Consider the following 48,063-nt stretch of genomic DNA (forward strand, 5'->3'; position numbering starts at 1 on the left):
ACCAGCGCCGATGGTACTGCTAACGCGGGAGAGTAGGCCGCCGCCAGTTTTTATTTTATTTTTAAAAAATCCTTTATCGCAAGATAGAGGATTTTTTTTTTGCTTTATACCCAACTCAGATGATAGGTAATAGGTGATAGCACTGTCAACTCTTAACTATCAACCCTTAACTCATTACTCATTAGAAACTATATTGAATTCCAATACTGAGATCCCTACGGGATGACAAGGGAGGTGGAGTATGATAAAGTAATGCTGGACACTGTTAACTCCTCACTATCAACTTATAAAATCTTTAGATTCTTTCCTGGAACTCATAACTCCTCATTTATTATTTCTGGGACTCATTTCATTATTCAATAGAAATGGGCTAAAGCCCATTTACAAAAGACGATTCTCCAATAGGGCTTTAGCCCAAACTTAAGAATGACGATGTACGCAAGATAATTATACTGGCTTATGTTTGGGCTAAAGCCAATGGATTGTTTTTGTATTTTTATAAGAACGGGCTAAAGCCTATCCCTATTGAATATCCATATCCTGGATAAACTGATTTTACAACCAGGAGTCAAGCATTGACCATTCGCTATTTATATTCATAACTCATCACTTCTCATTTATTATTTCTATGACTCACTTCATTATTCAATAGAAATGGGCTTTAGCCCATTTACTAAAAATGATTCTCCAATAGGGCTTTAGCCCAAACTTAAGAATGACGATGTACGTAAGATAATTATACTGGCTTATGTTTGGGCTAAAGCCCGTCCCTATTGAATATCCATATCCTGGATAAGCTAACTTTTCCAATCAAAAGTCAATCATTGACCATTCATTATTCATCACTCCTAACTATCAACTCTTAACTCTTAACTCATCATTCATCATTATTCTTTTTTGACTGATAGCCCCTTTATTTTCAAAATATCAGTGTTTGGATTAATTTATTGTAAATATTATTCAAATACCGGTGTATTTTTGTTTTTTCAATTTTAAAATTATGTAACTTAGTCATAACCAAAATGATTACGAATTCTAGAATATACATATTATGAAAAAACATTTACTCCCTCTATTTGTATTATTATTAGGTATGAATGTTCATGCCCAGCAAGATTTCTTTGCGATAACCGGAAAGGATACCCAGAGTATTAATTTTAATGACTTTCGGGTAATTGATCCTGCAAGTGGACTATCTGGCGAAAAAGTCTTTACAGCAGAATCTTCTGCTAAAGTATTTTCACAGACCAGAAAAGCTAAGGTAACGGAAGACAGAAATTCTTCCCATAACTCTCAGGCTGCAACGATGGCTGCACTAGCTTATAATTCTTCTAATAATAACTTAGTGTACATACCCATGTTCTCTTCTAATGTTTATATTTTGCATCCTGAAACTAAGGAAATTACTTTAATAGAAAATAATATAGGAAAGGCTTCGTCCTGTGACATTAATTCTCATATAACGAGGATGACTGCCGGTTATGACGGCAATATTTATGCTGTGAATAATGCAGGAACACAGTTTTTGCAGATCACGAATAGAAATGGTCAATATGAGGTAAACGACTTAGGAATTATAAAAGATGACAGTTCTAATGGTAAAAATTCATTTACTGCTATCGAAACCGGTTTTGGAGGGGATATGATTGCTGATACAGATAATAATTTCTATATTTTTGCGGCATCCGGAAATGTTTTTAAGGTATCAATAAAAGAGTTGAAAGCAAAGTTTATAGGTAAAATTGCAGGTATTCCCGATAACTATTCTGTAAACGGCAGCGCTGTGAATGCAAAGGGCAAAGTTGTTATTGCAAGTGCAAAGGGAGCTCCTTTATACGAAGTGGATTTAGGAACTCTGCAGGCACAGCAGATTCCGGGAGAACAAAATCTTCACATTTATGATCTGGCCAGCAAATATTTTGCTAATGATAAGGCCTCTTCAGTTAATACATTAGCTAATATTGATGTTTATCCAACGAGAGTTAATGAGCATTATGTCAATGTTTATATGAACAATAAAAATAGTAAAGGAACTATTCACTTTAATGTTTTTGATATATCCGGAAAAAATGTGATGACACAAAGCCTGAATGTAAAAGAAGGCTCTTTACAAGATAAGGTATATTTCAAAAACCTTGTGAGTGGTGCTTATATTATAAGTATTGTTGATGCATCAGGAAAAATATTACTGAATAAAAAGATTTTGGTGACAGAATAAGTTTAATTCTAGAGAACAAAAATTTTGTCCATAAAATATAGAACCTTCTTAGATTAATTTGAGAAGGTTTTTTAATGATTATTTGATATTCGATAAGTTTTATCTTTCGATATTAAAATGTAATTTTATAAAAAAATATAGATGAAGCTATACTTTAATGTAGGCTATGTTGCAAAGGCCGGAGAAAATCTGCAATTAATTATTGGTGAGGAAGGAGCTTCAGCCCATATTCATACTATGTTTTATGCAGAGAATGGACTATGGAAGTGTGAAGTAGATTTCTTTTCCAAATCAATTTCTTACAAATATCAGCTTGTAGATGAAAAAGCTCGTGTTTTAAGAGAAGAGTTTGTTTTACATCATCTTAATTTTCCACATAATTATAAGGAGTTTATTATTTTCGATGAGTGGAATAATAAAAACTTTCCTGAGCATTATTTAAATAATAAAATTCTATATAATAAATTGCATGGGTTTCTCCCGGAGAAAGTACCTGTCTTAAAAAAGCATACGCATTTATTCAGGTTGGAAGCTCCTATTTATAATTCTGATTGGAAAATTGTATTATTTGGAAGTACAAAATCATTAGGAAGCTGGAATATAGATAATGCCGTTCATTTGTACCAAACTGACTTTGGAGTTTGGGAAGCCTCTGTTGAAATTCCTGAAAATGAATTTATTCAATTCAAATATTGTCTTTATGACGTTAAAGAAAAAAGGGTAATAGATATTGAAACCGGTGAGAACAGATTTACGGTAGCTAATCCTTTTACAGATGTTCTTCAGATGGTTTCTAACCACTATTTTAAATTCAAGGCATATCAAATGTATCATGATGCCGGAGTAGCTGTGCCCGTCTTTTCCTTAAGAAGTGAAGAAGGATTTGGGGTTGGCGAGTTTTTGGATATTAAGAAGTTAGCAGACTGGGCCCAGGAAACGAATCTCGGAATTATTCAGATCTTACCCATCAATGATACTACGGCGAACTATTCCTGGACAGATTCTTATCCCTATGCTGCAGTATCAGTGTATGCACTACATCCACAATATATTTCGCTTGAAAAACTTGATTTTCCTTTACCGGAAAAACTAGTTGATGCTTATCTATCTGAAAAAGAAGCTTTAAATACCCTTGAGCTGATTGATTATGAAAAGGTGATTGCCGGTAAGTGGAAATATCTGAAAGCCGTTTTTAATACAGAAAAAGAAAATATTTATAAAGACCGAGGTTTCAAAAAATTTATAAAAGACAATGAATCCTGGCTTGTTCCTTACGCTGCATTTTGCGTGCTGAGAGATAAGTATAAGACTCCTAATTTTAATGAGTGGAAAACCCACAAAAAATATATAGCTGGGAAAATCTTACAGTTTTTTACTCTAAAAAGTAAAGACTATGATAGTTCTATGCTTCATGCTTGGGTACAATATCAGCTTCACAAACAGTTGAAAGATGCTGTTGATTATGCCCATAACCTTGGTGTTTCTTTAAAGGGAGATCTTCCTATAGGTATTTACAGATATTCTGTAGAAGCATGGGCAGAACCTGAATTATTCGGTATGGATTTTCAGGCTGGAGCACCACCGGATCAGTTTACAGAGCTTGGTCAGAACTGGGAATTTCCTACCTACAACTGGGAGGCGATGAAGGAAGATGACTATAGATGGTGGAAAAATAGGTTCAAAGCATTGGAACAATATTTTGATGCAATGAGAATTGATCATATTTTAGGTTTTTTCAGAATCTGGAGAATGCCAATTTCAGCTGTACAGGGTATTTTAGGATATTTTTATCCGGCTGTTCCCATTGTTGCTGACGAATTTAAAGCCTGGCAGATTCCGTTTAATTTTGACAGATACTGTAAGCCATTTATCAATACTCAGATCTTATGGGATTACTTTGGAAATAATAGTGAAAAAGCCCTTGAATTTATTGATCGTAATCAGGACGGCACCTATTCTTTTAAGGAAGAATTTGATAGCCAGAGAAAGCTGGCCGATTTCTTTAAAAAGCATCCTGGTGGAGTGCTTGAAGAACAGCTGATCTCCCTTTGTGCCAATGTGTTATTTTTAACGGAGGAAAGGAATGGTGAGCTGGTTTATCATCCGAGATTCAATGTATATCATACAGAATCGTATAAATACCTGCCGGAATCTGAAAAGAAAAGCATTTACGATTTATACCATGACTATTTCTTTAGAAGACAGGACCATTTATGGTACGAAAAAGCCATGGAAAAACTTCCTGTAATTCTGAATGCCACCAAAATGCTGATCTGCGGGGAGGACCTCGGAATGGTTCCTGCATGTGTACCAATTGTCATGGATGAACTGGCTATTATTGCCCTGAAAGTACAGCGTATGCCCTCAGAAAATATTCCATTCTATAATCCCAAGAATGCCGGCTATATGAATGTGGTTACGGCCTCTTCCCACGACAGTTCTACATTAAGGCAATGGTGGAAGGAAGATTCTGTTTTGGCACAGAAGTATTTTAACCAACAGTTGATCCAATACGGAAAAGCTCCGGAAGATCTGAATCCTGATCTTGCTGAGATCATTATGAAGCAGCACCTATACAATGATGCTATGCTGGCTATTTTCCCTATTCAGGAATTTTTTGCTACAGACGCAGAACTTTCCAATAAAAATATGAACAACGAAAGAATCAATAATCCTGCTGTTTTTCCGCATTATTGGCGATATAGAATGCATATAAAACTGGAAAGTCTAAAAGAAAAACAAGTTTTCAATGAAAAAATATCCCACTGGATAAAAGATAGTGGAAGAGGATAAATTTAACTACTGATTATCAGTAAGTTAAAAATATATTAAAAGAAGTTTAATCTTATGATTTAACTTCTTTTTTTTATTTGAATCAAAAAGATAGAATTAAGATATTCTGCTATATATTAACCAATTAACGACTATAGAGATGAAAAAAATATTTTTGGGATTAGCTCTAGGCTTTGGCGTCTTGACGCTAGCTCAGCAATATCCGAATAATGGTTGGGAAGATGATGGTTATTATCAGAATGGAGATGGCTATTATAGCAACGATGATGACAGGAATTATTTTCCGGATGATTATTACTACAACTATCCTCAGGATTATTATCCTGGCGATTATTATCAGAGTTATTATAACGATTACAGAAATAGTATTATTAATATTGACTGGAACGGTTTTTTCGTACAAAACAGATTAAATCGTTGGCAAGTCGACCAGATTATGAGATTGAATAATCTGTATTCAAGTTTTACAACTTGGGACAATTTTTACAGATATAATCCGGACAGATGGTATTATGACAGATTTTATGCACTGGAAAGAATTTTAGGACCTAGAGTTTTTGTCGTTTTCCAAAATAACTATTATCGTGGCTCAAGCCCAATTATTTATTTCCAAAATTACAGAAGAACGTATTATGTACCAAGATATGCTGTAATGCCAAGATACAGAAATGTAAATATCAATATTTACAGAATGGACAGATCAAGATTCCGTAGAATGGATAATCCTACTTTTGATATCATCAGAAGAGATAGCAGACCTAATAACGGATTTAGAGGCCCTGTAAGAGATGGTAGCAATTCCGGAGGTTTCAGGGATAATGACAATTCCGGAGGTTTCAGAGGTAATAACGGAGGTGGATTCAGAGGAAACAGTGGCGAAGTCAGAAAAGAAAATAATGGGGGTTTCAGAGGTAATTCTGATAATTCGGGAGGCTTCAGAGGTAACAATGGAGGAGGATTTAGAGGCAATAGTGGCGATGCCAGAAAAGAAAACAGTGGCGGCTTCAGAGGCAATAGTGGTGAAAGCAGAAAAGAAAATAATGGTGGCTTCAGAGGAAATAGCGGAGGCTTTAGACAAAAATCTGAAAGTTCTGCACCAAGTCAGCAAAACCGTGGTAATAGCGGTGGCTTTAGAGGCAGTTTGGTAAGAAATTAATTTTCATATATTATATTTAAGTGGTGTGAAGGGCAGGTTTTTATAATCTGTCCTTTTTTTTGTTGTTTTATTGATTTATTTTAATTAAAATTTAACATTATTTATGAATATGTTAATTTAACTTGTGCTTTAATTGTTAATCAAAAAGATGTAACAACAATTAATTAAAATTTTTAAAGATGAAAAAATTAGTTTTAGCAATAGCATTTATCGGAATGGGAAGTTTTGCAATGGCACAACAAACCACTCCTCAGGACAAAGAAGCAAGAAGAGCTGAGATGCAGCAAAAGAGACAGCAAAAAGAACAGGAGCATTTGGCACAAATGCAGAAGGACCTTAATCTTAATCAGTCACAGGTAGCGCAAATAAAAGATCTGCATGAAAAAAGAAAGGCTGAAATGAAGGCTGATTTTGAAAAAAATAAAGATACCAGACAGGCCAAGATGGATGAGATGAAGGCTAAAAGAGCACAAATGGATGCTGATATGAAACAGATTCTTACTCCTCAACAATATGATAAATGGCAGGCTGACAGAAAAGCTAAGATGGAGCAGAGAAGAGTAGCAATGAAAGATAGAAAGATGATGAAGAAGCCCATGGATACAGCTACTCCTGAAGTAAAATAGTAGTTTGTAATTGTAGTTTTTTAATGTGTAAAGGATGGGAGTTTTTCCATCCTTTTTGTATTAATTTTCGGTAAAACTTTTGATTTCGGGCATTTATTCCCTATTTTTGAATATAAATTTAATACTTATGGTTAGCGAAAAAATTGCAAAATTAATTAACGAACAAATTGCCCACGAACAATATGCTGCTCAATACTATCTTTCAATGTCTGCCTGGTTTTCAGGAAAAGATTTAGATGGAATTGCCAACTATTTCAGAGTGCAAAGCAAAGAAGAGTTGATGCATGCGGATAAAATGTTTGATTATTTAAATGATGTAGGGGGAGAAATTATCATTGGAGAAATTGCAAAACCTCCTCATGAGTTCGATAATGCAACAGATATTTTCGAGAAGGCGTTGGCACATGAGAAAATTGTTACTAAAAGTATTTTCAATATTGTAAAGAATGCTAACGAAGAAGGTGATTTTGCAACGACATCTTTCCTACAATGGTTTATCAACGAACAGGTAGAAGAAGAAGCAAGTGCTTCGCAGTATGTGACAAAGATTAAGATGGTTTGCGACAACCCATCTGCATTATATCTTTTTGACCAGGAATTGGCACAAAGAGTCTTTACTCCTGATCCAGCTGCTTAGTACTCAGCTATTTTTAAAATATAAGACCGCTTTTCAACAGAACAGCGGTTTTTTATTTCTATGGTTAAAATGTGCCGTAAAAAGCTATAATGGCTGATCAGGGTAACGATGCTACAGAAGGCGAAAAGACAGTAGCAAAGAAAATAAAGTCTGAAAATCAATTATTTCAATGTTTGTATTAGATAGCTTATGGGCGGGTTTATGCCAAATAATAGACAAAAGGTAAGAGAATGAATAAGGTAAAATGATCAGCTGGACAGTAAATATAAACTTCCAGTTCCTGATGATGCAGCTTTTTAGTTTAATTATTTGAAATAGAGTTTGTTGGTTTTTATCTTTTCTGCCTTTCTCTCTGCACTTTAACCGCTGCGATAAAAGTGCTCGCTGTTATTATCAAACTGCCAATGATAGATTTTGCGATGTTTTCTGTGGGCATATAGGGATGTCCGTCATCTGTTACCGGGGGATCTAGATAATCTGCAATATTGTAGATGGCAACAGCAGAGAGTATCATCATAACAATACTTATAAGGACTGAGATTAAATATATTTTCATGGTTAGTTATTGTCTTTTATCAATTCAAATACACGACTGGTTAATGTTTAATGACTAAAAATAATCAAACCTTTTGTATTTTATGGTTTTTTTTAAGACAATTCTATTGTATTACTGCGAATAAAGGCATTAGAGAGGTTTATAAATAGATGATTTGAGTTTTGAGAACCTTTTTACCCAGCCTTTCGAGAATATTTTTATATCCCTCCACCTGAGCTTCATCTTTACTTTTTTGTTCACCGGTTTTGAAATCTACAATGATATACCCTTCATCGCTTTTTAAAATACGGTCCGGCCTTAAAATAAAACTTTCTCCATTTTCTGAAATCATGATGTCTTTCTCATTAATTACTTCCCATTTCTCATCAAAGAACTCGGCATAGGTCCGTACAATTTCCTGTAGAGTGCCCTGAATTTCATTTTTTTCCTCTAATGTAATCTGACCTTCCAGTGCATAACCTTCCAGTACCTTTGAAATATCTTTTTCCGTATTTATTTTTGAAAGAAGCTCGTGAACGAAAAGTCCTATCCTTACTTTTTCATTTCTTACCTGATAATTTTTTGATGGAGTAGCAATCTTTATGGATGTTGTCTTTTCATTGACATTCTTCAGATCCTGAATGTTTTGGGTTTTGAAAGGCGAGCTTTTGTCTTTGGAATACTTTTTCAGCATTTCAGGTTTCACTTCATACAAATCAAACTCATCAGCTTCATCCGTATTTTTCGTTTTAATAAACTCTAAAATTTCCAGATTGTTGGAAGTCTTATTGGGCTTCTGAAGATAGAAGAATAGCTGTTCAACTGGCCTTGTGGTAGCAACATACTGAAGACATAATCGGTCAATCAGGTTTTTATAAGAATTTTTCTTGTTGAATAATTGAATTTCGCTGTCATAGGCTTCCAGATTCTTACTGAACTGATTAATGTTGACTGCTTTTAAAGCGTCATTTTCATGCGTATCAAACCAATTCGTAAACTCATTATCTCTGTTTTTGTTTATCATAGGAATAAAAACAATAGGGAATTCCAGTCCTTTAGACTTGTGAATGGTCATAATCTGAATGGCATCAATATTCTCTGAAGCCTGAATGGTATAGGAAGATGCCTCCTCATCCCAATATTTCAAAAATTCTTTTGTACTTACTCCAGCCGTTTGCGTAAAATTAAAAAGCATTTCCATGAAGTTGAGCAGGAAGTCTGTTTCTTTATTCTCAACGGAAAATTCATTGATATAATATTCTACAAAGTTGTAGAGATTAAACCTTGGAAAGTTATCCTGTTTAAGCTGTAATGAGTATTTTTCTTTAAGACCCTCAAGGATTTCTTCATGGCTTTCAATATCCAAAATTTCTTTCATCTCCAATGTGAAATCAGCCATATGAATTTTGCCCAATGTATTCAGATAATACATCATCATGATCAGGCAGTGTTTATTCTTAGGATTTATTTCCCATCTTAGAAATTCAATAACTGCTTTTAATGTATTGGAAAGTTCCAAAGTAAGTCCTTTATCGGAGATTGTTTTTATATTGGTCTCTTCACCTCGGTAGTTTACTTTTAAGTTTCCCAGCTTTTGGGAATAGCTGAAAATATCAAAATTTCCACGGCAGAGAATAGTGATGTCAGAAAATTTGAATCCATTATCCAGACATTCCTGAATATCTTTTCGCATTTTCTCAGAAGTATCCTCATAAAATTCTTCGTTCGTGAGATTTTCAATGAGGTTTACCTTTACCCTTCCATCCATTGGAGACTTTGGAGTTTGTTCGGCATCCGTTCCAAAAATATTTTGGTGTTCCTCTTCCAGTTCCCCGGAGTGGAAGCGGTAGAGTTCATTGTTAAACTGTACAATATTTCTGGCACTTCTCCAGTTATCTTTTAGAACCAGAAGATCAGCTTCTTTAGGAGAAAACTCTTTCTTATTGATAATATCGAGCATCAGCTTACTTTCTCCTCCACGAAATCTATAAATACTCTGCTTGGGATCTCCAACCAGTGTAAAAGAAGTATTTTCAGAAGAAACACTATGGTCTCTTAACGGAACAAAATTCTGCCACTGCAGTTCCGAAGTATCCTGAAATTCATCAAAAAAGTAATGTTGAAACTGTGAACCTACCTTTTCATAGATAAATGCGGAGGGTTCATCTTTAAGGTTTTCATTGATCAGAATATTAAATTTTGAAAGCAGGACCAGGTCATTTTCTTCCTCAATCTTTCTGAGCTCATCCTGAATATCCTTATTAACTTTTAAAGGAAGAAGTGCCGACAGTATTTTTTCTTTCTTTTGGGTTTCAATATACAGCAGAATAAGCTGCATTCTGTTGTCAAGCAGTTGATCAAGGATCTCTATAATATCAGCTTCCTTATGTTTTGATTTTGAAGAAGCTCCTTTTCTGTAATTGGTAACTACAGATTCTTCCTGAGTAGTAGGAAAGGGAAAACCTGCTCTTTTCTGTTGATAAAAGTCGATAACCTTAAGGAAAAAGCCTCCAATCCCATTTTTTCCCTGGGCAAAATCTTCAACCTCAATATTTCTGGCTTTAAATAGCTCAATAGATTTTGCAGCAAGTTCTGCAGCCTGTTTTTTATGAAGAACAATCTCTTTACGAAGCGTGGTTTTTATAGTGTCATAATGAGCATCATCAAAGCTTTTGTTGCTTTTCAGATGTTCGTAATGAATATCTTTCACGAATTCTTTTGCTGAGTCATACAGGTTTTTGTTGAGATTGATCCTTTCATTGTTTTCAAGACTGTAATCTACATAATCCATGAAAGAATTGGAAATCGTTTCGTTTTCGCCAATCTGATCGAGCATTTTATCCACTGCTTCAATCAGGTAAGGCTCAGCCTCAATTTCAAGATTAAAATTTTTAGCCAGTCCCAATTCATAAGAAAAGCTTCTTACCAGCCTTGAGTTAAAACGGTCAATGGTTCCGATATTCAGTGTAGAATAATTATGAAGGATATAGTCCAAAAGTTTTTTTGAACGCAGATGGAGTTCATCAATTGTAATTTTTAATCCTTGTTCAGCAAAAGCTTTTTGAATATTTTTAAGATCCGCATTTTCGGTATAATTAGTGGCGGAAAAATTTCCCAGCCATGTCAGAATTCTTTCCTTCATCTCATTCGCTGCTTTATTGGTAAATGTCAGAGCGAGGATATTCCTGATCGATTGGTGTTGATTAGGATAACGGAGACAAATCATCAGCAGTCTCTGAACCAGAGCATATGTTTTCCCTGATCCTGCAGAAGCATTGATGACTGTATAAGAATTTTGCATTGTGAAAAGTAGAATTGAGATTGCAAGTTAGCTAAAATTTAAAAGAAATTTTAACAATTCACTTCTGCTATTTAACAGTTTCAACAGCAAAAATCGAAAAGAAATACTAAAAGGCGTTAACTGTGGTTAAACTTGTGGAATAATTTAAAAATAATTTTAGCTTTGCTTTATAAAAACAGCCCGTGAAACTTAAACTATTCTTTTTTTTATTTCTTATTTCTTCCATTACCGCCAGTGCTCAAAGTTATATCTTCGGTAAAGTAACTTCAGAGGGAAGTTCCGAAATACAGGATGTCAACGTAATCAATATCAGAACGGACGAACTGGTACTCTCAAACAGTGACGGACATTTTATGATTTCCGGAAAAGCGGGAGATGAATTACGCTTTATAAAACCTGGTTATGAGCGTTTAGCCCATATCGTGTCTCAGGAAAATATCCAATCTCCATTGAATGTCAGTTTAGTGAGAGTTACCATCCAGATTCCTGAAGTTGAAGTGAAACAAGGGCTCACCGGAAATTTAAAAATAGATTCCAAAATATATAACAAACCTAAAAAGGTTGAAAAATTGTCTAGCGAAATAGGGAAGTATATTGCCCAAAAGTCTGATCCCAGAATACTCGCTGCAAGAGCAGGAGAGTTTGTACAGCCAAAAGGACAAGGATTTTCAATAGGAAAAGTAAAAAATCAATGGGATGATATCGATTTAATGAAGTATCTCGAGGCGAGCCTGGGTGAAGACTATTTTGCCAACTTAAAAATAGATAAGTCTCAGATTGATCATTTTATTTCTTACGTTCTTGCGGGTGGTTTTGAAAGGAAGAAAATTTTAAAATATGGTTTCTGCAGTGATGCTGATCTGAACAGGTTTCAGCGTTTTGTACTCACCAGAATATCATCCTACCGGGCACCGCAGACTCAAAAATAACCTTATATGAAGACTTTCGTTAAACTGTGCTGGATATTTTTATTTGTGGCCGGAAAATTGTTCTCACAACAGAGCATTACAGGGCAAATTACAGACGGCAGTACTATACATCTAAATCCTGTTTTAATAATAAATATTTCTGCTCAGAAAAACTCCCTTAGCACTATGTCGGGAAAGTTTACCATTGATGCTTCGGAAAATGATGAAGTCAGATTTGTAAAAGAAGGCTATTATCGTTTTGAAAAGAAGATTACAAAAGAAGATTTAGCCTCACCGTTACATATAATTCTGAAAAGAATGGAAATACAGATTCCTGAAGTGGAGATTGTTTATAAGCCCACAGGAAATCTGGCAAAAGACTCTAAGTATTTAAGTGAATCCGGAAAATTAAAGGCCTTAAAATCTGATATAACAATGTATATGAAAAGCCCCCTCAATGAGCCTATACCGGATCATACGATCTCCAAAACATTTACCGGACATGATTTTAATGCCGGTCAGGTAAATGTAGCTGGCGTTTTTAAAGCTATTTCAGGGATCATTAAGAAGGCATCAAAACCGAAGATCACTAAAGCAGATTATAATGAAACTCAAAACTTTCTTACCAGAGTAAAAAGTGAAATTAATCTGGATTTTCTGAAAAAATATGGCATGGATGAAGAGCAGATTGACAGATTCCTTCTCTACGCCAATAAAACCAGGATGCTGGCAAAAAACTACAGGAAAGACTTTCAAAATGATGTGGTAGAATATGAAATAAAAGCGGCCTTTGGAGAATACCGAAAGCTGCATAAACTGGATAGCTGGGAAAAATAAATCAGATAAAATTTTAAATAAAGATTGGTTAATACTGTTGAGAATATAAATATTTTTTGGAGGAAAAGAATTTTTCTTTTATTTCTTTTTCTGTGTAATGCTCTGTTTTCTCAGCAAATGATAACAGGAAGAATTATTGATGATAATAATGAAGATTTAAGTGGAGTAACAGTCATCAATATGTCTACCGATAAAAAAGTATATTCCAATTTACTGGGAATGTTTTCTATTGAAGCATCTTCGAATGATGAACTCAGGTTTGTAAAAGAAGATTTCAGAAGACAGTCTACAAGAGTTCTTACAGATGGAGTTAATTCTCAGCTGTTAATACAGCTTTTTCAGATTCCCAAAGAAATAGAAGAAGTGAAAATCGTAAAAAGACTGACCGGTGATCTTGAACAGGATTCCAGAATTGTGGCTAAAGCAGACAAAGGAGAAATAGTTCGGGATGCAGTAGGTTTACCACAGCCTGTTGGAAAAATGAGAGAAAAACCGGCAGAAGTGAAGCAGGTTCTGCTGCCCATACTTTTAGGAAACCTGAATGTTCAGGGAGCTTATGATCTGATAAGTGGTAAAGCCCGAAAACAAAAAAGGTTGTACAGATATGATGATTTACAGGAACATATTGCCTGGATTAGAGATAGAGTGGAAGATGATTATTTTACAAAAGCCGGAATTCCGGCAGATAGAATCTCAGAATTTATAGAATTTTCATTTGTTGCCAAACCTCAGGTACGTACCTATGTAAAAGCAAAAAATCTATCGGGTGTTCTGCTGAGGCTGGAAGAAACCATTCCTTTGTATGTTGAGAGGCTGAAGAAGAGTGGTAAATAGTGTTAAGAAAATCTTAAAATATTGGAATGGAAATTGATGCAATACTGATATTAAATCAATCAAATCCACAAATCTTATGAATAAAAATAGTATTGCAGTAGCAATAGGGGCTTTAGGTTTTGTAATAGGGCTTGGCTTTTTAGGAAATGCTATCAAAAACAGAAATAAATCTGAAAATACCATCTCCGTTACAGGTCTGGGAACAAAACAGTTTGTTTCCGATCTTATTACCTGGTCCGGAAGTTTTTCCAAAAACAATATGGATCTTAAATCAGCTTATGATGAATTGGCTTTGGATAGAAAGGTAATCAATGATTATCTTCTTTCAAAAGGAATTAAGCAAGCTGAAATTGTATTTTCATCGGTAGATATTCAGAAGCAGTTTAGAAGTTATAATGATTCCAATGGAAATTATGTACAGGGTGAGTTTTCGGGGTACAACCTGACTCAAAAAGTTTCTATTGAAAGTAAGGAAGTGGCTAAAATTGAAAACCTTTCCAGAAATATTACCGAAATTATCAATCGTGGAATTGAGTTTACCTCTTCTTCACCTTCTTATTTTTATACCAGGTTAGCGACTGTAAAGCAGGAAATGATAGCCAGTGCGACAAAAGATGCTAAAGAACGGGCTGAAAAAATTGCGGAAAACTCAGGTAGTAGCCTGGGGAATCTTAAAAAAGCAACAATGGGAGTTATTCAGATCACTGCTCCCAATTCCAATGAAGATTATTCATATGGAGGTACTTTCAATACTTCTTCCAAAGATAAAGAAGCCAGTATTACCATAAAGCTGGAATATCAAGTGAATTAGAAATATCAATTGCTTAGGTAGATAATGTTGCACAATTAAAAATGACATATGCAAAAATCCTTTTAGCAATCTGTAACCAATATAAAAATAAACGCCGGAAATATTCCGGCGTTCTTATGTTAAGGATATACAATATCACAAATTTCATTTTTAAGCTCCTCTACATTCTCAGGAGCATAGTTGGCAAGCAGCCATAGGTGTAAAGACTGTTTTCCTTCACCATAGCTGGGCTGTATGTGGTTGGTATCAATCAGGCTGAAACTGTTTCGTTGATAGAAGGAATAACGGCGTTGCGCATCCTCACTCAAATCTGCAGGTTCAATTTCCAAAATGATTTTAGGATAGGTTTCCAATAAATATCCCATAATATGTGAGCCCAGTTTTTTACTTCTGAAGGCTTCAAAAACTTCAAAATGTTCTACAAAAACAAAAGAGCTCATTTCCCATAAGATGAGATAGCCAATAGCTTCAGATTCGTGAACAACAGACATGATTTTTGTCTGTGGATTTGAAAATAGTTCCAGAAACTGTTCTCTATCTCTTTGTTCGTCTACAGGAAACGTGCTGATATAAGAATTATAGATTTCCTGAACTCTATCATCCTCAGCATTAATAATCGGTAAAAATTCCATAATTATAAATCAAAGACGCTTGGTCTTCTTGTGATAAAAATATCTTTAATCCACAAAGTAAATGCCAATCCCAAATAAATGAGAAAGAAAAAACCGGCGGTAGCAAAAGTAGAGTAGATGAAGAAAACCCTTAATTTAGATACAGGTATTCCCAGTTTAGCTCCTGTTCTTGTAAGAACACCAAACCATTCTCTCTCCATTTTATGACGGATATTACTCAGCATTTCAAGATTCTTTTAATAGTTTAAATCCAATACTGCAAGTTAAGCAATTTTTTTCTTCACAGGAATGTTTGTAGTGATAAATCAGGCTCTGGCTTTCCAATGCATTCTTTATATCGAGACCCAGATTTTTCCATCCACTTATTACTGAATTTTTTTCTGCAGTAATATGCGTGTAGAATTCTAGAATTTCATCGGCTATTTCTTCATTGTGATACCGGTGGTAAGTATATTTTAACGGAAGTACAGTATTTAAGATGAGGAGATCAATAAAATCCTTACTCAACATTTTGGGAGTAGGTTTTGAAATGGCTCCGAAATTGAAATGACAGTCCCAATATTCAGAAGCTTTTACAGGCTGAAAAACTTCATAAAGCTGATCAGCATTTCTAACACTGATTATTTTTGAAAATAAATTCTGATGTCTGTTGTAAAGGTCTGCCAATTGGGAGAGACGGATTGTCGGAAAGTTGGGAGGTCTTAATCTTAAAAACTTAGGATGGAGTTTTAAATCGGATAGCATAAACTTGGTTGTAAGAAAATCAAACTCTCTTTTCCATATTTTCATCTGCCCGTCCAGGGGAATATCAAGCCATCCGGAAATTCCAAAGAATAAAGCTTCCAGCTGCAGAGGATTTTGCCGGATTTTATTAATGATACTGAAATCAATACTTTCGGCAATCTGTCTGAAAATATGAGCATTCACTTTTAGTCCGAAAGAGTAGGCAAGGCTGTGAAATAAAACAGCTTCGAAATTATTTTTGTGATGAGATAAGTTATGTTCAAGTTCAAGAGATTTTTCGTCCAGTTTTTTCAGAATGTTTCCTTCGTGAAAATGAACTGGAATTTTGTTGCAGTCAAAAATTTTTTCACAGGCTATAAACTGGTTGCCATCAATGAATTTTTCATACTTATATATTACACTTTCATCAATATACTTGTTCAGCTCTAAGGTAGGGACGTTTTTTTCAGTATGTTCGCTGATCTCCAGGTCATGCTGGAAAACAACGTGAAGTATGATATTTTGGTAATTGGGATCCGGAGAATGGTTGTGGAAAATCCAATCAGAAGAGCGGACGTGAAGTTCTATATTCCCGGCGATAACCAGACCGTTTGTCTTAATTTTAGCATCCAGAAAATCCGGACCAGCATCTTTATTCCACTTTCCAAAATTAATGATTTCAACAGAATTCCCCTCAATATCCTTGAAGTCAAAATTTTGGAAAATCTTATAGTTCCAAAGATATTGAAGTAATTTTTCTGTCATAAGTATAACAATAAATATAGCAGAAAAATACTACTCTTATCAGCTCCTTTTTAAAATTTATGACAGGCATTCTATATATTTAAAGCGGTGTAGAAAATATATTTATAAAAGAAATTCCTTACTTGTTTTTTTATATTTTTTCCTTCATTTTAGTTAAAGATTATCATGGTTCTCATTTACAAAAAATAGATAATTCATACTAAAAAATAGATAAAGAAATAGTCAATATAAAAGGCTCAGATAATCATCTGAGCCTTAATTTGTATGTCCACATACCTTTTAAAAGAATACTATACTTTCGTTAGTTCCTTTTTAAAATTTTCTATGGTTGTTCTGTACATTTCCTCATAAATAGGAAGTATGTTTTTCAAATCGAATTTTATAGCCTGTTCTTTTGCATTTTCTTTCATTTGGGATAAAAGATCGTCGTTACTCAATAGCTTAATGGTATAGTTACTCATAGCTTCCACATTCCCGATTTCTGCTAAATAACCGGTTTCACCCTGAATATTTACTTCAGGAATTCCTCCGGCATTGGAGCTGATTACAGGGGTGTAGGCTGCCATTGCTTCAAGAGCGGCTAACCCAAAGCTTTCCTGCTCCGAAGGCAGTAAAAATACATCTGAAAGCTGTAATATTTTATAAAGATCATTAACCTTACCTAAAAGACGTATTTTGGAGATAAGATCGGGATTTTCTTCCAGAAATTGGTTTACTTTTTCCATATCAGGACCTTCTCCAATGATAATCAGTTTTGACTTTACCTTTTTATTTACGTTTTTAAAAATTTGAAGTACCTCTTCTACACGCTTCACAGGACGAAGGTTTGAGACATGGATCAGTATTTTTTCATCCGGATTTGCAAACTGTGTTCTTTGACATTCAGAACAGTCATCAAATTCAGAATTGTCAATAAAATTGGTAATAACCTGTATTTCCTTTTTGATATTAAAAAACTGAAGGGTATCTTTTTTCAGACTTTCAGAAACCGAAGTAATTGCATCCGACTGATTGATTGAAAACTCTACAGCATGTTTATAACTTGGATGTTGACCCACAAGGGTAATATCTGTTCCGTGAAGGGTTGTTACCAAAGGAATATCATTATTATCCTCACGAAGCATTTGTTTAGCTGTAAATGCTGCATAGGCATAAGGAATGGCATAATGAGCGTGAAGCAAGTCAAGCTTATAAAGATTGACAACCCGGTAGATCATAGAACTTAACGCAATATCATAAGGCTGATATTGGAAAAGGGGATAAGTTTGAACATTTACCCTGTGAAAGAAAATATTTGGATTGGTAATGTCTAATCTTGCAGGAAGTGCAGAACTGATGAAATGCACTTCATATCCTTTATTGGCAAGTGACATTCCCAATTCTGTTGCTACAATTCCGCTTCCACCATATGTTGGATAGCAAAGTATGCCTATTTTCATTAGATTATTGTTGTTTTGATGTTGTTAAAAATAGAGTAGGGGTAAGATCTATACCCATGCCTGGTTGTAATTGGTCATTTACCAGTACAGGAAGTCTTCCCCATATTTTTGTTTTTCCGTTCAAAGCATCGGCTGTCGCATTCATAGAATCATCATTGTTTTCATAAGAAACAAGAACCGTTGATACTTTTGAAATATCAATGTCTTTTAAAGCATAAGCACTTCCAAATACATTGAGGATTACTTTTTGATTTCTTGTCAGATCACTAAGCGTTTTCTTAGACTCTGCTGATATTTTGTAAGGCTTGTAAGCCGTAGAGTTGTCCTTATGAAAGCCTACAACTACAGTAGAACCTGCCGGAATTGTATTGATTTCGCTTGCTTTTTTTATAATGACATTTGACCCCATTCTATTGGCAAAAGTTTGGTAAGGGGCTTCTTCCAAAGGAACATAATAAATCTGTTTCCCGGTAACAGGAAGAAGTTTTTGATCATCCTTTAATAAAGTTAAGGCATTGGAATATAAATTCTGAACCAATGTTTTATGAGAATCATTATTCAGGTCAGCATTGATGTTATCAGGACTTTTGGGAGTGTATTGAGTCAGTCCTAAAAAATATTTTGTAAGCAAAATCTTCTTTACACTTTCTTCCACCCGGGATTGAGGGATTTCTCCTTTATCTATGGCTTTCTGAATCAGTTTTTTACCTTCAGAAACGCCCTGTGAGAAAAGCATAATGTCATTTCCTGCGCTGAAGGCCATGGCATCCAGTTCTCCCGGTTTGTATTTATTGGCTACAGCACCCATATTGAGGGCATCTGTGATGATTAATCCTTTATAGCCTAATTGGTCTTTCAATAAACCTGTAATGATATTTTTAGAGACTGAAGCCGGAATTCCTTTTCCTGATTCTAAACTCGGAACATACAAATGAGCAACCATTACACCACCGATTCCTTTATCCATTAATGCTTTGAATGGTGCTAATTCTATAGTATTAAGCCTGCTGAGGTTATGAGAAACAACGGGGAGATCAAGGTGTGAATCTGTATTGGTGTCACCATGACCCGGGAAATGTTTGATCGCAGCCAATATATTGTTGTCCTGAAGACCATTAGAATAGGATAGAGCAGATCCAATCACATTATTGACTTCTGATCCAAAGCTTCTGTTACCAATGATAGGATTGTTTGGATTCGTATTGACATCCACTACCGGAGCAAAATCCCAGTTAATACCCATCCTATGGCAATCTTCTGCAATTTTTGCAGACATCTGGTAAATTAAATTCTTATCCTGAATTGCCCCTAATGTCATTGCCCAAGGAAATTTGTGGGCAGTTGCTATTCTTTGAAACAGTCCCCATTCAGCGTCCATTCCGATCATCAACGGAACTTTGGACTTCTGCTGAAACTCATTGACAAGGTTGATCTCTCTGGCTGCATCGTCCTGCATTAAGATCAAACCACCTATTTTATCAGCTGTAACAATATTTCTTACCTGATTGATATAATCCTCTCCTTTATTAGTATATAATGCAACAATAAAGAGTTGTCCCAGTTTTTCATCCTGAGAAAGATTTTTATACGTTTTTTCTACCCATTGCTGTGCCTTTTTCAAATCTTCCTGAGATGTGTTTTTTGGCTGATACTGAGCCTTAATCTTTGGGCTTATCAGTGCAACAATAAAGAGTGAAGTATATACTATTTTCTTCATGACTTTTTGAATAAGAACAAAAATACAATTAAAAAAATGACGAAAACAATGTTTTTTAAATTTTTGGTATATGATTTGAATACGCAATATAAATAATAACTAAACTTTAAATAGAAATGAAAAAAATTCTTCCATTTATATTATTAGCAGGAATTGGCTTTTTGTCTTTCAGTTGTGATAACAAAGATGATGTTGTAATACAACAGAATACCAATTTTCAGATGAAAGATGCTACTGGAACATTTACTGCTCCAAACTTTGCACTTATAATGGATATTAGTATTAAAAATACGGATGTAGTTTTAGTATACAGAAAAGTGGGAAATTATTGGCAAATTATACCTAAAACTTATTATTTAGATAATGTGAATAATTTACCAACGGGAAGAGAATTAGATTATAATTTTGATTTTAATACTCAAGAAGTAAGAATCAATACGGCGGCAAACTTTAATCAGGGTACGCAAATGACGTCTGGAGAAATTAATCAATATTTAACAAATCAGACTTTTAGGGTTGTACTTGTTCCTGCAAACACAACAGGTTCAAGCAGTAAATCAGTAAAAGCTCCGGTTGATTATAGTGATTACAATGCTGTTGTTAAATATTACAATCTTAATGATTCTAATGTAGCATCAGTAAGAGTAAATTAAGAAATATCTTTTCAGTTTTTTATAATTAAAGAAAGCCCCGGAAGAAATTCCGGGGCTTTTGATTTTTAACATCTAAATCCACCTATTTTATTACATGGAAGGCTTGGTACGTGACTTGGGTCAAATGGTTTCTGAATTATTTTTACATTTTGAAGAAGCATACTAAAATCACTTTCAGGTACAAAATTTGGAGTTAATCCAGAAAGTTCAGGTTGGAAATAAATTATGATGGCATTTTGAGACTCAGTTAAAGAAAAATTAAATATAAATTCGTTCTTAGTATATGCTCCATAAGAGACCACAGCTTTTTCTTGTTTAAAATAATTAGAAACAAACGAGTTATTTACAATAGGCCTTTTTGCACAGGGATCATTTCCTCGGATTTGTGGAGAGTTTGTTAACTCTACTCCTACAGTCGGAAGTCCTTGGCTCTGGTCGACATTATATAAATCTGCAATAGCATTAGAGGAGCCATGCTTAATATGATATATAAAATCTTGTATAGATGTATCAAGCCTAATTTCATATGTAAAATTTGCTTGAAATGGAAATTCTATTGAAATTGCGTTTGATTTAGGATTATTATTGATAATCGGGTTTCGTCCTCCTCCTATGTCAGTAGTTTGGGGTTTATTGCTTGCGGAAAACCTTATACCTTTCCAAAGAAATGCATCCGTTCTTGGTATTCCATATCCTCTAATTGTATATCCCAAAAATGTAAGTGGAGTAGGACCAAATGCTGCTGTTGATGTATATGTGTTATCGATATTATATCCAGCTTCAAATGAACATCCTCCGCCATCTGGTTGCATAAAAGTTTTATTTAAATCCAAATCCATTAAAGTAATTTCGCCTCCATTTGAGGCTAATATTTTATTTGATAGAGATGGCAAAGCTTCTTTTAAGTTTAAATTTTGTTCTTCATCCTGAGAATAAATAAGGTCATTGTTGCTAGCACAGCTCATAACTAATAAAGAAGAAATAATAAATAATGTTTTTTTCATAAAAATTATATTTTTTGCAAATATAATTCAATTTTAAAAACACACTATTTAGTGAAATATTAATTGGTAATAATATTATTATCTTAATTATCATTGTCATCAAGGAGATGTCCAAAGAAATCTTTTTTAGTCTGTAAATAGCCTTTACTTATTTCATTAGCCGGAATTTGTAAAGGAATCCGTGAATTAAGGTGAATATTACTGTCTACCACATATTTTACCTTTTCAGGATTGTTGGTAAGCAGGTTGATATCTTTTACCTCTAATAGATTCAGGATTTCAATAGCTACTCCAAAGTTTCTGTCATCAGCAGGAAGTCCTAGTTCAAGGTTGGCCTGAACAGTGTCTAGACCTTTTTCCTGTAATGAATACGCCTTTAGTTTATTGATAATTCCAATATTTCTGCCTTCCTGACGAAGATAGACAATAATTCCTCCATTTTCATGGATATATTTCATAGCGGCGTCTAATTGCTGGCCGCATTCACACTTTTTTGAATGGAAAACTTCTCCTGTAATACATTCTGAATGGAAACGCACATTAACAGGTTTTGAAAAATCTGTGTTTTCTGCGATAATAGCCATGTGAGGCATCCAGTCGTTTTCATTTTCAGAGAAAGCTATCATTCGGAAATTGCCATGTTCGGTAGGAACATTGGCCTCCGCCTGAGTTTTGATCATTAATAGTTAATTGTTTTAACTTCCTGGTAAAGCATCTTCAATAACAGAAATATTGGTTTTTAAACGAACCAGGTATCTGTTGAGAACCTCATCATCATCTCTATCAAGATTTTGTCTTTGCTTTTGTATTTTCTTATATGATTTTTCGAAGCTTTTAAGGGCTCTGCTCTTTCCGGCAGAGTTATTCGCATCAATGGCATATAAATAGTTCTGAAGGCTGTATTTCAAGCTTGTTATTTCATCATTCAACCCATTACTTTTAAATTTAGGAAAGGTTGAAATTATATTTGAAATTTCAGAAGCGTTTATATTTTCCTTGATATTGATATTGAAACTCTTTTTTGAGCCTCTGTCAGAATCAGAACCTTTTGTTTCACTATAAAAATTATTCGACAGCGGGGAAAGGTTAAGCTTTTCCGTTGCGCAGGAAGAAGTTATTATTATAATTAGTACTCCAAAAAAAAATCGTTTTTTCATTTCTGTTGCCCTTTTTGATAAAGGATTGGATTAAGACTTTCATCGTTGTACATTTTCATTTGTTTGTACACTTTCATCTTAATATTACCGTTTTCAATGTCAGCAAGCAACTGATCTATGGAAGTTGATAGATCTTCTTTCTGAGTAAGCAGTACATCCAGTTTAGCCTGGCAATTTTTGCGGTGCTTGTCAGAAGCAGATTCTCTATTCGCTTCCAGTGACATATGATAAACCTTGAGAGCAAGAATTGATAATCTGTCTACTGCCCAAGCGGGAGTTTCTGTATTTATTTTTGCTTCAGGTTTAGGAGTTATATTTTCAAACTTTGTAAGGAACCAACTGTCAATATATTCTACCAGATCAGTTCTTTTCTGATTGGAGGCGTCTATTGTTCTCTTCAATTGAAGAGCCTCAGCCGGATCAATATTTTCATCCCTAATTATATCTTCCAAATGCCATTGAACGGTATCAATCCAGTTCTTTGCATACAAAATCCGTTCCAAACTATCTATTTCGAACGGGTTATTAATTAGAGAGTTAACGTTATCAGACACGTGATAGTCTTCAATACATTGATTGAAGACTTTCCATGCAGTCTCAGTGAAATTCATTAATCGTAAGGAATATTAGTTACTGGAAGAATTATTATTTGTAGAAGAAGTTTTATTTTCAGAACCTGGTTTATCTTCTTCTTTTACCGCATCTTTAAATTCTTTGATTCCTGAACCTACTCCTCTCATTAATTCCGGAATTTTCTTTCCTCCAAATAGTAATACCAAAAGTACTGCTACGATAAGGATATGCTGCCAAGATAAGGCTAGTATTGTTATTGTATTCATCTCTTAAAATTTTTACAAAGTTAAGCTTTTTTTAATATGAAATCCAACCTAATGGATCAACTGGTGTACTTCCGTTCCATACTTGGAAATCAAGGGTATAGGAACCGTCAAAATCCTGGGCTACTGTGCCTACGGGAGTCCCTGAAGAAACCTGTTGTCCTTTAGAAACGCTTACATTTCCTAAGTTGGAATAAATAGTAAAATAGCTTCCGTGTTTTACAATAACAGTTTTGGTTCCATCATTGTTTGCCAGTACTGAAGATACTGACCCTGGGTACACCGATTTAGCACGCGTACCGGCAGGAACAGAAATTTTTATTCCGTTATTTTCTTCTGTAATATTTTTGAAAACAGGGTGTGGCTGTCTTCCGAAACGGTGGGTGATTTGTCCCGCTCTGTCTGCAGGATAACCAAGTCTTCCTCTGTTGTCTGCAAAACTGCTTCCGGTAGAAGTAGAAACCCCATAGCTTGTCATGGCCTTTGTTTCCGCAGTTTTTTTATCTTCTTCTTTTCTCTTGGCAAGAGCAGCTTCTGCTGCTTTTGCGGCAGCCAGCTTATTGGCAGCTTCCCGTGATTTAGCAGCAGCTTCATCTGATGCTTTTTTAGCGGCTAATCTTTTAGCTTCATCTCTCGCACTGGCTTCTACTTTGGCTGCCTCTTCATTACGTTTTCTTTCTTCTTCAGCTCTTTTTGCGGCTAGCTCAGCAGCTCTTTTAGCTTCAGCTTCAGCCAATCTTCTTTCTCTTTCCAGCGCTTCGGCTCTGGCTTTAGCTTCGGCTTCAATTCTCGCCTTCTCTCTTTCAGCAGCAATTTTGGCTAAACGGATTTTTTCGGCTTCCGCTTTTCTTCTTGCTTCTTCTTCAGCCTTTGCTATTCTCATTTCCTCAGCAATAATTGCTCTGATCTGTCCTTCAAGGGCCTTAGACTGAACCTGTTTTTGTTTAAGCTCAACCGTAAGTTTCGACTCGTTCTTTTTGAATTCAGTAACAAGCTGTTCCTTTTGTGCCCTTTCTGCATTAATCGTTGCAAGATCTTTCTGTTGGTTGATCAACAGATTTTCTTTTGCTTTTACCGAGTTTTGTCTTTGTGCAATTGTTTTTTTGATCTGATTGGCTGCATCAGTGATTTCGGCAGCTTTCTTATCCTGATAATCAGAATATTGTTTCAGGTACTGTACTCTACGTATAGCTTCTCCTAAATTCTTGGAAGAAAGGATAAAGGTTACTTTATTTTGTACACCTTTGTTTTTATAAGCATTTACAAGAACTTCAGCATAATTTTTTCTCAGAACTGCCAATTCCTTATTCTGACGATTGATCTCCAGCTGGCGCAGGTAGATATCATCTTCGATAAATCTTTTTTCTTTCTGGGTATTATTGTAAACCTTTTCTCTTAAAACTAACTTTTGATTAACGTTGGTGAGATAGGCTAAAGAAAGTTTAGATTCGCTTCGGGTTTTGGCTAAATCTGAATTTATTTGTGCAATTTGTTTTTTAAGTTCGGCATTCTGTTTTTGCAGCTGTTCTTTATTCTGCTGTCCCTGGTGCAGTCCGAACACCAAAATACCTATTAAAAAGCTAAATTTTTTAATCATTTAATCTCAATTTTCTTATAACTGGATGGTACAGAATAAGCTGTTTCCATCCTCGAAAAGTCAAATTTCGTATTTTCCATTAAAATCTGACTAGATTTTGAGCCTTTTATAATTATTTTAACATTTTTTGGAAGGCGGATTCCTTCATATTCATTCCAGTCACTGTAAGAAATTTCCAGCTCATCCGGAGATAAAACATCTTTAAGGTTTACGCTCAGTAAATCATAGTTCGTGTCATATTGCAGGACAATTTTATACTCCCTGTTTTTTTCGTCAGTGACAATTTTCTGATTGACCTTTGAGGCCATTTTATATCCCTGTGCATTTTGAGTCAGGGTAAATTGTGAGTCACTGATCTTTACAAAAGTTCTGCCCATCAGTATTTTCTCCAAAGATTTATAGTCGATGAAATTAACATTCAATAGATTATTGAGATAATCAAAATCAGAATCAATATAGACCTTGTTTACTTTATCCTGACCTTTTATCCCTTCCGGAGTGGCAATTCCTCTTGCCACATTCAGGAATACAGCCCTTAAGTTCATCCATACTTTTTTATCATTTTCGATATATACGGTTGCATCCAGGGTAGGTATAAAACTTCCGGTTTCTACACGGACTTTACTATCGATCTTAATCTGCTCAAACTTTGGTGGGATTAATACATGCTCGAAAAAAGTGAGTTTATCGCTCACCGGCTCATTTACATCTTTTGGACTTTTATTATTTTCTGCAGTGGTAATACTGTCCTGTGCGTTGCCATCATTATTTTTAATGGCATTTCTTGTTTTACAGGATGATAAGGCAAGAAGTAATAAAAGGAGTGGGATCCAATTTTTCATGTATTTATCTTTTCAATTAAAAAATACGTTGCAATATTAACGCCAAACCACACAAGATGTTTTGTGTGGTTTGATGATATTATATTTATGTTAAATAATTTCTGATCTTATTTATTTAGATAGAAAATCCAAAACGGAATAATCTCCTAAAGAAATTTCTCTTGCTACCCCGAAATACTGAGCAGAATTACCAATCATTGAATTCGAAAGGTTTCCGTGGTTGATTTTTGTATTCTCCTGAATAAGAGAATGCTCAATGTTGGAGTTTACAATTACAGTGTTGTTTCCTAATGAAACACCAGGTCCTATTTTAGAGTTAGAAATTTTTACATTTTCTCCAATAAAACAAGGTGGAATAATCAATGAGTTTTCAATGCTTGCTGAAGCAGGATGGTGTGCCATTGCCTCAGTTTCATAGGCTAGGATTTTACTGTTGGTCTCTACTGTAGCATTCTTGTTTCCGCAGTCCATCCAGTCGTTTACTTTTCCTAATGTAAACTTGGCCCCTTTCGCTCTAAGGTTTTCCAGAGCTGTAGTCAGTTGGTATTCACCACCATTTTTAATATCATTATCCATGATATAATTGATTTCATTCATTAGCTTTTCAGCACTGTTGAAGTAATAGATCCCAATGATGGCAAGATCTGAAACAAAAGTCTGTGGTTTTTCAACGAAATCAGTAATGAAACCGTAATTATCTAATTTTACCACCCCAAAAGCAGATGGATCTTCTACGCTTTTTACCCAGATCACCCCGTCAGAGTTTTTATCCAGCTGGAAATCTGCACGGAAAAGAGTATCTGCAAATGCAATCACTACATCTCCCTGCATAGACTGTTCAGCACATTTTATAGCGTGCGCTGTTCCCAGAGGGTCATTCTGGTAGTATATACTTCCTTTTGCTCCCAGCTTTTCAGCAATCTGAATAAGGGATCTTTCGATCTCAGGTCCAAAATCTCCGATGATAAAAGCTACCTCTTCAATATCTTCTCCTGCTACCTTAGCAATATCTTCTACCAATCTCTGTACAATAGGTTTTCCTGCAATAGGAATAAGAGGTTTTGGAACAGTCAGTGTATGTGGACGTAATCTGGAACCACGTCCAGCCATTGGAACAATAATTTTCATAAATTATATAAGTAAGTTTTGTTTAAGTTTATTCCTTTTGCTAAAGATAATAATTAAAACGTTTTTAGAACGTAATATTTATCATGCTTATGGCTTTGTTTAATGTTTTTCAGGCTTTGTAAGCATCAAAATAGAGACCAAAGTTTAATTCTTTCTGATTCTTGATAAAATAATATTTTTTTCAGAATACAGTAAAATTCCTACGAAGATCAAAAATAATAAATTGCTTGTGATGATATTATAGTTGAGGTATCTTACAATGATAAAACTAAAAGCTCCAAGTAGTATCAAAAAGAACGACATTTTCTTCATTCTGTAAGGTATCGGATAGTATTTTTGACCTAATACATAAGAAATAATCATCATAATGACATAGGCTCCAAAAGTTGCCCATGCAGAGCCAATCATGCTGTGATAATAGTTTAATGCCAGGTAATTTAAAGCAATGTTAATGCATGCTCCAATCCATGAAATTATGGTTCCTACGCTGGTTCTGTCTGTTACTTTATACCAGGTGGAAAAGTTATAATATATTCCGAAGCAAAGGTTAGCAACGACAATAATCGGGATAATGTCTATTGCGATCCAATAAGATTTGTTGGGGATAAAAACATCTTTCAGCCATGCAATATTGGCAATAATTCCTAAGGCTACAGCACAGGCAAAAAAGGCAAAGTATTCGGCTACTTTAGCATAGGTTTTTTTAGCATCACCTTTATCCATTTGTTTAAAAAAGAAAGGCTCAATACCCATACGATAAGCTGTAACAAATAATGTCATCAGTACAGCCAATTTATAACAGCCACCATAAGCACCGGCTTCTTCGTCCGAAATATGATTTCTTTGAATTGACTTATCAAAGTTTTCATTGACCATAAAAGCCAAGCCGGCTAACATAAGTGGAAATGAATACCGAATCATACGTCCAAACAAAGAGGTTACGAACTGGAATCTTACCTTTAGAATAATGGGAAATAATAATAAAAAACCTAAAGCACTTCCTGCTAAATTACTGAAGAACGGATAATCGACATTTTGGTCCAGACCAAAACTTTTTGATATGTTTTCCGGAATCCAGAAGAATAATGCCGCTGTAAAAACAGCCTGGAATATAGCCTGAACAACTCTTACTGCAGAATATTTAATAGGTTTGTTATGGAAACGCAGCCATGCAAAAGGAATCACCAGCAAATTATCAAAGAAAGCAATTAAGGCAAACCATTTAATATACTCAGGGTTATCATGATACCCTAAATAATCAGCAATCGGTTGGTTAAATAAATAACATAGCAGCAGAAAAATGCTGGAAGTTGAAAACAAAAACCAAAACGAAGTGTTGAAGGTTCTTTTTTCATTACCTTCTTCAGCCGAAAATCGGAAATACGCTGTTTCAAAACCGAAAGAAAGGATAATATTAACAAATGAAATCCATGCGTAAAGCTGTGTGAAAATTGCAAAACCTTCATTGGGAATTTTATAGATCAAAAGTGGATTAAGGATGAATAGAATTATTCTGGGTGCTATAGCTCCTGCTCCGTAGATGATTGTTTGTCCTAATAGTTTCTTGTACAAAGTCGAAATTTTTTACAAATGTAAAACTTTAAGTATTCGTTTTGTGATTTTGAAGGTAATTAAAACATAAAATCTTAATTTTACCGGGAAATAAATTGAAATGAAAGTTCTTATCAAAAACGTAAAAATCGTCAACGAAGGCCAGGTCTTTGAAAGCGATATCTTAATAGAAAATGATTTAATTTCTAAAATAGACACTGGTATTTCTGAAGATGCAGATCAGATTATTGACGGTTCAGGAAAATATCTTCTTCCGGGCGTTATTGATGATCAGGTACACTTTCGTGATCCGGGGCTGACTCATAAAGGAGATATAGAAAGTGAATCGAGAGCAGCTATTGCCGGTGGAATAACCAGTTTTATAGATCAACCGAATACCGTTCCCAATGCTGTTACACAAGAATTATTAGCTGATAAATATGAAATTGCCTCCCGGAAAGCTTATGCGAATTATGGTTTCATGATGGGAGGAACTAATGATAACCTTGACGAGGTTTTAAAAACCGATCCCCGAAATGTTCCCGGAATTAAGCTATTCTTAGGCTCATCCACAGGAAATATGCTGGTTGATAATCCTGAAACACTGGAAAATATTTTCAGCAACACAAAAATGCTTATTGCTGTTCATTGTGAAGATGAAGCCACTATCAGAGCTAACACACAAAAATATCTGGATGAATATGGGGAGGATATTCCTGTGAAATTTCATCATTTGATACGAAGTGAGGAAGCTTGTTATAAATCTTCTTCAAAAGCTATTGAGCTGGCAGAGAAAACAGGAGCCCGACTTCATGTATTCCATCTTTCAACAGCTAAGGAAATGAGTCTTTTCAGAAATGATATTCCATTAAAAGAAAAGAAGATTACCGCTGAGGTTTGTGTTCATCATTTAACCTTTACCAATGAAGATTATGAAACAAGAGGAGGTTTGATTAAATGGAATCCTGCTGTAAAAGCACAAAAAGATAAAGACGGTCTTTGGGAGGCTTTATTGGATGGTAGAATTGATGTGATTGCTACCGATCATGCACCGCATACTGCAGAAGAAAAACAGAATGTATATACAAAATGTCCTTCAGGAGCACCTTTGGTACAGCACTCATTGGTAGTGATGCTGGAGAATTATAGAAATGGTAAAATATCTCTTGAGCAGATTGTTGAAAAAATGTGTCATAATCCAGCTATCCTTTTCAGAGTTGAGAAGAGAGGTTTTGTGAAAGAAGGTTATAAAGCAGACCTGGTAGTAGTGGATCTGGATGAAAACTGGACGGTTGCTAAAGATAATTTATTGTACAAATGCGGTTGGAGCCCATTAGAAGGGATGAATTTCCATTCCAAGGTAACTCATACTTTTGTCAACGGGCATTTGGTGTATGATAACGGAAAAATTGCAGAAGAAAAGTTTGGAGAGCGTTTGCTTTTTGAAGCTCAGAAGTAATACCCCAAAGGTAAAACTGTGAAAGATATTTAGTGATAAATATATCAATAGAAGCGGGCTTTCGCCCGCTTTTTAATTTTATAATATCCATTGGCTTTAGCCCAAACCTGCGATAGCCCAGGATATAAATCAAAAAAAGACTGCATTTAGCAGTCTTTTTTCATAGGGTAAGAGCCTGTGTATTTTTTACAATCATCTACTCAATTCGCTTAATCTTAGATCGTTTATACTTATTAAATACGAATAACAGATGGTTTTATGAAACGGTTACTTCCTTGCTTTATTACTCATATAAAACGTAAGTTTCCCGCCATTCATGATCTCGGCATGTTTTAAGGTGAAATTTTTAATTTCTTTTCCGTTTAAAAGAATTTTCTGAACATATACATTCTTTTGGCTTTGGTTGACTGCTTCTATCTCAAAGGTTTTCCCGTTTTCCAAATGTAAGACTGCCTGGTCAACGGCCGGGCTTCCGATTGCATAATCTTCTGAACCGGGAGCAACAGGGTAAAAGCCAAGTGAGCTCAGAATGTACCATGCACTCATTTGCCCCGTATCGTCATTACCTCCCAGTCCATCAGGAGTAGCTTTATACTGCATTTCTAAAATACGTCGAACTTGTGACTGAGTTTTCCAGGGTTGTCCTGCCCAGTTATAAAAATAGGCAACATGGTGTGCCGGCTCGTTGCCATGTACATATCCTCCGATGATTCCTTCCCGGGTAATATCTTCCGTATCTGCAAAAAATGCATCCGGCAAATGCATTGTGAACAACTCATCCAGTTTTGAGGCAAATTTTTTCCTGCCTCCCATCATTTTAATCAGTTCATCAGGATTCTGGGGAACAAAGAAGCTGTAGTTCCAGGAATTCCCTTCAATGAAACCCTGTCCATGTGTACTTAATACATCAAAATCTTTTTTGAAACTCCCGTCAGCTAGGCGCGGACGCATAAACCCAATGGTTGCATCGAAATTATTTTTCCAGTTTTCAGAACGTTTAATGAATTGATTATAAATTTCTGTTTCACCCAAATGTTTTGCCAGTTGAGCAATTGCCCAGTCATCATAAGCATATTCTAATGTATTTGAAACTAAAGTTCCATTTTTTTCAGCTGGGATGTACCCCAAATCAATATACTGACCTATACCTTCATAATTCCTTTTATTGGCAGTTTCCACACAGGCTTTAAGAGCTTCTTTAGGATTACCGGTATAATTTCCTTTAATAATGGCATCCGCGACAACGCTTACACTGTGATAGCCACTCATACACCAGTTGTCATTTGCATAATGAGACCATATGGGAAGCATTTTCATCGAAAACTGGTCATAATGGGCCATCATCGATTTTACCATATCATTATTTCGCTTAGGCTGAATGATATTGAAAAAAGGATGAAGGGCGCGATAGGTATCCCATAATGAGAAAGTGGTATAATTTGTAAAACCTTCTGCTTTATGAATATTCTGATCCAATCCTTTATATTCTCCGTTGACATCCATATAGACTGTTGGATTAATGAAAGTATGGTACATGGCAGTGTAAAAGTTATTTTTTTCAGTTTCAGATCCCTGAATGACAATCTTGTTTAACTCCTTATTCCAATCTTCCTGAGTTTTTGCTCTTACCTGATCAAAAGATAAATTTCCGGTTTCTTTTTCCAGGTTTTCCAGGGCATTAACTTGACTTACGGGAGAAATAGCCAGTTTTACTTCGATGGCTTCATTTTCATTGGTATCAAAATCAAAATACATTTTCAGATTTTTACCAGCGATTTCCGGAAAGTTTTCCGTTTGGTTAAATTTTCTCCAAAATCCTTTATACACCTGTGTTCCATCATAATTTTTCTGACCATATGATTTAAAAGGTTTTGAAAATGTCATCGCAAAATAAACAGTTCTGGTTCTTGCCCAGCCGTTTGTCTGACGGTATCCCGTTATTGTATTCCCATTTTCTACCCGAACATAAGTCCAGACATTTTTACTGTCATAATTATAAATTCCGGCCATTAGATCCAGGATGATGTGGGATTGATCCGATTTAGGAAATGTATAGCGGTGAACTCCGGTTCTTGTCGTCGACGTTAGTTCTGCCAGAATATTATAGTCATCGAGTTTTACTTTGTAATACCCAGCTTCTGCTTTTTCATTCTGATGGGAAAACCTGCTTCTGTAACCGCTTTCAGGATGAGAAGATGTTCCGGGGTTCAATTGCAGTTTTCCGACGGTAGGCATGATAAGGAAATCTCCGAGATCAGAATGTCCTGTTCCGCTGAAATGTGTGGAACTGAATCCTATAATTGTTTTGTCTTCATAGCGGTACCCTGCACAATATTTGTAAACATCACCATTGTATTTTCCATTGAGCTCATAGGAAATGGTATCGGTTTCCGGGCTGAGCTGCACTGCTCCGAACGGTGCAGTTGCACCGGGATAAGTGTGTCCCATTTTTTCAGTTCCTATGAGCGGATTTACATATTGGTATAACTTTTCAAACTTTTGAGCGCTAAAGTTTGAACTACAGAATAACAATGATAGAACAAGAGCAGTTCCCGGATTTTTCATGAGCAACGATATTATTAGGGCCTAAAATTAATTAAAAAAATAAAGAATATTATTTATGGCATTATTTATAAATTTAATTTAGGGACAATCCGTTCAATATTTATTATTTTTAGAAAAATATTATACATGAATTTATATACACAACCAATGTTGCGTGAAGGCGCACTGAAAGATAAAGTAGCGATTGTAACGGGAGGAGGAAGCGGCCTTGGAAAAGCCATGACTAAATATTTCCTTGAGTTAGGAGCCAATGTGGTGATCACTTCCCGAAATATTGAAAAACTTCAGACTACTGCCAAGGAGCTGGAAGAGGAAACAGGAGGAAAAGTTCTATGTGTAGCTTGTGATGTGAGAAACTGGGATGAAGTGGAAGCAATGAAAGAGGCAACCTTGAAAGAGTTTGGTAAAATAGATATCCTTTTGAATAATGCGGCCGGAAACTTTATCTCTCCAACAGAAAGATTAACGCATTCTGCTTTTGATTCTATTTTAGATATCGTTTTAAAAGGAACAAAGAACTGTACACTTTCAGTGGGTAAACATTGGATAGATACTAAACATGCAGGGACTGTTTTAAATATTGTGACCACTTATTCTTGGACGGGGTCTGCCTATGTTGTTCCTTCCGCGTGTGCTAAAGCAGGTGTTTTGGCTATGACGAGATCTTTAGCTGTAGAATGGGCGAAATATGGAATCCGTTTTAATGCGATAGCGCCTGGACCTTTCCCAACAAAAGGTGCCTGGGACAGACTGTTGCCTGGTGATTTACAGGAAAAATTTGATATGAGGAAAAAAGTACCTTTGAGAAGAGTGGGAGAGCATCAGGAATTGGCAAACCTGGCAGCCTACCTTGTTTCAGATTATTCTGCTTATATGAATGGTGAAGTGGTAACTATCGACGGTGGCGAATGGCTTCAGGGAGCAGGAGAGTTTAATATGCTGGAAGATATTCCTCAGGAAATGTGGGATGCTTTAGAAGCCATGATTAAGTCTAAAAAATCAAATTAAATAAAAAAAATAAATAAAAGACTCCTGAATTTGTAACAATTTCAGGAGTTTTTTTTACCTATGTATAAAATAATTAAATGAATTGTAAACTTCCAACCCTGGTTTCTGCAGTTGCATTTTTCCTTTTTTCAGGATCTGTATATGCACAGGAAGCCCCCAAATATGATTATGTAGAGGCCTTTAAGCCATTTTTTTATCCTCAGACAGGTACGGAAACCCGTTCTGCAAGTGGTCAGCCCGGTCATGCTTATTGGCAGAATTCAGCAGACTATCATATGAATGTCAGTCTGAATGAAGATAAAAAAGAAATTGCAGGTACTGCTGAAATCACTTACACGAATAACAGTCCCGATGCATTGAATTTTCTTTGGTTGCAGCTGGATCAGAATTTATTTGCAAAAGATTCCCGGGGAAATGGAGTAGTTCCTATGTCAGGAAGCCGAAACGGAGCCCATGGTGAGGAACTGAATGGAGGATATCATATTAAATCGGTAAAACTGGACGGTAAAGAAGTACAATACACCATTACAGATACAAGAATGCAGATTGACCTTCCTAAGGAACTGAAAGCAAAAGGAGGTAAAGCAAAAATTGCCATTGAATATTCTTTTATTTCTCCGGAATACGGGTCAGACAGAATGGGGGTTCAGGATACAAAAAATGGTAAAATATTTACCATGGCACAGTGGTATCCAAGAATGTGCGTTTACGATGATGTATTGGGATGGAATACAATGCCTTATCTTGGAGCATCGGAGTTTTATTTGGAATATGGAAATATTACAGCGAATATTACAGTACCTGCTAATCACTATGTGGTCGCCTCCGGTGAGCTTCTTAATGAGAAAGAAGTTTATACTAAGGAGGAAATCAACAGATGGAATGAAGCCAGAAACAGTGATAAAACAGTAATGATTCATTCTGAATCTGAAATTGGCAAAAATAAAACGGCCGGAACAAAAACATGGAAGTTTAAAATTGTACAGGCAAGGGATTTTGCCTGGGCATCATCTTCAGGGTTTATCATAGATGCATCAAGAATCAATCTCCCAAGCGGGAAGAAGTCACTGGCTATTTCTGCATATCCTGCAGAAAGCGCAGGAGATAAAGCATGGGGAAGATCTACGGAATATACCAAGGCTGCTATAGAGCACTACTCAAATAAATGGTACGAATATACTTATCCGGCAGCCACTAATGTTGCAGGAAATGAAGGCGGAATGGAATATCCGGGAATTGTATTCTGTCATATGGATTCAAAAGGAGAAAGTCTTTGGGGGGTTACCGATCATGAATTTGGACATAATTGGTTTCCTATGATCGTAGGTTCTAATGAAAGATTATTTGCATGGATGGATGAAGGGTTTAATACTTTCATCAATGGACTGTCAACGGAAGCTTTTAATAAAGGAGAATATTATAAAAAACCAAACCTTGCCCGCTCAGGAAGCTATCTGATGGGTGATCATCTGGAGCCTATAATGGTGGGACCGGATAATATGAAGGAAAGAAATATTGCCGCTTTAGCCTATTATAAACCAGGTACGGGATTATCTGTTTTAAGAGAAGCCATTTTGGGACCTGAAAAATTTGATAAGGCATTCCGAACTTATATCAACCGTTGGGCTTTTAAACATCCTACTCCCTGGGATTTCTTCCATACGATGGAGAATGTTTCCGGAGAAGAGCTGAACTGGTTTTGGAGAGGCTGGTTTTTTAACAAGTGGAAAATTGATCAGGCGGTTAAAAATGTAAAATATATCAATGGCGATTTTAAGAACGGGGCTGAGGTGACGGTCGAAAATTTAGGACAGCTACCCATGCCTACTACCGTTCAGGTAAAATTCAAGGATGGAACGCTGAAAACGGTAAAAATACCTGTGGAAGTCTGGAAAAGGAATGCAGAATGGACTTTCAAAGTAGAGGCTGCGAAGGAAATAGATGAGGTAAAACTGGATCCGAATGCTGTGGTTCCCGATATTAATGCAAAAAACAATACCTGGGCATCTTCTGATGCAAAACCTGTGGAAAAAATTAATGCAAAAGATTTTACAGGATCATATGCAAGCAAAGAGATCAATTTTAAGATCACATTTGTGGAGAAGAACGGACAACTTTTGGGAAGTGTAATGGGGCAGCCGGAATTTCCTTTTGAATATGTAGGGGATAATAAATTCACTTTTGACCCCGCTGAGCTGACCGTTGTTTTCAGTAAAGATAAAAAGATGATTACGCTTACAGAAGGAGGAAGAGAATTCAAATTCAATAAAGAATAATCTTAATTTAACAATATTATCATACGAATAAGACTTCCCTGTCACAGAGAAGTCTTATTTTTGTCTCTTATTGATAAAATAAACTATGAATTTCAGATTTTCAATTATGCTCCTAATGCTTTTTGTATTGGGATTTTCACAGGATCTTACAGTGATGAGTTTTAATATCCGGCTTAATGTAGAATCGGATAAAGAGAATGCGTGGCCTCAGAGAAAGCAGGATGTAGCAGATTTACTAACCTACTATCACCCGGATTATTTTGGAGTTCAGGAAGCACTTCCTGAGCAGATGAAAGATATTAAAAGCGGATTGAAGAATTATGACTATATCGGGGTAGGAAGAGATGATGGAAAAGAAAAGGGGGAGTTTTCTGCTATTTTTTATGATACCAACAGGCTGGATGTGATAAAATCCGGAACATTCTGGTTATCTGAAACTCCGGAGAAACCTTCCAAAGGATGGGATGCAGCATTGAACAGAATCTGTACTTATGCTGTGTTTAGGGATAGAAAATCTAAAAAAGAATTTTTAGCAATGAATCTTCATTTTGATCATGTTGGTAATGTGGCAAGGGTTAAGTCTTCGGAATTAATTATAAAAAAGATCAAAGAACTTAATCCAAAAAACCTTCCTGTCACCTTAAGTGGAGATTTTAACCTGACAGATGATACAGAACCTATTAAGATTCTTTCTCAACATATGAAAGACAGTTTCTATCATTCGGAAACAAAACATTATGGCCCGGTAGGAACCTTTACAGCCTTTAATGTCAATGAAGTACCTAAAGAAAGGATTGATTATATTTTTACAAAAGGTTTCAAAATCAAATCAAATAGACACATCAATGACAGAAGAGAGAACCTGCTGTATCCATCGGACCACTTTCCGGTGATTACTGAGCTTTCTTTCTAAAATTAATATGTTGGAAAATCAACTTCAAATCCAATTCCTCTAAGGGATTGGATTTTTACTTCCTGGTCATGGCTGAAATATTTTCTGAGTCTGCTGATAAATACATCAAGGCTTCTTCCTGTAAAATAATCATTGGTTTCCCAGAGGCTATCCAGGATATTGTCTCTTGTTATCGTGGTATGATTATGCTTCAAAAGATAGACAAGAAGTTCCTGTTCCCGAACGGTAAGGCGTATATTCCCCTCGCTGTGTGAAAGTAGAAGTTTACTGGTGTCTAAAGAGTATTCTCCAATTTTAATATATGTTTCTACAGCAGTAGGTAAGGTTCTTTTCAGTATGTTTTTTATTCTCAAAGTTAGTTCCTCAGGGTCGCAGGGTTTGGCAATATAATCGTCTGCTCCTATTTTCAATCCTGTTAACCGGTCTATTTTCTGATTCTTGGCGGTTAAAAAGAGCAGTGGAAAGTCATTTTTTTCCTTCAGGATCATTTTGGCTAAAGAAAAACCATCAATATTAGGCATCATAATATCCAGAATTCCTATATGGAAGGGAAGTCCGGAAGGGAGAATTTGTACGATATCTTCAGGGTTTTGAAACCAGCTGACTTCAAAATCTTCAAGTTCAAGATATTGTTTAAGGATCATTCCGAAATCTGGATCATCTTCTGCTAAAAGGATTTTAGTTTTCATAAGGAATAGATATTTTAAAAGTAGTTCCCACTTTAGGCTGGCTGGAAACCTGTACTTTGCCATGATATTCGGTAACAATTCTTTTGACGATATACAGCCCCAGTCCCAGTCCTTTATTGTTATGGATATTATTGGCCTGTATTCTGTAAAATTTTTCGAAAATATTTTTTAATTCTTTCGTTTCCATACCAAAGCCATTGTCTGAAACCTCAATTTCTAAATGCTGTTGAGAACTGCTGATATTAACTTTTATATTGGAGGCACCATACTTTACACTGTTCTCACAGAGATTTTTAATAACGGTTTCCATCAGATTTTTATCAAACGGAAGTTCCTGTGATATATTATTTTCAAGTGTAAAATCTGCAGTAGAATAGGTGAAGGCCAGATCCTGAATAAAGAAGTTCCAATCTTCAGGCTTTACAGCAGTCACTTTATCCGGTATTTCATCTTTGTGAAGTTGGGACATAAGGGTCTCAAGTCTGTAAATCTGCCGGTCAATAAGGGGAAGCGTTTCCGGGTTCCAATCTTTCTTTAGGGTTTTAGCGGCTATTTTTAAGGTGGCAATTGGGGTTTTGAATTCGTGTGAGATATTGTCTACTACGGTGTGAAGTACCTCTACCTGTTTTTGCTGTCTGATCAGGTTCTTAACGGTGAAAATATACAGCAGAAGAACGCTTGCAAGCAGGATAATACAGCAAATAATCAATAAAGTAAGTTCTTTAAAAACAATAATCTTGATATTGGCAATTTCAAATTCAGTTTTGCTTTTGACCAGAAAAGTATTTTTTCTTTCAATTTCTTTATTGTTACTGTCATTCCTTTGGGTAGAAGAGGTTTCCCAGCTGCTGGTTGTTGAGATTTTAGAATTTTTAACCTTATTTTTTGTCTCATAAATAACGATAGGCTGATCAATTATTTTGGTGCTGTCTGGGAGATGTATGATGGAATAGTATTGAATTTTTGCAGAAATGTCATAGCCTTCTTTTTTGAAACGGCTGCTGATATAACGGTTTAGCTTTTCTCTGGTAGGTTGTCTGTTGGCCAAAAAATGGGTTAAAAACTCTTTTTTGCTGATTTCCTTATCATGATATTTGATAATAATACTCTGAAGAGAATCATCTTTCATCTCTTTTGTACTGACATCCTCCAGTTTATCGGTGTAATTGGATAAGCCTTCCTGAATAGACCTATAGATATCCCTTTCTTTTACCTGATAGGTTTTGTAAATAAAAAACACCTGGATTCCCAATAAAATCAGGAACAACGTAGCGAATAGAGGAATAAGGTATTTGCTTTTGGACATCATTAAAACAAAGATAAAGCTTTAGCTATTTTCGGGGATATATATTTTGATATTAACCTTTCATTAACCCATGATTCAGTGTGTTTTTCGTGCCTTCTGTAAAGAGGAAAACAGAAAAATAACCGTTAACCCATCATTAACCTCCTGTTAACCGAAATTTCCGTGCTCAATTCGGAGTTTTGTCCCATAAAACAATAGGACAATCTTGTTTTATATCATTTTAAATTAAATGTTATCATGTATAAATTTCTTTTTTTTCTGTGCTTGCCCATGTTGATGCTGGCTCAAAAGCAAAAACTTTTGGGAACGGTTGAGAACACGGAAAATGAAAAGCTTTCCACAGTACAGGTGGAACTGTATAATTCCAGGAATGAATTAATCAAAACTTTAAAGACGGATGGTAACGGTAATTTTACGCTGGAAAATATCTCTGAACAATATGTGAGACTGGTAATAAAAAATGAAGGATACTCTTTATTTGAAAAGAAACTGGATCTGCAAAAGCCTGAGCCGCTACATATCATCATGAAAAAAGAGTCTCATGAAATAGGAGAGGTGGTGATGACCAAGCGGAAGCCTTTGGTAAAAAGAAAAGTAGACCGTCTGGAGTTTAATGTGGAGAACAGTAATATCTCATCACTCAATGCCTGGGAGATTTTGAAAAATACACCTAATGTAACGGTTAATAATAATGTACTTGCTGTAAAGGGGAGTACCGGGATTTTGGTGACTATTAATGATAAAAAGGTGATGCTGACCGGTGATGAACTGAAAAATCTTTTGGAAAATACGCAGGGAGATGAGGTGAAGTCTGTAGAAGTAATCACTAATCCGCCTGCAAAGTATGAGGCATCAGGGAGTGCGGTACTGAATATTATTATGAAAAAAAACAAGATTGAAGGTTACCGGGGAATTCTCTCTTCAAAATATGTGCAGACACAGTACGCAAAAGGTGTTTTCGGACTTTCTCAATATTATAAAAAAGATAAACTCTCCGTGATGGCGAGTTATTATAAAGGGATGGGTACTTACTATAGGGAAGGAACAGATTATGTCAATTATCTGGAAAGCCAGAAGAGATGGGTAAGTACGATGAACAGGAAGGATAAAAACTATAACCAGAATACCCTGAATTTTAATGTGGAATATGAGCTGGACAGTTTGACCAGCTTAAGCCTCAACTATTCAGGGTTTTTCTCTCCAAAGTCTCATGGAATATACAATGTCCCTACAATAATCTATAATAATCAGAATATTGCTGAGTCTGATTATACCACAATCAATGACCACCAAAACCGCAGTATTAATAATTCTTTAAGCTTTCAGGTAGATAGGAAATTGAACAAAAAAAGCAGCCTTTCATGGATCAATTATTTTACAGGAAACAATGCCGATAAGTATCAAAATGTAATCACTTCCCTGAATTTTGCAGGACAGCCTCCGAGAGAAGAGAATTTTATGACTCAAAATAAAACTGATGTTCAACTGTATTCCACACAGGCAGATTATCACTGGAAAAATGAAAAATTTGACCTGGAATCCGGAGTGAAATACAGTTTTGTGAAAACAAACAGCAGATTGGATTTTTCTGATAATGAAAATGGAATGCTGCAGTACAGACCAGATAAAAGCAGTATTTTTGATTATAAGGAACACAATTTTGCCGTTTATTCTTCTTTGGGATACACTATCGGAAAATGGAACTTCAAAGCCGGACTTCGTGCAGAAATGACCGATCTGGAGGGAATTGTTTCTGAACCTTATGACCGGAATAAAAATAAATACTGGAATCTTTTCCCCACTTTTTATACACAATATACTACGGAAAATAAACAGGAATTTGGATTTTCCTACGGCAAACGCATCAGCAGGCCTACCTATTCATGGCTGAATCCTGCAAAGTCTTATTATAATCTTTTCTCTTATTATCAGGGAGATCCCAAATTAAAGGCAACCATTACTCATAATCTTAACTTTATCTATTCCTGGAAAGAATGGAATCTTGATCTATACTATCGAAAAGAGATCTATCCTTCTATGGAAATTTCCTTCCAGGAGCCCAGTACCAACAGTTTGATCTACTATTTTACCAATATTGAAAAAGGGGAAGCTTTCGGACTGAGTTTATATAAGAATTTTCAGATAAAACCATGGTGGAATCTTATTCTGTCCGAAAATCTGGAACATAATGAAAATTATTTTAAAGGTACCGACGGAATACTGTACAAAAATAAGGTATGGAACTGGGTTTCCAATGTTTCTACAAGCTTCACACTGGATAAAAGCAATGACTGGAAGCTGGAAGTAGGTCACCGTTACTATTCTCCGGGAATACAGGGAACCTTTAGAATTTCGAATGCCTGGACTGCTTATTTTGTAATGAACAGAAAGTTCTTTAACAAAAAGCTTGATGCCAGTTTTATATTCAATGATATTTTCAGAACCATGGGGCAGAAAGTGAGTACTCAATATGCTAATCAGGATAATTATTTCCTGGATTATAGTGATACACAAGGTTTTACTTTTTCTTTGAAGTTCAATTTTGGAAACCAGTCTGTAAAGAATGCTAAGACAATTAAGAAGACAGAAGAACAGGAGAGATTGTAAATAATTAAACAATATGCGGTTATTATTAGATATTCTTATTAAAGAATTTGCTGCTCTATGTCACATTTTCGCTATTTTTGATACCAATCTTAAAAAAGATAGTTATGAAGAGAATTTTTTCCGGTGTGATGGTGGTGGTTTCATTGTTCCAGCTTTCTGCACAGGAGTTATATATGCCGAGAAATATCAAGAAAGCCTACGAAAAAGGAACGCGCGACATTTCGGGAGCGCCGGGTAAAAACTATTGGCAGAATAAAGGGATTTATAATGTTGAAGTAAAGGTAGATGCCAATACAAAAACAGTGTCAGGAAAAGAAACAATTGTTTATACTAATAATAGCACGGATAGTCTTAATGAATTGGCTATCAGGTTTGTTAATAACCTTCATAAACCACAATCTCCAAGATCGGGAACAGTTTCTAAAGATTTTTTATCTTCCGGACTCAAGATCAAATCATTTATTGTAAATGGTGAAAAGTATGATATTGATAGTGATGATTGGGGAACTGTTGAAAAAGTGAAATTGAAATCAGCTTTAAAATCAAAGGCTAAAGCTGAGGTTAAAATAGAATGGGAATACCCGCTTTCAATACAGAGTGGAAGAGAGGGACAGATAGATCCTGAAACTTTTTATGTAGCTTATTCTTTCCCAAGAATTTCTGTATATGATGATTATAATGGATGGGATATGCTTCCCCATTCAGACAGACAGGAGTTTTATAACGATTTTAATGACTATAGTTTTGCCATTACAGCACCTAAAAATTATGTAGTCTGGGCAACCGGGGATTTTCTGAATCCCGATGCTATCCTTCAGCCGGAATATTTAAAAAGATATAAAGCTTCCCTGAAGAGTGATAAGCTGATACATATTGCAACAGAGCAGGAAATGAAGTCCGGGAAAGTAACCAGACAGAATAAATGGAATGTTTGGAAGTTTAAAGCGAATCATATTACTGATTTTTGTTTTGCATTAAGTAATCATTATGTATGGGATGCGGCCAGTGTTCAGCTGAAAACAAAAAGAGCGAGTGTCCAGGCAGGATACAAAGCCGGAGCAAAAGATTTCGAACAATATGTGGGATGGATGCGCTATAACCTGGACTGGTTTTCGAAAAAATGGCCAGGAGTGGAATATCCTTATAATGTCATGACAGCCATTCAGGGATATGCTGATATGGAATATCCAATGATGATTAATGATACCAGTATCCCGGATGACCTTCAGGATGCAAGACTTACAGCCGATCATGAAATTGCTCATACCTATTTTCCTTTTTATATGGGAATTAATGAAACGAGATATGCTTTTATGGACGAAGGATGGGCAACAACACTGGAATATCTTATCGGGATTGATGAAAATGGTGAAGAGAAAGCAAAAGAGTTTTATAAAAATTTTCGTGTAAAAAGGTGGATTAATGATCCTTCCGCAGAGCAGGATCAACCGGTGATCACAATGAGTACACAGGTAAGCGGTTCTGGCTATGGGAATAATTCTTATGTAAAAGCGTCTTTATCCTATCTTGCCTTAAAAGATTATCTGGGAGACGAATTGTTTAAAAAAGCATTGCTTCACTATATGGATAACTGGAATGGTAAACACCCTGTTCCCTGGGATTATTTTAATTCTATGAACACAGGGTCCGGAAAAAATCTAAACTGGTTCTTCCATAACTGGTTTTATACCAATAATTATATAGATCTAAAAGTGGCAGGAGCTTCCCAGATGAATGACCTGCTTACTGTAAATGTTATCAATATAGGAGGATTTGCTATTCCGTTTGATGCTATTCTGTCTTATGAGGATGGAACAACAGAGAAGCTGCATTTTTCACCTTCCATTTGGGAGAAAGATCAAAAGCTGGCTGATCTTGTGATTCCGATCAAGAAAAAAGTAAAATCGGTACAGCTGGATGGAGATCTTTTTATGGATTACACTCCGGGAGACAACAGTAAAATACTATAATAAAACACTATAAAAGTAAAAGCCTTCATATTATTGAAGGCTTTTTTATTTTAAAAATACGCTGTTAACCGTAAACCTAACGTGATATAATTGATTCTTTCTTTAGCAATAACATGATTAAGCTCTTCATTTAATTCATCATTCTCTTTTATTTCATCACTAAAATGATATCTGATGGTAGATTTTATCTGGTTGTAATCGGCATATAATGTAAGCCCTATTCCTGGATTGAATTTATAGGTAAGGGAAGTTCCTGCATTCCAACGGAAAGCGGGCTTAGGTTTATAGCGGGCAATAGGAAGCTCATGAGTTGGAGTATCTATGCTGTCGCTTTTTATAAATACTTTTCCGCTTGCAGTGGCTGCATATCCGGCAGTCGCTTTTAGGGCAAATTGCCATTTGTCTGAAAACTCATGAGAAAAATAAGGCCCTATCCCGGCACCCAGAAAACCTAAAGATTGGGTAATGATACTATAATCTCCAAAATTTTCTCCGTCATCTAAAGTTTCTCTCAGGGGCTTCACAGGAAAACTGCTAAAGCTGATGTCAGCTCCGATACCCCATTTTTTTGAAAAGAAATAAGCTCCTTCCAATCCGCCTTCAAAACCTACCTGTTTTTTATTGTCAAGATCAGATTCTTTCAGGAAATTTGTTGTACCCAGTGCTGTACCCAGTTTTATAGCTAGAAAAGAAGGGTAGTCATTTCCCTGTATCCTCGATAAAAGACTTAAATTATCCCCTTTGTTTTTATACATTTTATCTATAAAAAAGTAGCCTAATTCCGTAGATATAATACCTATTCCGGCACCTGCCAATACGTCAGGGAGCCAATGTCTGTTGTTTAAATTCCGTCCAAGTGCTGTAAGGGTAGCGGCACTATATCCTCCAATACTGTACGCAGGGTTTACCATTCCATATTCTTTATGCAGAAAGCTTGCATTGGTAAAAGCCATTGCAGAGTGGCCGGATGGGAATGAATTGTTTTTAGAACCGTCCGGTCGTTCCACTTTTGCTGTATATTTGATGGAGTTTACTACAATACCCATAATGGCTAAACTGGTAACATAAGAAAGTGTAGCCCTTCCTATATTATTCCGTCCTTTTACTCCGGAAAGTTTTAGTCCGTAAACGGCTACGGCGGGGGCATATTGCAAATAATCATCGTACTTTGCCTTGAATGTTGGAAGATAGCGGTTTCGGACTTCGCGGATATTTTCTTTCTCTCCCCAGGTTGCCGCCGCCGCTGTAAAAAGTATGGCCGGAGCTACAGATTTTTTCACCCATTCTTTCTTGAAAAATGGCGTTTTATTGTCAACAGGTATATCGGAACTGATTAATGAAATATCTTTTTGAAGATTTCTGGACTGAACAGTATCTTGTGCATGATAACAACACAAATGCAAAAACAGACCCGCTGCTGATATTATTTTTTTCATCCTTATTTGTCCTGAAGTTTAAAACCGCATAAAAGTAAAAAAAAATCCATCCCTAAATTGGGATAGATTTTTTTTAAGCAAATCTTAATATATTGATAATTTAGTACAGTCTTAAACCTGATCTTGGTCCTGATGCTGAAACTACAGCCTGCATTCTTTGTTTTTGATTGGTTGTAAACATTACCATGATCTTGTCATCTACATAATCCATATAGTTCATGAAGATTTGAGAACGGCTTACTCCACCACAAGCACGGCTAAGAGGATAAGAAGGTGTTCCGTAATTTGGACCAGGCGAAACAGGAGTGTCATTAGAATAATCTGTCTGGCAGCCTGCATCTGAAGAACCCCAAAGGTGAGGGAGATTTAAATAATGCCCCACTTCATGAGTGGCTGTTCTTCCCAAATTGAAAGGTGCTGAGGTTCCTGAACCAGTTCCTATATAAGGAGCAGCTATTACTACACCATCTAAAGAACCTGTAATAGTTCCCGGATAATAAGCATATCCAAGAGTACCCCCTGTCATTTTATTTACTACCCAAATGTTTAGATAGTTGTCTGGAGTAGTAGCTGCAATCCCTGTGCTTGCCGATTTCATCTTATTGTCATCAGGATTCCACAGCGTTGTACTGCTTTGTTTTCTCACTGTTTTAGCCAATCTGAATCTGATTTTAGTATCTCCGGCCTTTACAGGAACGAATTCTGATGGGGTATTGCTGTTATCTGCATTCGTAGCTCCGTAATCTCTGTTCAGTACATCAATCTGGGATTGTAGTCTGGCATCGGATACATTTTCACTGCTTGTGTTGTATACCACATTGAAAACTACAGGGATTTCTACAGTGCCATCTGCTAATACTTTACCTACTTTTATATCGTTAAGACGTTGTTCTGTAAACTCTTCAATAGCGTTAACTCTCGCTCTGGCTGCAGGATCGGTACTTAGAATTTTGTTTCTCATTTCATCGGAAGGGCAGGATCTTCTGTTGGCAGTTTCCTGAGGTTGCGTGTCCTGTTGTTCTGTTACAGAATTGACATCGTTGTTACAAGAAGCCAGAAATAGAATTCCAGCTCCAAAAAGAAGTTTTTTCATATTATATTATTTTGGTTTTGAGTTTGTGAATTTATATTAAATAAACTTAATGTGCAAATTATTTCTTAATTTATTTAATTATCATTAATCTTTACTTCTAATAGTTGTGATTATCTTAATTAAATTTAATTAAAATTGAATTTTAATCAATTTTAATAATTTCGTTTTTATATTTCACTTTTTTGTGTTTTTTAACTAAAAAAAATACTATTGTTTTTGATTTTTTATTGAAAATTTAATCACATGGTAGATTCATTTCATACTGTTGGAAAGGAAGCTAATTGTTCCGTAAAGTTTGTCATGATCATTATCTACATTTTTTAGCTGGTGGATAATGACTTTTTTATCATTGTGATTTTTGGGAATTTAAATCACTTGAAATAAAAAATCCATCTCGATTGAGATGGATTTACAAATATTAATTAGAATGGTATTTAGATTTATTTTATTATAAAACTCTTAATCCTGTTCTTGGACCTGATGAAGCCACTACAGACTGCATTTTTGTTTTTTGGCCTGCTGAGAACATAAACATAGCTGCATCATCTACATAATCCATATAATTCATAAACATTACAGATCTTTGCACTCCGCCACAAGTATTATAAAGCGGGTAGGTTGGTTTTCCTGCATTATCTCTGGTTTGAGTTGGAGTGTCGGCAATCAGGTCATTTCCACAATTGGCATCTCCCCAAATATGTCTTAGTCCTAAATAGTGGCCCACTTCATGTGTTGCTGTTCTTCCTAGGTTGAAAGGGGAAGAAGCACCTGTTTTCCCAAAAAATGGTGCTGCGATTACTACACCATCATTCCATAAGCCTGCAGACTCAGGGAAGGTTGCATATCCAAGAATTTCTCCCTGAGTAGATGGCATTCTCCCTACGATCCAAAGGTTAAAATAATTGGTGGGATTAGTGGCATCTATTCCTCCTGTAGAGGCTTTTTTCATCGTGTTGTTTGCTCTGTCGGTAGCACTCCATGATGTTTTGGTTGTGGACTTTCTAATGGTATTTACCAGTCTGAATTTTACTGCTACATCTCCGGACTTTACCGCTTGAAATTCTGTAGGTATTTTTGAAACATCGCTGTTTGTTCCGCTATAGTCGGCATTTAATACAGCAATTTGTTCTGCGATTCTGGCATCTGAAACATTTTCTGCTGCTGTATTGTATAAAACATTTACAACTACAGGGATTTCAACAGAACCGTCTGCAAGAACTTTTCCTAATTTTAGGTTGTTAGCAAATCTTTCAGCATTGGCTTCAATATCTGCTACTCTCTGTCTGAGTGCCGGATCTTTTTGCAGTGCTTCTTTTCTCATTTCCTCTGATGGACAAAATCTTTTTGACGCTGTTACACTGAGAGAATTTGCTGCATCTGTAGATTCTTGTGTTTGGTTTGCAATGTTGTCGCTGTTACAAGCTGACATGAAGCTTAGCACAATAGCTCCAAATAATAGTTTTTTCATATTGTTTTTTTTTGTTTGAGGATGTGAAATTATATTATTTGAAATTGATATGCAAATTTTTATGACAATTATTTGATAAATATATATTTAATGATTGTTTTAGTTAGTTATTTTACATTTAAATTGAGTTTTTATTGAATTTTAATCAAATTAAAGAATTGGGTTTTTATCTTTCACAAGATGCTGTGCTTTTAATGTAAATAACTATCAATATTATTTATTTGAAAGAATATTTTTATTTTACATTGGCCTGTTGCAAACCCTTTTTTTTGCTGTTAAAAATTTTCCTAATCTACTAACTTTTGTAAAGTTTGTCATGTTAAGGCTCTTAGTTTTTTAGGTGGATGGACAGTGCTTTTTGGGAATTTAAATTATATGAAATAAAAAATCCATCTCAATTGAGATGGATTTTAATTCTTATATATGTCTAGTCCTGAAATATCGATACACAAAAAAAGCATCGTTATGGAAGAACATTTAGAAACCCAGTACGTCAAGCGTACACAGCGAGATTACAATTTGAGTTTAAAGCTTCAAATTGTAAAAGAAATTGAAGCGGGAAAATCAGGAATT

At 35.5% G+C, this 48,063-nt stretch carries 38 protein-coding genes; 16 read left to right on the forward strand and 22 right to left on the reverse strand.

Going from position 1 to position 48,063, the window contains the following annotated elements; translation table 11 throughout:
• Positions 1-1,051 precede the first annotated feature (1,051 nt).
• From DRF57_RS20695 to DRF57_RS20715, 5 genes are all read left to right on the forward strand, one after another.
• Positions 1,052-2,218, forward strand: coding sequence for a secretion protein (locus tag DRF57_RS20695; protein ID WP_047494686.1), 1,167 nt, complete (start codon positions 1,052-1,054; stop codon positions 2,216-2,218).
• A gap of 141 nt (positions 2,219-2,359) precedes the next feature.
• Complete coding sequence (locus tag DRF57_RS20700; RefSeq protein ID WP_115920602.1) at positions 2,360-5,011, forward strand: 4-alpha-glucanotransferase; 2,652 nt, start codon at positions 2,360-2,362, stop codon at positions 5,009-5,011.
• A gap of 139 nt (positions 5,012-5,150) precedes the next feature.
• Positions 5,151-6,167, forward strand: coding sequence for a hypothetical protein (locus tag DRF57_RS20705; protein WP_084087769.1), 1,017 nt, complete (start codon positions 5,151-5,153; stop codon positions 6,165-6,167).
• A 179-nt stretch (positions 6,168-6,346) separates the two neighbouring features.
• Positions 6,347-6,793 (forward strand): hypothetical protein, encoded by a 447-nt coding sequence (locus DRF57_RS20710; RefSeq protein WP_115920604.1) that lies wholly within the window; start codon positions 6,347-6,349, stop codon positions 6,791-6,793.
• Between the two features lie 127 nt (positions 6,794-6,920).
• Positions 6,921-7,430: a ferritin gene (locus DRF57_RS20715; RefSeq protein ID WP_047494702.1), complete on the forward strand. Its 510-nt coding sequence runs from the start codon at positions 6,921-6,923 to the stop codon at positions 7,428-7,430.
• Positions 7,431-7,761: 331 nt separating this feature from the next.
• Here DRF57_RS20715 and DRF57_RS20720 read toward each other — a convergent pair whose 3' ends face one another.
• Positions 7,762-7,947 carry a hypothetical protein gene (locus tag DRF57_RS20720; RefSeq protein ID WP_123863368.1) on the reverse strand — a complete coding sequence of 62 codons (186 nt, stop codon included), beginning with the start codon at positions 7,945-7,947 and terminating at the stop codon, positions 7,762-7,764.
• A 178-nt stretch (positions 7,948-8,125) separates the two neighbouring features.
• Positions 8,126-11,266, reverse strand: coding sequence for a UvrD-helicase domain-containing protein (locus DRF57_RS20725; protein WP_115920608.1), 3,141 nt, complete (start codon positions 11,264-11,266; stop codon positions 8,126-8,128).
• A 182-nt stretch (positions 11,267-11,448) separates the two neighbouring features.
• On the opposite strand from DRF57_RS20725, the gene DRF57_RS20730 reads away from it, so the two are divergent.
• From DRF57_RS20730 to DRF57_RS20745, 4 genes are all read left to right on the forward strand, one after another.
• On the forward strand, positions 11,449-12,195 hold the full coding sequence (locus DRF57_RS20730) for a hypothetical protein (RefSeq protein WP_047494712.1): 747 nt from the start codon (positions 11,449-11,451) through the stop codon (positions 12,193-12,195).
• A 6-nt stretch (positions 12,196-12,201) separates the two neighbouring features.
• Positions 12,202-13,011 carry a hypothetical protein gene (locus tag DRF57_RS20735; protein WP_115920610.1) on the forward strand — a complete coding sequence of 270 codons (810 nt, stop codon included), beginning with the start codon at positions 12,202-12,204 and terminating at the stop codon, positions 13,009-13,011.
• Positions 13,012-13,128: 117 nt separating this feature from the next.
• Positions 13,129-13,845 (forward strand): carboxypeptidase regulatory-like domain-containing protein, encoded by a 717-nt coding sequence (locus DRF57_RS20740; RefSeq protein WP_228450422.1) that lies wholly within the window; start codon positions 13,129-13,131, stop codon positions 13,843-13,845.
• A 76-nt stretch (positions 13,846-13,921) separates the two neighbouring features.
• The gene (locus DRF57_RS20745) at positions 13,922-14,656 is read left to right on the forward strand and encodes an SIMPL domain-containing protein (protein WP_115920612.1); all 735 of its coding nucleotides are present in this window, start codon (positions 13,922-13,924) and stop codon (positions 14,654-14,656) included.
• Positions 14,657-14,775: 119 nt separating this feature from the next.
• Here the strand turns inward: DRF57_RS20745 and DRF57_RS20750 are convergent, their stop codons facing one another.
• The 5 genes from DRF57_RS20750 to DRF57_RS20770 all read right to left on the reverse strand — a co-directional run bounded on the left by DRF57_RS20750 (position 14,776) and on the right by DRF57_RS20770 (position 19,932).
• Positions 14,776-15,288 carry a GNAT family N-acetyltransferase gene (locus DRF57_RS20750; protein WP_047494720.1) on the reverse strand — a complete coding sequence of 171 codons (513 nt, stop codon included), beginning with the start codon at positions 15,286-15,288 and terminating at the stop codon, positions 14,776-14,778.
• Positions 15,289-15,290: 2 nt separating this feature from the next.
• The gene (locus DRF57_RS20755; RefSeq protein ID WP_047494723.1) at positions 15,291-15,512 is read right to left on the reverse strand and encodes a PspC family transcriptional regulator; all 222 of its coding nucleotides are present in this window, start codon (positions 15,510-15,512) and stop codon (positions 15,291-15,293) included.
• Position 15,513: 1 nt separating this feature from the next.
• A complete protein-coding gene (locus tag DRF57_RS20760; protein WP_115920614.1) occupies positions 15,514-16,776 on the reverse strand; it encodes a DUF2851 family protein in 1,263 nt (420 codons plus the stop codon).
• Between the two features lie 290 nt (positions 16,777-17,066).
• Positions 17,067-18,215 carry an N-acetyl-alpha-D-glucosaminyl L-malate synthase BshA gene (bshA, locus tag DRF57_RS20765; protein ID WP_047494729.1) on the reverse strand — a complete coding sequence of 383 codons (1,149 nt, stop codon included), beginning with the start codon at positions 18,213-18,215 and terminating at the stop codon, positions 17,067-17,069.
• A 4-nt stretch (positions 18,216-18,219) separates the two neighbouring features.
• Positions 18,220-19,932 carry a glycoside hydrolase family 3 protein gene (locus DRF57_RS20770; RefSeq protein WP_115920616.1) on the reverse strand — a complete coding sequence of 571 codons (1,713 nt, stop codon included), beginning with the start codon at positions 19,930-19,932 and terminating at the stop codon, positions 18,220-18,222.
• A 116-nt stretch (positions 19,933-20,048) separates the two neighbouring features.
• On the opposite strand from DRF57_RS20770, the gene DRF57_RS20775 reads away from it, so the two are divergent.
• Positions 20,049-20,585, forward strand: a complete 537-nt coding sequence (locus DRF57_RS20775) for a hypothetical protein (protein ID WP_115920618.1) — start codon at positions 20,049-20,051, stop codon at positions 20,583-20,585.
• 65 nt (positions 20,586-20,650) lie between these two features.
• Here the strand turns inward: DRF57_RS20775 and DRF57_RS20780 are convergent, their stop codons facing one another.
• The 9 genes from DRF57_RS20780 to DRF57_RS20820 form a co-directional block, all read right to left on the reverse strand.
• The gene (locus DRF57_RS20780) at positions 20,651-21,589 is read right to left on the reverse strand and encodes a hypothetical protein (protein ID WP_115920620.1); all 939 of its coding nucleotides are present in this window, start codon (positions 21,587-21,589) and stop codon (positions 20,651-20,653) included.
• An 83-nt stretch (positions 21,590-21,672) separates the two neighbouring features.
• Entirely contained in the window at positions 21,673-22,269 is a 597-nt protein-coding gene (ribA, locus tag DRF57_RS20785; RefSeq protein ID WP_047494913.1) for a GTP cyclohydrolase II, read from the reverse strand.
• A 15-nt stretch (positions 22,270-22,284) separates the two neighbouring features.
• Entirely contained in the window at positions 22,285-22,746 is a 462-nt protein-coding gene (locus DRF57_RS20790) for a hypothetical protein (protein WP_047494916.1), read from the reverse strand.
• Positions 22,743-23,357: a DUF4254 domain-containing protein gene (locus DRF57_RS20795; RefSeq protein ID WP_115920622.1), complete on the reverse strand. Its 615-nt coding sequence runs from the start codon at positions 23,355-23,357 to the stop codon at positions 22,743-22,745. The genes DRF57_RS20790 and DRF57_RS20795 overlap by 4 nt, the downstream gene beginning before the upstream one ends.
• Positions 23,358-23,372: 15 nt before the next feature.
• Complete coding sequence (locus DRF57_RS20800; protein ID WP_047494921.1) at positions 23,373-23,585, reverse strand: twin-arginine translocase TatA/TatE family subunit; 213 nt, start codon at positions 23,583-23,585, stop codon at positions 23,373-23,375.
• A gap of 31 nt (positions 23,586-23,616) precedes the next feature.
• Positions 23,617-25,179 (reverse strand): peptidoglycan DD-metalloendopeptidase family protein, encoded by a 1,563-nt coding sequence (locus DRF57_RS20805; RefSeq protein ID WP_115920624.1) that lies wholly within the window; start codon positions 25,177-25,179, stop codon positions 23,617-23,619.
• A complete protein-coding gene (locus DRF57_RS20810; protein WP_115920626.1) occupies positions 25,176-26,021 on the reverse strand; it encodes a DUF4292 domain-containing protein in 846 nt (281 codons plus the stop codon). Before DRF57_RS20810 ends, DRF57_RS20805 begins: the two co-directional genes overlap by 4 nt.
• A 111-nt stretch (positions 26,022-26,132) precedes the next feature.
• Positions 26,133-27,149, reverse strand: a complete 1,017-nt coding sequence (locus DRF57_RS20815) for a sugar phosphate nucleotidyltransferase (RefSeq protein ID WP_047494930.1) — start codon at positions 27,147-27,149, stop codon at positions 26,133-26,135.
• Positions 27,150-27,293: 144 nt separating this feature from the next.
• A complete protein-coding gene (locus DRF57_RS20820; protein ID WP_084087778.1) occupies positions 27,294-28,721 on the reverse strand; it encodes an oligosaccharide flippase family protein in 1,428 nt (475 codons plus the stop codon).
• 100 nt (positions 28,722-28,821) lie between these two features.
• On the opposite strand from DRF57_RS20820, the gene DRF57_RS20825 reads away from it, so the two are divergent.
• Complete coding sequence (locus DRF57_RS20825) at positions 28,822-30,159, forward strand: dihydroorotase (RefSeq protein ID WP_115920628.1); 1,338 nt, start codon at positions 28,822-28,824, stop codon at positions 30,157-30,159.
• Positions 30,160-30,426: 267 nt separating this feature from the next.
• Here DRF57_RS20825 and DRF57_RS20830 read toward each other — a convergent pair whose 3' ends face one another.
• Positions 30,427-32,724 (reverse strand): GH92 family glycosyl hydrolase, encoded by a 2,298-nt coding sequence (locus DRF57_RS20830; protein WP_115920630.1) that lies wholly within the window; start codon positions 32,722-32,724, stop codon positions 30,427-30,429.
• 126 nt (positions 32,725-32,850) lie between these two features.
• On the opposite strand from DRF57_RS20830, the gene DRF57_RS20835 reads away from it, so the two are divergent.
• From DRF57_RS20835 to DRF57_RS20845, 3 genes are all read left to right on the forward strand, one after another.
• A complete protein-coding gene (locus DRF57_RS20835) occupies positions 32,851-33,732 on the forward strand; it encodes an SDR family oxidoreductase (protein WP_084087780.1) in 882 nt (293 codons plus the stop codon).
• Positions 33,733-33,809: 77 nt separating this feature from the next.
• Positions 33,810-36,008, forward strand: a complete 2,199-nt coding sequence (locus DRF57_RS20840; protein ID WP_115920632.1) for a M1 family metallopeptidase — start codon at positions 33,810-33,812, stop codon at positions 36,006-36,008.
• A gap of 85 nt (positions 36,009-36,093) precedes the next feature.
• A complete protein-coding gene (locus DRF57_RS20845) occupies positions 36,094-36,921 on the forward strand; it encodes an endonuclease/exonuclease/phosphatase family protein (protein ID WP_047494946.1) in 828 nt (275 codons plus the stop codon).
• Between the two features lie 2 nt (positions 36,922-36,923).
• Here the strand turns inward: DRF57_RS20845 and DRF57_RS20850 are convergent, their stop codons facing one another.
• Both DRF57_RS20850 and DRF57_RS20855 read right to left on the reverse strand, forming a co-directional pair.
• Positions 36,924-37,610 (reverse strand): response regulator transcription factor, encoded by a 687-nt coding sequence (locus DRF57_RS20850; protein WP_115920634.1) that lies wholly within the window; start codon positions 37,608-37,610, stop codon positions 36,924-36,926.
• Positions 37,600-38,919, reverse strand: coding sequence for a sensor histidine kinase (locus DRF57_RS20855; RefSeq protein WP_084087783.1), 1,320 nt, complete (start codon positions 38,917-38,919; stop codon positions 37,600-37,602). The genes DRF57_RS20850 and DRF57_RS20855 overlap by 11 nt, the downstream gene beginning before the upstream one ends.
• A 234-nt stretch (positions 38,920-39,153) precedes the next feature.
• Here DRF57_RS20855 and DRF57_RS20860 point away from each other — a divergent pair, with 234 nt between their 5' ends.
• Both DRF57_RS20860 and DRF57_RS20865 read left to right on the forward strand, forming a co-directional pair.
• Entirely contained in the window at positions 39,154-41,523 is a 2,370-nt protein-coding gene (locus DRF57_RS20860) for an outer membrane beta-barrel family protein (RefSeq protein WP_115920636.1), read from the forward strand.
• Between the two features lie 104 nt (positions 41,524-41,627).
• Positions 41,628-43,493: a M1 family metallopeptidase gene (locus DRF57_RS20865; protein ID WP_115920638.1), complete on the forward strand. Its 1,866-nt coding sequence runs from the start codon at positions 41,628-41,630 to the stop codon at positions 43,491-43,493.
• Positions 43,494-43,543: 50 nt separating this feature from the next.
• Here the strand turns inward: DRF57_RS20865 and DRF57_RS20870 are convergent, their stop codons facing one another.
• The 3 genes from DRF57_RS20870 to DRF57_RS20880 form a co-directional block, all read right to left on the reverse strand.
• Complete coding sequence (locus tag DRF57_RS20870) at positions 43,544-44,929, reverse strand: phosphatase PAP2 family protein (RefSeq protein ID WP_115920640.1); 1,386 nt, start codon at positions 44,927-44,929, stop codon at positions 43,544-43,546.
• A 100-nt stretch (positions 44,930-45,029) separates the two neighbouring features.
• Positions 45,030-46,022 carry a zinc metalloprotease gene (locus DRF57_RS20875; RefSeq protein ID WP_084087787.1) on the reverse strand — a complete coding sequence of 331 codons (993 nt, stop codon included), beginning with the start codon at positions 46,020-46,022 and terminating at the stop codon, positions 45,030-45,032.
• Positions 46,023-46,470: 448 nt separating this feature from the next.
• Complete coding sequence (locus DRF57_RS20880) at positions 46,471-47,490, reverse strand: zinc metalloprotease (RefSeq protein WP_115920642.1); 1,020 nt, start codon at positions 47,488-47,490, stop codon at positions 46,471-46,473.
• Positions 47,491-48,063 lie beyond the last annotated feature (573 nt).

The organism is Chryseobacterium rhizosphaerae (genome assembly GCF_003385455.1).
GTDB classification, from domain to species: domain Bacteria; phylum Bacteroidota; class Bacteroidia; order Flavobacteriales; family Weeksellaceae; genus Chryseobacterium; species Chryseobacterium rhizosphaerae.

Excerpts from the sequence above, each read along its gene's own strand:
- DRF57_RS20805 (WP_115920624.1), bottom strand. The coding sequence starts at position 25,179 with ATGATTAAAAAATTTAGCTTTTTAATAGGTATTTTGGTGTTCGGACTG.
- DRF57_RS20740 (WP_228450422.1), top strand. The coding sequence starts at position 13,129 with ATGATAACAGGAAGAATTATTGATGATAATAATGAAGATTTAAGTGGA.
- DRF57_RS20720 (WP_123863368.1), bottom strand. The coding sequence starts at position 7,947 with ATGATGATACTCTCTGCTGTTGCCATCTACAATATTGCAGATTATCTA.
- DRF57_RS20855 (WP_084087783.1), bottom strand. The coding sequence starts at position 38,919 with ATGATGTCCAAAAGCAAATACCTTATTCCTCTATTCGCTACGTTGTTC.
- DRF57_RS20810 (WP_115920626.1), bottom strand. The coding sequence starts at position 26,021 with ATGAAAAATTGGATCCCACTCCTTTTATTACTTCTTGCCTTATCATCC.
- DRF57_RS20780 (WP_115920620.1), bottom strand. The coding sequence starts at position 21,589 with ATGAAAAAAACATTATTTATTATTTCTTCTTTATTAGTTATGAGCTGT.
- DRF57_RS20705 (WP_084087769.1), top strand. The coding sequence starts at position 5,151 with ATGAAAAAAATATTTTTGGGATTAGCTCTAGGCTTTGGCGTCTTGACG.
- DRF57_RS20725 (WP_115920608.1), bottom strand. The coding sequence starts at position 11,266 with ATGCAAAATTCTTATACAGTCATCAATGCTTCTGCAGGATCAGGGAAA.
- DRF57_RS20790 (WP_047494916.1), bottom strand. The coding sequence starts at position 22,746 with ATGAAAAAACGATTTTTTTTTGGAGTACTAATTATAATAATAACTTCT.
- DRF57_RS20745 (WP_115920612.1), top strand. The coding sequence starts at position 13,922 with ATGAATAAAAATAGTATTGCAGTAGCAATAGGGGCTTTAGGTTTTGTA.
- ribA (WP_047494913.1), bottom strand. The coding sequence starts at position 22,269 with ATGATCAAAACTCAGGCGGAGGCCAATGTTCCTACCGAACATGGCAAT.
- DRF57_RS20840 (WP_115920632.1), top strand. The coding sequence starts at position 33,810 with ATGAATTGTAAACTTCCAACCCTGGTTTCTGCAGTTGCATTTTTCCTT.
- DRF57_RS20695 (WP_047494686.1), top strand. The coding sequence starts at position 1,052 with ATGAAAAAACATTTACTCCCTCTATTTGTATTATTATTAGGTATGAAT.
- DRF57_RS20775 (WP_115920618.1), top strand. The coding sequence starts at position 20,049 with ATGAAAAAAATTCTTCCATTTATATTATTAGCAGGAATTGGCTTTTTG.
- DRF57_RS20875 (WP_084087787.1), bottom strand. The coding sequence starts at position 46,022 with ATGAAAAAACTTCTTTTTGGAGCTGGAATTCTATTTCTGGCTTCTTGT.
- DRF57_RS20710 (WP_115920604.1), top strand. The coding sequence starts at position 6,347 with ATGAAAAAATTAGTTTTAGCAATAGCATTTATCGGAATGGGAAGTTTT.
- DRF57_RS20845 (WP_047494946.1), top strand. The coding sequence starts at position 36,094 with ATGAATTTCAGATTTTCAATTATGCTCCTAATGCTTTTTGTATTGGGA.
- DRF57_RS20870 (WP_115920640.1), bottom strand. The coding sequence starts at position 44,929 with ATGAAAAAAATAATATCAGCAGCGGGTCTGTTTTTGCATTTGTGTTGT.
- DRF57_RS20830 (WP_115920630.1), bottom strand. The coding sequence starts at position 32,724 with ATGAAAAATCCGGGAACTGCTCTTGTTCTATCATTGTTATTCTGTAGT.
- DRF57_RS20800 (WP_047494921.1), bottom strand. The coding sequence starts at position 23,585 with ATGAATACAATAACAATACTAGCCTTATCTTGGCAGCATATCCTTATC.
- DRF57_RS20735 (WP_115920610.1), top strand. The coding sequence starts at position 12,202 with ATGAAGACTTTCGTTAAACTGTGCTGGATATTTTTATTTGTGGCCGGA.
- DRF57_RS20700 (WP_115920602.1), top strand. The coding sequence starts at position 2,360 with ATGAAGCTATACTTTAATGTAGGCTATGTTGCAAAGGCCGGAGAAAAT.
- DRF57_RS20750 (WP_047494720.1), bottom strand. The coding sequence starts at position 15,288 with ATGGAATTTTTACCGATTATTAATGCTGAGGATGATAGAGTTCAGGAA.
- DRF57_RS20865 (WP_115920638.1), top strand. The coding sequence starts at position 41,628 with ATGAAGAGAATTTTTTCCGGTGTGATGGTGGTGGTTTCATTGTTCCAG.
- DRF57_RS20860 (WP_115920636.1), top strand. The coding sequence starts at position 39,154 with ATGTATAAATTTCTTTTTTTTCTGTGCTTGCCCATGTTGATGCTGGCT.
- DRF57_RS20760 (WP_115920614.1), bottom strand. The coding sequence starts at position 16,776 with ATGACAGAAAAATTACTTCAATATCTTTGGAACTATAAGATTTTCCAA.
- DRF57_RS20770 (WP_115920616.1), bottom strand. The coding sequence starts at position 19,932 with ATGAAGAAAATAGTATATACTTCACTCTTTATTGTTGCACTGATAAGC.
- DRF57_RS20835 (WP_084087780.1), top strand. The coding sequence starts at position 32,851 with ATGAATTTATATACACAACCAATGTTGCGTGAAGGCGCACTGAAAGAT.
- DRF57_RS20825 (WP_115920628.1), top strand. The coding sequence starts at position 28,822 with ATGAAAGTTCTTATCAAAAACGTAAAAATCGTCAACGAAGGCCAGGTC.
- DRF57_RS20880 (WP_115920642.1), bottom strand. The coding sequence starts at position 47,490 with ATGAAAAAACTATTATTTGGAGCTATTGTGCTAAGCTTCATGTCAGCT.
- DRF57_RS20850 (WP_115920634.1), bottom strand. The coding sequence starts at position 37,610 with ATGAAAACTAAAATCCTTTTAGCAGAAGATGATCCAGATTTCGGAATG.
- DRF57_RS20795 (WP_115920622.1), bottom strand. The coding sequence starts at position 23,357 with ATGAATTTCACTGAGACTGCATGGAAAGTCTTCAATCAATGTATTGAA.
- bshA (WP_047494729.1), bottom strand. The coding sequence starts at position 18,215 with ATGAAAATAGGCATACTTTGCTATCCAACATATGGTGGAAGCGGAATT.
- DRF57_RS20755 (WP_047494723.1), bottom strand. The coding sequence starts at position 15,512 with ATGCTGAGTAATATCCGTCATAAAATGGAGAGAGAATGGTTTGGTGTT.
- DRF57_RS20815 (WP_047494930.1), bottom strand. The coding sequence starts at position 27,149 with ATGAAAATTATTGTTCCAATGGCTGGACGTGGTTCCAGATTACGTCCA.
- DRF57_RS20715 (WP_047494702.1), top strand. The coding sequence starts at position 6,921 with ATGGTTAGCGAAAAAATTGCAAAATTAATTAACGAACAAATTGCCCAC.